The 53,636-nt window shown below is 64.9% G+C and carries 60 protein-coding genes (2 of these 60 cut by a window edge); 22 read left to right on the top strand and 38 right to left on the bottom strand.

Features of this window, described 5'->3' with window-relative positions; translation table 11 throughout:
* Nucleotides 1–214, top strand: partial view of a C-terminal binding protein gene (locus P6U24_RS10265; protein WP_407159010.1) — the 3' portion only. 830 nt of this gene lie to the left of the window's left edge; only the last 214 of its 1,044 coding nucleotides appear in the window; the start codon falls outside the window, past its left edge; the stop codon is at nucleotides 212–214.
* Between the two features lie 283 nt (nucleotides 215–497).
* Here the strand turns inward: P6U24_RS10265 and P6U24_RS10260 are convergent, their stop codons facing one another.
* The 6 genes from P6U24_RS10260 to P6U24_RS10235 form a co-directional block, all read right to left on the bottom strand.
* On the bottom strand, nucleotides 498–1,178 hold the full coding sequence (locus P6U24_RS10260; RefSeq protein ID WP_407159009.1) for a protein-L-isoaspartate(D-aspartate) O-methyltransferase: 681 nt from the start codon (nucleotides 1,176–1,178) through the stop codon (nucleotides 498–500).
* 108 nt (nucleotides 1,179–1,286) lie between these two features.
* The gene (gene ftsH, locus P6U24_RS10255; protein ID WP_407159008.1) at nucleotides 1,287–3,122 is read right to left on the bottom strand and encodes an ATP-dependent zinc metalloprotease FtsH; all 1,836 of its coding nucleotides are present in this window, start codon (nucleotides 3,120–3,122) and stop codon (nucleotides 1,287–1,289) included.
* Nucleotides 3,123–3,296: 174 nt separating this feature from the next.
* The gene (locus P6U24_RS10250) at nucleotides 3,297–4,952 is read right to left on the bottom strand and encodes a mucoidy inhibitor MuiA family protein (RefSeq protein WP_407159007.1); all 1,656 of its coding nucleotides are present in this window, start codon (nucleotides 4,950–4,952) and stop codon (nucleotides 3,297–3,299) included.
* A gap of 132 nt (nucleotides 4,953–5,084) precedes the next feature.
* The gene (gene serA / locus P6U24_RS10245; protein ID WP_407159006.1) at nucleotides 5,085–6,674 is read right to left on the bottom strand and encodes a phosphoglycerate dehydrogenase; all 1,590 of its coding nucleotides are present in this window, start codon (nucleotides 6,672–6,674) and stop codon (nucleotides 5,085–5,087) included.
* Nucleotides 6,675–6,940: 266 nt separating this feature from the next.
* Nucleotides 6,941–8,113, bottom strand: a complete 1,173-nt coding sequence (locus P6U24_RS10240) for a phosphoserine transaminase (RefSeq protein ID WP_407159005.1) — start codon at nucleotides 8,111–8,113, stop codon at nucleotides 6,941–6,943.
* 140 nt (nucleotides 8,114–8,253) lie between these two features.
* The gene (locus P6U24_RS10235; RefSeq protein WP_407159004.1) at nucleotides 8,254–8,544 is read right to left on the bottom strand and encodes a hypothetical protein; all 291 of its coding nucleotides are present in this window, start codon (nucleotides 8,542–8,544) and stop codon (nucleotides 8,254–8,256) included.
* A gap of 137 nt (nucleotides 8,545–8,681) precedes the next feature.
* Here P6U24_RS10235 and P6U24_RS10230 point away from each other — a divergent pair, with 137 nt between their 5' ends.
* On the top strand, nucleotides 8,682–9,668 hold the full coding sequence (locus P6U24_RS10230) for an aldo/keto reductase (RefSeq protein WP_407159003.1): 987 nt from the start codon (nucleotides 8,682–8,684) through the stop codon (nucleotides 9,666–9,668).
* Complete coding sequence (locus tag P6U24_RS10225; RefSeq protein ID WP_407159002.1) at nucleotides 9,665–10,510, top strand: amidohydrolase family protein; 846 nt, start codon at nucleotides 9,665–9,667, stop codon at nucleotides 10,508–10,510. The genes P6U24_RS10230 and P6U24_RS10225 overlap by 4 nt, the downstream gene beginning before the upstream one ends.
* 3 nt (nucleotides 10,511–10,513) lie before the next feature.
* Here P6U24_RS10225 and P6U24_RS10220 read toward each other — a convergent pair whose 3' ends face one another.
* From P6U24_RS10220 to P6U24_RS10195, 6 genes are all read right to left on the bottom strand, one after another.
* Nucleotides 10,514–10,981, bottom strand: coding sequence for a GNAT family N-acetyltransferase (locus P6U24_RS10220; protein ID WP_407159001.1), 468 nt, complete (start codon nucleotides 10,979–10,981; stop codon nucleotides 10,514–10,516).
* Nucleotides 10,982–10,998: 17 nt separating this feature from the next.
* Nucleotides 10,999–11,589: a glutathione S-transferase family protein gene (locus P6U24_RS10215; protein ID WP_407159000.1), complete on the bottom strand. Its 591-nt coding sequence runs from the start codon at nucleotides 11,587–11,589 to the stop codon at nucleotides 10,999–11,001.
* Between the two features lie 86 nt (nucleotides 11,590–11,675).
* A complete protein-coding gene (locus P6U24_RS10210) occupies nucleotides 11,676–12,524 on the bottom strand; it encodes an outer membrane protein (RefSeq protein WP_407158999.1) in 849 nt (282 codons plus the stop codon).
* Nucleotides 12,525–12,705: 181 nt separating this feature from the next.
* Complete coding sequence (locus tag P6U24_RS10205) at nucleotides 12,706–13,548, bottom strand: outer membrane protein (RefSeq protein ID WP_407158998.1); 843 nt, start codon at nucleotides 13,546–13,548, stop codon at nucleotides 12,706–12,708.
* A gap of 289 nt (nucleotides 13,549–13,837) precedes the next feature.
* Entirely contained in the window at nucleotides 13,838–15,184 is a 1,347-nt protein-coding gene (gene glmM / locus P6U24_RS10200; RefSeq protein WP_407158997.1) for a phosphoglucosamine mutase, read from the bottom strand.
* 194 nt (nucleotides 15,185–15,378) lie between these two features.
* On the bottom strand, nucleotides 15,379–15,528 hold the full coding sequence (locus tag P6U24_RS10195) for a hypothetical protein (RefSeq protein WP_407158996.1): 150 nt from the start codon (nucleotides 15,526–15,528) through the stop codon (nucleotides 15,379–15,381).
* A gap of 114 nt (nucleotides 15,529–15,642) precedes the next feature.
* Between P6U24_RS10195 and P6U24_RS10190 the strand changes: the two genes are divergently transcribed.
* Nucleotides 15,643–16,779, top strand: a complete 1,137-nt coding sequence (locus P6U24_RS10190) for an L-lactate dehydrogenase (RefSeq protein ID WP_407158995.1) — start codon at nucleotides 15,643–15,645, stop codon at nucleotides 16,777–16,779.
* Between the two features lie 277 nt (nucleotides 16,780–17,056).
* Here P6U24_RS10190 and P6U24_RS10185 read toward each other — a convergent pair whose 3' ends face one another.
* The 10 genes from P6U24_RS10185 to P6U24_RS10140 all read right to left on the bottom strand — a co-directional run bounded on the left by P6U24_RS10185 (nucleotide 17,057) and on the right by P6U24_RS10140 (nucleotide 27,383).
* Complete coding sequence (locus tag P6U24_RS10185; protein ID WP_407158994.1) at nucleotides 17,057–17,674, bottom strand: hypothetical protein; 618 nt, start codon at nucleotides 17,672–17,674, stop codon at nucleotides 17,057–17,059.
* Nucleotides 17,675–17,820: 146 nt separating this feature from the next.
* The gene (locus P6U24_RS10180; protein ID WP_407160415.1) at nucleotides 17,821–18,399 is read right to left on the bottom strand and encodes a hypothetical protein; all 579 of its coding nucleotides are present in this window, start codon (nucleotides 18,397–18,399) and stop codon (nucleotides 17,821–17,823) included.
* A gap of 167 nt (nucleotides 18,400–18,566) precedes the next feature.
* A complete protein-coding gene (locus P6U24_RS10175) occupies nucleotides 18,567–19,406 on the bottom strand; it encodes a shikimate dehydrogenase (RefSeq protein WP_407158993.1) in 840 nt (279 codons plus the stop codon).
* A 31-nt stretch (nucleotides 19,407–19,437) separates the two neighbouring features.
* The gene (locus P6U24_RS10170) at nucleotides 19,438–20,091 is read right to left on the bottom strand and encodes a YoaK family protein (RefSeq protein WP_407158992.1); all 654 of its coding nucleotides are present in this window, start codon (nucleotides 20,089–20,091) and stop codon (nucleotides 19,438–19,440) included.
* A 90-nt stretch (nucleotides 20,092–20,181) separates the two neighbouring features.
* Nucleotides 20,182–21,942, bottom strand: coding sequence for a SulP family inorganic anion transporter (locus P6U24_RS10165; RefSeq protein ID WP_407158991.1), 1,761 nt, complete (start codon nucleotides 21,940–21,942; stop codon nucleotides 20,182–20,184).
* A gap of 103 nt (nucleotides 21,943–22,045) precedes the next feature.
* On the bottom strand, nucleotides 22,046–22,348 hold the full coding sequence (locus tag P6U24_RS10160) for a helix-turn-helix domain-containing protein (RefSeq protein WP_407158990.1): 303 nt from the start codon (nucleotides 22,346–22,348) through the stop codon (nucleotides 22,046–22,048).
* Nucleotides 22,349–22,555: 207 nt separating this feature from the next.
* A complete protein-coding gene (locus P6U24_RS10155; RefSeq protein ID WP_407158989.1) occupies nucleotides 22,556–24,604 on the bottom strand; it encodes an elongation factor G in 2,049 nt (682 codons plus the stop codon).
* Between the two features lie 191 nt (nucleotides 24,605–24,795).
* Nucleotides 24,796–25,299, bottom strand: coding sequence for a DUF992 domain-containing protein (locus P6U24_RS10150; protein ID WP_407158988.1), 504 nt, complete (start codon nucleotides 25,297–25,299; stop codon nucleotides 24,796–24,798).
* Nucleotides 25,300–25,529: 230 nt separating this feature from the next.
* Nucleotides 25,530–26,054, bottom strand: coding sequence for a DUF992 domain-containing protein (locus P6U24_RS10145; RefSeq protein WP_407158987.1), 525 nt, complete (start codon nucleotides 26,052–26,054; stop codon nucleotides 25,530–25,532).
* A gap of 126 nt (nucleotides 26,055–26,180) precedes the next feature.
* Complete coding sequence (locus P6U24_RS10140) at nucleotides 26,181–27,383, bottom strand: pyridoxal phosphate-dependent aminotransferase (protein WP_407158986.1); 1,203 nt, start codon at nucleotides 27,381–27,383, stop codon at nucleotides 26,181–26,183.
* Nucleotides 27,384–27,572: 189 nt separating this feature from the next.
* Here P6U24_RS10140 and P6U24_RS10135 point away from each other — a divergent pair, with 189 nt between their 5' ends.
* A complete protein-coding gene (locus P6U24_RS10135) occupies nucleotides 27,573–28,802 on the top strand; it encodes a glycosyltransferase family 87 protein (RefSeq protein ID WP_407158985.1) in 1,230 nt (409 codons plus the stop codon).
* Nucleotides 28,803–28,804: 2 nt separating this feature from the next.
* Here P6U24_RS10135 and P6U24_RS10130 read toward each other — a convergent pair whose 3' ends face one another.
* Nucleotides 28,805–28,954 carry a hypothetical protein gene (locus tag P6U24_RS10130; RefSeq protein WP_407158984.1) on the bottom strand — a complete coding sequence of 50 codons (150 nt, stop codon included), beginning with the start codon at nucleotides 28,952–28,954 and terminating at the stop codon, nucleotides 28,805–28,807.
* Between the two features lie 28 nt (nucleotides 28,955–28,982).
* Here P6U24_RS10130 and P6U24_RS10125 point away from each other — a divergent pair, with 28 nt between their 5' ends.
* The 5 genes from P6U24_RS10125 (at nucleotide 28,983) to P6U24_RS10105 (ending at nucleotide 32,184) form a co-directional block, all read left to right on the top strand.
* Nucleotides 28,983–29,636: a glutathione S-transferase family protein gene (locus P6U24_RS10125; protein WP_407158983.1), complete on the top strand. Its 654-nt coding sequence runs from the start codon at nucleotides 28,983–28,985 to the stop codon at nucleotides 29,634–29,636.
* A 169-nt stretch (nucleotides 29,637–29,805) separates the two neighbouring features.
* Entirely contained in the window at nucleotides 29,806–30,060 is a 255-nt protein-coding gene (locus P6U24_RS10120) for a hypothetical protein (protein ID WP_407158982.1), read from the top strand.
* A 70-nt stretch (nucleotides 30,061–30,130) separates the two neighbouring features.
* Entirely contained in the window at nucleotides 30,131–30,316 is a 186-nt protein-coding gene (locus P6U24_RS10115) for a hypothetical protein (protein WP_407158981.1), read from the top strand.
* 57 nt (nucleotides 30,317–30,373) lie between these two features.
* Nucleotides 30,374–30,835 carry a GNAT family N-acetyltransferase gene (locus P6U24_RS10110; protein WP_407158980.1) on the top strand — a complete coding sequence of 154 codons (462 nt, stop codon included), beginning with the start codon at nucleotides 30,374–30,376 and terminating at the stop codon, nucleotides 30,833–30,835.
* A gap of 407 nt (nucleotides 30,836–31,242) precedes the next feature.
* Nucleotides 31,243–32,184 carry an aldo/keto reductase gene (locus tag P6U24_RS10105; RefSeq protein ID WP_407158979.1) on the top strand — a complete coding sequence of 314 codons (942 nt, stop codon included), beginning with the start codon at nucleotides 31,243–31,245 and terminating at the stop codon, nucleotides 32,182–32,184.
* Nucleotides 32,185–32,420: 236 nt separating this feature from the next.
* Here P6U24_RS10105 and P6U24_RS10100 read toward each other — a convergent pair whose 3' ends face one another.
* From P6U24_RS10100 to P6U24_RS10080, 5 genes are all read right to left on the bottom strand, one after another.
* Nucleotides 32,421–32,540, bottom strand: coding sequence for a DUF559 domain-containing protein (locus tag P6U24_RS10100; RefSeq protein ID WP_407160414.1), 120 nt, complete (start codon nucleotides 32,538–32,540; stop codon nucleotides 32,421–32,423).
* A complete protein-coding gene (locus P6U24_RS10095; RefSeq protein WP_407160413.1) occupies nucleotides 32,522–32,728 on the bottom strand; it encodes an endonuclease domain-containing protein in 207 nt (68 codons plus the stop codon). Before P6U24_RS10095 ends, P6U24_RS10100 begins: the two co-directional genes overlap by 19 nt.
* A gap of 141 nt (nucleotides 32,729–32,869) precedes the next feature.
* On the bottom strand, nucleotides 32,870–33,190 hold the full coding sequence (locus P6U24_RS10090) for an antibiotic biosynthesis monooxygenase family protein (RefSeq protein ID WP_407158978.1): 321 nt from the start codon (nucleotides 33,188–33,190) through the stop codon (nucleotides 32,870–32,872).
* 121 nt (nucleotides 33,191–33,311) lie between these two features.
* Entirely contained in the window at nucleotides 33,312–34,541 is a 1,230-nt protein-coding gene (locus P6U24_RS10085) for a DUF1501 domain-containing protein (protein WP_407158977.1), read from the bottom strand.
* Nucleotides 34,538–36,118, bottom strand: a complete 1,581-nt coding sequence (locus tag P6U24_RS10080; RefSeq protein WP_407158976.1) for a DUF1800 domain-containing protein — start codon at nucleotides 36,116–36,118, stop codon at nucleotides 34,538–34,540. Before P6U24_RS10080 ends, P6U24_RS10085 begins: the two co-directional genes overlap by 4 nt.
* Before the next feature lie 128 nt (nucleotides 36,119–36,246).
* On the opposite strand from P6U24_RS10080, the gene P6U24_RS10075 reads away from it, so the two are divergent.
* Both P6U24_RS10075 and P6U24_RS10070 read left to right on the top strand, forming a co-directional pair.
* Nucleotides 36,247–36,471 (top strand): cysteine-rich CWC family protein, encoded by a 225-nt coding sequence (locus tag P6U24_RS10075; RefSeq protein ID WP_407158974.1) that lies wholly within the window; start codon nucleotides 36,247–36,249, stop codon nucleotides 36,469–36,471.
* Nucleotides 36,471–37,151, top strand: a complete 681-nt coding sequence (locus tag P6U24_RS10070; protein WP_407158973.1) for an HAD family hydrolase — start codon at nucleotides 36,471–36,473, stop codon at nucleotides 37,149–37,151. Before P6U24_RS10075 ends, P6U24_RS10070 begins: the two co-directional genes overlap by 1 nt.
* Here P6U24_RS10070 and P6U24_RS10065 read toward each other — a convergent pair.
* Nucleotides 37,119–37,772, bottom strand: a complete 654-nt coding sequence (locus P6U24_RS10065; protein WP_407158972.1) for a TetR/AcrR family transcriptional regulator — start codon at nucleotides 37,770–37,772, stop codon at nucleotides 37,119–37,121. The two genes, P6U24_RS10070 and P6U24_RS10065, sit on opposite strands and share 33 nt — an antisense overlap.
* 89 nt (nucleotides 37,773–37,861) lie before the next feature.
* Here P6U24_RS10065 and P6U24_RS10060 point away from each other — a divergent pair, with 89 nt between their 5' ends.
* The gene (locus tag P6U24_RS10060; protein ID WP_407158971.1) at nucleotides 37,862–38,647 is read left to right on the top strand and encodes a crotonase/enoyl-CoA hydratase family protein; all 786 of its coding nucleotides are present in this window, start codon (nucleotides 37,862–37,864) and stop codon (nucleotides 38,645–38,647) included.
* 3 nt (nucleotides 38,648–38,650) lie between these two features.
* Here the strand turns inward: P6U24_RS10060 and P6U24_RS10055 are convergent, their stop codons facing one another.
* From P6U24_RS10055 to P6U24_RS10045, 3 genes are all read right to left on the bottom strand, one after another.
* Entirely contained in the window at nucleotides 38,651–39,346 is a 696-nt protein-coding gene (locus P6U24_RS10055) for a glutathione S-transferase family protein (protein ID WP_407158970.1), read from the bottom strand.
* Nucleotides 39,347–39,491: 145 nt separating this feature from the next.
* Nucleotides 39,492–40,199 (bottom strand): glutathione S-transferase N-terminal domain-containing protein, encoded by a 708-nt coding sequence (locus P6U24_RS10050; RefSeq protein ID WP_407158969.1) that lies wholly within the window; start codon nucleotides 40,197–40,199, stop codon nucleotides 39,492–39,494.
* A 162-nt stretch (nucleotides 40,200–40,361) separates the two neighbouring features.
* On the bottom strand, nucleotides 40,362–40,598 hold the full coding sequence (locus P6U24_RS10045; RefSeq protein WP_407158968.1) for a hypothetical protein: 237 nt from the start codon (nucleotides 40,596–40,598) through the stop codon (nucleotides 40,362–40,364).
* A 112-nt stretch (nucleotides 40,599–40,710) separates the two neighbouring features.
* Here P6U24_RS10045 and P6U24_RS10040 point away from each other — a divergent pair, with 112 nt between their 5' ends.
* The 6 genes from P6U24_RS10040 to P6U24_RS10015 all read left to right on the top strand — a co-directional run bounded on the left by P6U24_RS10040 (nucleotide 40,711) and on the right by P6U24_RS10015 (nucleotide 46,393).
* A complete protein-coding gene (locus P6U24_RS10040; RefSeq protein WP_407158967.1) occupies nucleotides 40,711–41,637 on the top strand; it encodes a LysR substrate-binding domain-containing protein in 927 nt (308 codons plus the stop codon).
* A 65-nt stretch (nucleotides 41,638–41,702) separates the two neighbouring features.
* Nucleotides 41,703–41,915 carry a hypothetical protein gene (locus P6U24_RS10035; protein ID WP_407158966.1) on the top strand — a complete coding sequence of 71 codons (213 nt, stop codon included), beginning with the start codon at nucleotides 41,703–41,705 and terminating at the stop codon, nucleotides 41,913–41,915.
* 57 nt (nucleotides 41,916–41,972) lie between these two features.
* Nucleotides 41,973–42,155: a hypothetical protein gene (locus P6U24_RS10030; protein WP_407158965.1), complete on the top strand. Its 183-nt coding sequence runs from the start codon at nucleotides 41,973–41,975 to the stop codon at nucleotides 42,153–42,155.
* Nucleotides 42,156–42,396: 241 nt separating this feature from the next.
* Nucleotides 42,397–45,720 (top strand): excinuclease ABC subunit UvrB, encoded by a 3,324-nt coding sequence (uvrB, locus tag P6U24_RS10025; protein ID WP_407158964.1) that lies wholly within the window; start codon nucleotides 42,397–42,399, stop codon nucleotides 45,718–45,720.
* A gap of 246 nt (nucleotides 45,721–45,966) precedes the next feature.
* The gene (locus P6U24_RS10020) at nucleotides 45,967–46,089 is read left to right on the top strand and encodes a hypothetical protein (RefSeq protein ID WP_407158963.1); all 123 of its coding nucleotides are present in this window, start codon (nucleotides 45,967–45,969) and stop codon (nucleotides 46,087–46,089) included.
* Between the two features lie 58 nt (nucleotides 46,090–46,147).
* Nucleotides 46,148–46,393, top strand: a complete 246-nt coding sequence (locus P6U24_RS10015; RefSeq protein WP_407158962.1) for a hypothetical protein — start codon at nucleotides 46,148–46,150, stop codon at nucleotides 46,391–46,393.
* Between the two features lie 24 nt (nucleotides 46,394–46,417).
* Here P6U24_RS10015 and P6U24_RS10010 read toward each other — a convergent pair whose 3' ends face one another.
* Both P6U24_RS10010 and P6U24_RS10005 read right to left on the bottom strand, forming a co-directional pair.
* Nucleotides 46,418–47,563 (bottom strand): alpha/beta fold hydrolase, encoded by a 1,146-nt coding sequence (locus P6U24_RS10010; protein WP_407158961.1) that lies wholly within the window; start codon nucleotides 47,561–47,563, stop codon nucleotides 46,418–46,420.
* A gap of 943 nt (nucleotides 47,564–48,506) precedes the next feature.
* Nucleotides 48,507–48,740, bottom strand: coding sequence for a hypothetical protein (locus P6U24_RS10005; protein ID WP_407158960.1), 234 nt, complete (start codon nucleotides 48,738–48,740; stop codon nucleotides 48,507–48,509).
* A gap of 275 nt (nucleotides 48,741–49,015) precedes the next feature.
* Here P6U24_RS10005 and P6U24_RS10000 point away from each other — a divergent pair, with 275 nt between their 5' ends.
* Complete coding sequence (locus tag P6U24_RS10000) at nucleotides 49,016–49,990, top strand: hypothetical protein (RefSeq protein WP_407158959.1); 975 nt, start codon at nucleotides 49,016–49,018, stop codon at nucleotides 49,988–49,990.
* 156 nt (nucleotides 49,991–50,146) lie between these two features.
* The gene (locus P6U24_RS09995) at nucleotides 50,147–50,578 is read left to right on the top strand and encodes a hypothetical protein (RefSeq protein WP_407158958.1); all 432 of its coding nucleotides are present in this window, start codon (nucleotides 50,147–50,149) and stop codon (nucleotides 50,576–50,578) included.
* 224 nt (nucleotides 50,579–50,802) lie between these two features.
* On the opposite strand, the gene P6U24_RS09990 is transcribed toward P6U24_RS09995, so the two are convergent.
* From P6U24_RS09990 to P6U24_RS09980, 3 genes are all read right to left on the bottom strand, one after another.
* A complete protein-coding gene (locus tag P6U24_RS09990; RefSeq protein ID WP_407158957.1) occupies nucleotides 50,803–50,946 on the bottom strand; it encodes a hypothetical protein in 144 nt (47 codons plus the stop codon).
* Nucleotides 50,947–51,062: 116 nt separating this feature from the next.
* On the bottom strand, nucleotides 51,063–51,542 hold the full coding sequence (locus P6U24_RS09985) for a MaoC family dehydratase (protein WP_407160412.1): 480 nt from the start codon (nucleotides 51,540–51,542) through the stop codon (nucleotides 51,063–51,065).
* Complete coding sequence (locus P6U24_RS09980) at nucleotides 51,542–52,003, bottom strand: MaoC family dehydratase (RefSeq protein WP_407158956.1); 462 nt, start codon at nucleotides 52,001–52,003, stop codon at nucleotides 51,542–51,544. The genes P6U24_RS09985 and P6U24_RS09980 overlap by 1 nt, the downstream gene beginning before the upstream one ends.
* 203 nt (nucleotides 52,004–52,206) lie before the next feature.
* Between P6U24_RS09980 and P6U24_RS09975 the strand changes: the two genes are divergently transcribed.
* Nucleotides 52,207–52,500 carry a DUF4282 domain-containing protein gene (locus P6U24_RS09975; RefSeq protein ID WP_407158955.1) on the top strand — a complete coding sequence of 98 codons (294 nt, stop codon included), beginning with the start codon at nucleotides 52,207–52,209 and terminating at the stop codon, nucleotides 52,498–52,500.
* A 61-nt stretch (nucleotides 52,501–52,561) separates the two neighbouring features.
* Here P6U24_RS09975 and ychF read toward each other — a convergent pair whose 3' ends face one another.
* On the bottom strand, nucleotides 52,562–53,636 hold the 3' portion of the coding sequence (gene ychF, locus P6U24_RS09970; protein WP_407158954.1) for a redox-regulated ATPase YchF. The gene runs 23 nt beyond the window's last position; the window shows 1,075 of its 1,098 coding nt (coding positions 24–1,098); its start codon lies off the right edge, out of view; its stop codon occupies nucleotides 52,562–52,564.

Below are 53,636 nucleotides of genomic sequence, written 5' to 3'. Positions count from 1 at the left end.
TCCGCTGCTGCGGATGGACAATGTGACGCTGACCGCGCATGTGGCTTCCGCCTCGGCGCGGTTCGATGCGGCTCGCAAGCGCCGCGTCGGACACGAGCTCGCACTGGTGCTGCAGGGGCTGTGGCCGGTGAGCTGCGTCAACCCGTCGGTGCTGCAGAACACAGCGCTGAAGCGCTGGCAGCCGGTCGGCATGGATCGCGGGCCTAACAGCTAGTCTAGTCGAGCGATCCCTTGAAATCCGGCTGTCGGTGGATGGGTTGAGCTCTCGCCATCTCCAACGCTGTCATGCTCCGCCCCCGGGTCTCGCCTTTGGCGAGCCCGAGGACAGGCTCCGGCGGAGCATCCAGTACTCCGTGACAGCGGTGATTGAACCGAGGCGCCGCGGCGTACTGGATCGTCCGCCGGAGCCTGTCATCCGGCCGGCCGAAGGCCGGACCGGGTGGCGGACGATGACAGCGGGGACCTACATATGGAGCCGTGACTTCGGAAACAGGCATCTAGTCGAGGTTCGGCCAGCCCTGCTCGCCAATCAAGGGTACGAAGCGGACACCTCCGATCTCCTCGACATCGAACTCGGTCGCGGACCGGCGTGTGACCCGCAGCAGCTCCTGGGTCTCCTGGCCGGCGCCGACCGGGATCACCAGCCGACCGCCAATCGCCAATTGCTGCTTCAGCGCCTCCGGCACCCGCGGCCCGCCGGCGGTGACCACGATCGCATCATAGGGGGCATAAGCGGGCCAGCCACGCGTGCCGTCGCCGCGCAGCACATGGATGTGCCGATATCCGAGCTGCGCAAAGATGCTCTCCGCACGATCCGCGAGCGGATGCAATCGCTCCACCGTGCAGACCTCGCCTGCAATCTCCGCCAGCACGGCTGCGGCATAGCCCGAGCCGGTACCGATCTCGAGCACCTTCTCGCCGCCCTTGAGCTGCAGCGCCTCGATCATGAACGCCACGATATAGGGTTGGGAGATCGTCTGCCCGCTGCCGATCGGCAGCGGCGTGTCCTCATAGGCGGCCTTGCGCAGGCTCTCCGGCACGAACGCCTCGCGCGCCACTTTGCGCATCGCCGCGAGCACGCGTTCATCCTGCACGTCGCGGCCCGCGATGTCGCGCGCAACCATCCGCTCGCGCGCAGCAGTGAGATCTACAGCACCCTTCCCGTCGGACGTCGCCATGATGACGCTCCCGTCTCGTGCCGAAAGCCGGGACATGATCGCGGCAGGACCGTCGAATGTTCGTCATCGGTCGCGGCGATCGCGGCCTGGGATATCAACCGCAGCGGCTCACGCCTGTTCCTCCTCGGCAACCGGGCGCAATGCGGCGAATTCCTCTGCGGTCAGCGTTTCCTTGGCCATCAGCAGCGCCACGCCCTGCTCCAGATCGTGGCGATGGCCTTCGAGAATGCTGCGGGCCCGCGCATCCCCCTCGGCGATCAGATTGCGCACGGCAAGATCGATCTCGCGGCCGGTCTCCTCGGCCGCGCTCACCACCTGATCCTGCGCCTGCAGGAACGACGCCTGTGGACGCGGCGCATAGGTGCGCTGGCCGACCGTCCGGTCCATGCCGAATTTGGTCACCATCTCGGTCGCGATCTCGGTGGCGCGCTGCAGATCGTCGGCGGCGCCGGTGGAGACGTCGCCATCGAAGATCAACTGCTCGGACGCGCGGCCGCCCATCAGCACCGCGATGCGGTTCTTCAGCTCGCTGACCGACAGCAGGAAGCGGTCTTCGGTCGGCCGCTGCATGGTATAGCCGAGCGCGCCGACGCCGCGCGGAATGATCGAGACTTTTTGCACGGGATCGACGCCGGCAAGATTCGCCGCGACCAGCGCGTGACCCATCTCATGATAGGCAACGCGGCGGCGCTCGGGGGCACTCAGCACGCGACTCTTCTTCTCGATGCCGGCAACGATGCGCTCGATTGCGACCGTGAAGTCCTCGAACGTCACCTCGTCGCCCTTGCGACGCGTGGCCGCGATCGCGGCCTCGTTGATCAGGTTGGCGATGTCGGCGCCGGTGAAGCCGGCCGTCAAGCTCGCGACCTTGTCGAGATCGACGCCCGCAGCCATCCGGATCTTGCGGGCATGCACCTTGAGGATGGCCAGCCGTCCGCTCTTGTCGGGCCGATCGACCAGCACCTGGCGATCGAAGCGGCCGGCGCGCAGCAGCGCCGGATCCAGGATCTCGGGACGGTTGGTCGCAGCCAGCAGGATCACGCCCGAAGTCGGGTCGAAGCCGTCGAGCTCGGCGAGCAACTGGTTGAGCGTCTGCTCCTTTTCGTCATAGCTGCCGAGCGCGCCACCAGCGGCGCGGCTGCGGCCCAGTGCATCGAGCTCGTCGATGAAGATGATGCAGGGCGCCGCCTTGCGCGCCTGCTCGAACAGATCCCGCACCCGCGCGGCGCCGACGCCGACGAACATCTCGACGAATTCGGAGCCGGAGATCGAGAAGAACGCGACGCCCGCTTCGCCGGCAACGGCGCGGGCCAGCAGGGTCTTGCCGGTGCCGGGCGGGCCCACCAGCAAGATGCCCTTCGGCACGTGAGCCCCTAACCTGCCATAGCTCTTCGGGTCCTTCAGGAACTGCACCACCTCCTGCAGCTCGAACTTCGCCTCCTCGACGCCGGCGACATCGGCGAAGGTGACCTTGGTGTCTTTCTCGACATAGATCTTGGCGCGCGACTTGCCGATCGACATCAACCCGCCAAAGCCCTGCCGGTCCATCAGGCGCCGGCCCAGGAACAGCCAGATCAGATAGAACATCACAGCTGGCACCACCCAGGACAGGATGGTCTGGATCAATCCGCCTGATGGCACGCCGGTGACCGTCACGCCCTTGGCCGCCAGCTTGTCGGCAAACGCCGGATCGACGCGCGCCGTGACGAAGGCGGTCTTCCCGTCCGGCTGCTTGTCCTTGTACTTGCCCTGGATCGCGTCCTGGCCGACTGCGACTTCCGAGACCTTGCCCTGCGCCACCAGCTGCTCGAACTGGCTGTAAGGAATGGTCTCGACCGTGTTGTAGGTCGTCAGCAACCATTGCATCAGCAACATGCCGATTCCGGCCAGCATGATGTAGCCGGTGACGATGGCCTGCTTACGGGAGGACTGATCGGATTCCATGGCAAGTTACTCTCTCGTCGGATCGACACCGAGCTTCATCAGACATTCTCGGTGCCGTCTTTCGAGAAAGACCATAACTGGCCGCTGGTTCCACGCGCTTGCACTGGATCAAAGATGCTCCCCGGCCCGCGCTCTGTGCGAACCCGGCAGCGAGCGGCGATCAGCGCAAGGAGCTCAGCCCGACGGCGTCATCACGATCGCCTTGTCCTTCGGCCAGCGCAGCCGGAAGGCGAACGCGATGTCCCTCGCCTCGCCCGGTTTCGCCTCGAAGGCCCATTCGAGCACGCCGCGCCGGTCACGCACATTGGTCGTGGTCGGCGCCGTCGAGGCCGGCAGCAGCTCGACCTGGATGTCCTCGTTCTCGCCGACCGGAAGCTGGTCCTGGATCGCGAGCTTGATCGGGAAATCATGGCCGTTGCGGATCGTGGTCTTGAACGCACGCTCGTCGGTCTTCGCCGTGGCCACGATCAGGCCCGACGTGCCTTCATTGCGCTTGAGCACGGTCCGTTCGACCTTCACCTTGTCGTCGGCGCCGAAGCCCAGCCGTACCGTCTCGTCCTTGGACGCGGAGGTCATCTGCGAAATCCCGACGAAGCTGCCGTCGCGATAGATCGACACCTTGCCCGGCAACAAGGGCGCATCCTCGTGCTGCACGAAGCTCGCCTCCAGGTAAGCCGTCGGGTCCAGCACCGGCGCGGCGCGGATTACGAGCTCCGGCGCGATCGTCGCAGTCGAGATGCGCAGGCTCTTGGCGCCATCAGCTGTGCCGACACTGACGCGGCCCGGAATTCTGAACGCGGTCTGGAAGGCGCCGACATCCGCGGTCGCCTCCTGCTCCTCGGCCAGCTTCATTCTCCTGTCGGCCTCGGGCGCCGCCGACCTCGCCATCATGCGCGGCTTCTCCAGTAGCGGCGCCGCCGCGGCCACTGGCGCAGGCGGCGGTGGATATTGCGCGATCAGCGTCTTCAGCTCCGGTGCGCTGCCGCCGCGTGCGGTCCGCACGGTCGAGACCGACAGCGCCACGTTCGACCAATCCTCGCCGGTGCTCTGCATGATCTCGGCGCGGCGAACGAGCTCGAGCGCCACCTTGTGATCAGGCGCGGAGGTATCGAGCCGCGCGTCGTAGAGCGGCACCCAATGCGCATGGCGCACCGCATAGGTCACCCGCAGCGTGGCGCGGGTTGCCACTGCGGCGGCGAGATCGATCCGCAGTTCGAGCTTGGCCGGCGGCTTGCTCGCACGATCGGCCTCGAGCCGCGCAATGTCACGATCGATGCCGCGCTGCTTGCGTACCGCCTCGCGGATCGCGCTATCAGCGGTCGCAACCTCTTCGGACACAGCAGCGAAAGCGGCGCGCCATTCGCTGAGCGGACGCGCCTCGCCCTTGTCGCCGAGCCCGGCCGGCGCGCTCTCGGCAAAGCGCTCGGCGAATTTGCGCCGCGCCGTCGCAGCCGCAATCGCATCGTCGAGATCGGCGCGCGCATCCTTCAGCGCCTCGATCTGCTTGTCGATCTCGGGCAGATTGACCGGAGGAGCCGGGCGCGGCGGCTTGGCATCGACGGCGCCGATCACGAGCTTCGCAGCCGCTTCGCCCTCGACCCGCAGCGAGGAGACGTCGAGCCCGAGCGGAAAATCTTTCGCCGTCAGCGCCGACTCGCCTTCGGGCAGGTCGACCGAGATCAGGCGGGTGACGCTGGCGCCATCGGGGTAGACGGTGACGGCATCGACGGTCGAGGCCGCTTCCAGATCCGCCGCCCAGGATGGCGACGCCGCCGAGAGGCCGATGACCGCGAGAGCCGTCGTTGCCAGGCACCTTGCTCGAATTGTCATGATGTTCTCCCGCAGATCCAACGCCGCACGACCCGGCAAAGCCCGGTCACGCATCCGGCGTTAGACGCGGCGAGAAACGACTCGGTTCAACGGACCTGGTGGCCCGCTGAAAGCAAGCGGCTGAAGCCCCGCTCAGAACGCGAGCGCCTTGGCCTGCTTGACCTGGGGCAGCGCCTGGATCTGCGCCAAGAGTGCCGCCGGCACTGCGCCATCGACCTCAACCAGCGCGATGGCGTCGCCGCCGGGCGCAACGCGGCCGAGATGGAAGGTCGCGATATTGATCTTGGCATCGCCGAGCAGGCTTGCGAACTTGCCGATGAAGCCCGGCTTGTCCTCGTTGGTGACATAGATCATCGACTTGCCGAACTCGGCATCGACGCGAATGCCCTTGATGTCGACCAGCCGCGGCTTGCCGTCGGCATAGACCGTGCCCGACACCGATCGCACCTGATGCTCGGTGGTCAGCGTGACCGTGATCAGGCTTTCATAGTCGCTCTCGCCGGCGCGCTGAATCTCGTCGACCACCATGCCGCGCTCCTTGGCGACCGCGGGCGCAGAGACGACATTGACCTCGCCGAGCATCGGCCGCAGCAGGCCGGCCAGCACGGCCGAGGTCAGGGCCTTGGTCTTCATCTCGGCGACATGGCCCTCATAGGTGATCTGGACCTTGTGGATGCTGCTCTCGGTCAACTGGCCGGCGAACGAGCCGAGCTTCTCGGCGAGCTCGATGAACGGCTTCAGCTTCGGCGCCTCCTCTGCTGTGATCGAGGGGAAGTTGAGCGCGTTGGAGATTGCGCCCGTCAGCAGATAATCCGACATCTGCTCGGCGATCTGCAGTGCGACGTTTTCCTGCGCCTCGGTGGTGGAGGCGCCGAGATGCGGCGTGCAGATCACGTTGGGATGACCGAACAACGGATTTGCCGTCGCCGGCTCTTCGACGAAGACGTCGAGCGCGGCGCCGGCGACATGCTTGGAATTGAGCGCAGCGAGCAGCGCCTGCTCGTCGACGAGGCCGCCGCGGGCGCAATTGATGATGCGTACCCCCTTCTTGGTCTTGGCGAGCGCGGCGGCATCGATGATGTTGCGGGTCTTGTCGGTGAGCGGCGTATGCAGGGTGATGAAATCGGCGCGCCTGAGCAACTCGTCCAGCTCGACCTTCTCGATACCGAGATCGCGGGCACGTTCCTCGGTCAGGAACGGATCGAAGCCGATCACCTTCATATGCAGGCCCTGCGCGCGGTTGCACACGATCGAGCCGATATTGCCGCAGCCGATCACGCCCAGCGTCTTGCCGGTGATCTCGACGCCCATGAAGCGGTTCTTCTCCCACTTGCCGGCCTGGGTCGAGGCATCAGCCTGTGGGATCTCGCGCGCCAGCGCCAGCATCAGGGTGATCGCGTGCTCGGCCGTCGTGATCGAGTTGCCGAACGGCGTGTTCATCACGATGATGCCCTTGGCGGTCGCCGCCGGGATCTCGACATTGTCGACGCCGATGCCGGCGCGGCCGATCACTTTGAGCCGCTTGGCGCGCTCGATGATCTTGGCGGTCGCCTTGGTGGCGGAGCGGATCGCGAGCCCGTCATAATCGCCGATGATGTCGGCGAGCTTGTCCTTGTCCTTGCCGAGATTGGGCTGGAAGTCGACCTCGATGCCGCGATCCCGGAAGATCTGTACGGCAGCCGGCGAGAGCGCGTCGGAAATGAGAACCTTGGGTTTGGACATCTGTCTATCCTGCGAGGGTAGTGGGCACGGCAGTCCAAGCCCTCTCGGCTTGTCGGAGAGGGTCAACATGCGATGGAATCTTGGTGGGTGGGCAAAGCGAAATGTGTCCACCCGCTTCGCGCTTTAATTGTCGTCATTGCGAGGAGCGAAGCGACGAAGCAATCCAGACCTTCTTCGCCGCCCTGAATTGGTTCCGCCTTCGCCCGTTTGGCTTCGGCGGACACGTCGCTGCGCTCGCAATGACGGCATAACGGCCGTTGCGCGCGTCAGGCCGCCTTCGGCAGCGCCGCCTTGGCCTCAGTAAAGGCCCAGTCGATCCACTGCGTCAGCAGCTCGACGTCCTTTGCCTCCACCGTCGCGCCGCACCAGATCCGCAGACCGGCCGGCGCATCGCGGTAATGCGCGAAATCGAAGCCGGCGTTCTCCTTCTCGACCAATGCCACCAGCTTCTTGGAAAAGTCAGCCTGGGCATCGGCGGACAGCGAGGTGATAGCGGGATCGACCACCTTCAGGCACACCGAGGTGTTGGAGCGGATCGCCGGATCCTTGGCGAGGAAGTCGATCCACGGCGTCCGGGCCTTCCAATCGGCGAGCACCTTGGTGTTGGCATCGGCACGCGCGATCAGCGCCTTCAATCCGCCGATCGACTTGCCCCAGTTGAGCGCATCCAGATAGTCCTCGACGCAGAGCATCGACGGCGTGTTGATGGTCTCGCCCTCGAAGATGCCGGCGTTGAGCTTGCCGCCCTTGGTAAGACGGAAGATCTTCGGCAACGGCCAGGCCGGCTTGTACGTCTCGAGCCGTTCGACGGCACGCGGGCTCAGGATCAGCATGCCATGCGCGGCCTCGCCGCCGAGCGCCTTCTGCCAGGAGAAGGTGACGACGTCGAGCTTCGGCCAGTCCAGCGCCTGCGCGAATGCAGCCGAGGTCGCGTCACAGATCGTCAGGCCTTCGCGGCTCGCGCTGATCCAGTCTGCGTTCGGCACGCGCACGCCCGAGGTGGTGCCGTTCCAGGTGAAGACCACATCGCTCGCCGGATCGACCTTGGAGAGATCGGGGATCTCGCCGTAGGGCGCATGCAGCTTGGTGACGTCCTTGAGCTTCAGCTCCTTGACGATGTCGGAGACCCAGCCTTCGCCGAAGGATTCCCAGGCGATAGTCGTCACGGGCCGGGCGCCGAGCAGCGACCACAGCGCCATCTCGACGGCGCCGGTGTCGGACGCCGGCACGATGCCGATCTTGTAGTCGGCTGGCACTTCCAGCACCTCGCGCGTCAGCTCGATCGCGAGCTTGAGCTTGGCCTTGCCGATCTTCGCGCGATGCGAACGACCGAGTGCTGCGTCCCTGAGATTTTCGGATGTCCAGCCGGGGCGCTTGGCACAGGGGCCGGAAGAGAAATGCGGCACGACCGGCCGCTGAGCGGGCTTCGCTGCAGTCATCAGCTATCCTTCCAGATAGTAAGCCTCCCGTTGGGGGGAGGTGTCCCGCCGCGGTGAATAGGACAAAGGCGGCGCAGCGTCAAGAAACTTCGCGCAGCGCGCGAGCACGCTCACGCGGATGTGGCCGCTTGCCGCGCGCGTTACTCCGGTGCGGCGCCGAGCGGCTGCTGTCCGGCGGGCGGACGATGCAAGAACGTCATCGACGCGTAGGCGCCGATCCAGGAGCCGATCGCGGCGAAACCGACATAGATCCAGTTCTCCGTGTAGCTGATGACGGCGAATGACGAGAGCATGTACCAGACCGAGCTCCAGGTCGCTGCCGAGAAGCGCCGCCGCGCCACGACGGCGGAGGTGAACATCACATAGACCGCATCCGTCGCCGCCGTGGCGAGCACGACACCGATCGCCGTGAGCGGATTGATCGCCGACATCGCACGCCTCCCCTCGCTCGCTTCATTGTGCCGCACAAACTATCCCGGTTGCCCATCGCGAATCCATCCTGCACACTGCGTCCCGGCGGCCGCAGCCGGCCGCGCCTTGCGCGTCACGCGCCAAGAAGGACAAAACGATGAAGCGCGTTCAAATCGGGAGGAGCGGCCTCGAGGTCACGAGGCTCGGGCTCGGCACCGCACCACTCGGCGGCCTGTTTGCCGCGGTCAGCGACGCCGATGCCGAAGCGACCATCGCACAGGCCTGGTCGCTCGGCGTGCGCTATTTCGACACTGCTCCGCTCTACGGCTTCGGCCTCGCCGAGCAACGCCTGGGGCATTTCCTGCGCGCGCAGCCGCGCGACAGTTTTGCGCTCTCGACCAAGGTCGGCCGCCTCTTGCGCGCAGACGATGCGTCGCCTGCGGAGGACGATCATTACAAGGGCGCGCCGAGCCTGCGGCCGCATTTCGACTTTTCGTATGACGGCGTGATGCGCTCGGTCGACGAGAGCCTTGCGCGGCTCGGCCTCGACCGCATTGACATCCTGCTCGTGCATGATCCTGACGATCACTACGACGCCGCCGTCAGCGGCGCTTTCCGCGCGCTGCAGCGCCTGCGCGACGACGGCAGCGTGCGCGCGATCGGCGCCGGCATGAACCGGTCCGAGATGCTGGCGCGGTTCGCGGAAGCCGTGCCGGTCGACTGTTTCCTGCTCGCCGGCCGCTACACGCTGCTCGACCAGGGCGCGCTGACGACGCTGCTTCCGATCTGCCTCGAACGCAATATCGGCATCATTCTCGGCGGCATCTACAATAGCGGCATTCTCGCCGATCCCTATGGCGCCGCCAAGTTCAACTACGAGGACGCCGACGCGGTGCTGGTCGCACGTGCCAGGGAGCTCGATGCGCTGTGCAAGCAGCATGGCACCGCGCTCAAGGCCGCGGCGATCCAGTTCGCGCTCGCCCATCCGGCCGTGACGGTGGCGCTGCAGGGCGCGCGCACCGCCCTTGAGGCCGCCGACAATATCGCGATGGCGAATGCGCCTGTGCCGTCCTCGTTCTGGCAGGAACTGCGCGCGCGCAATCTGGTCGATCCGCGCGCCCCCTTGCCGGGAGATTCCCAATGATCATTGATGCGCATCAGCATTTCTGGGACCCGCGTCGCGCCGATTATCCGTGGATGCAAGGTGACGAGATGGCACCGATCCGGCGTCATTTCGCGCCGACGGACCTCGCGCCGCTGCTGAAGCAGAACGGCATCGATGCCAGCATCGTCGTGCAGTGCCGGGCCTCGCTCGATGAGACCGAGGAGTTCCTACGTCTGGCCAATGCCACGCCTTTCGTCACCGGCGTGGTCGGCTGGGCCGACCTGACCGATCCTGCGCTCGGCGACACGATCGAGCGCCTGCGCGACCTGCCCGGCGGCGACAAACTGGTCGGCATCCGCCATCAGGTGCATGACGAGGCGGACGCGGACTGGCTGTTGCGCGAGGATGTCAAGCGCGGTCTCAAGACCGTGGTCGCGCTTGATCTCGCCTACGATCTCCTGGTGCGCACGCGCGAGCTGCCGGCGGCGATCGCGACCGCCCGCGCGCTGCCGAGCGGACGCTTCGTGCTCGACCACGCCGCCAAGCCACCGATCGCGAGCGGCTTCGACCGGCAATGGGCCGACCGGCTCGCCGAACTCGCCGCCTGCGGCAATGTCTGGTGCAAGATCTCGGGACTTGCGACCGAGGCCGTATGGAACGATTGGGATGCCGAGCGCCTTGCGCCTTATGTCGCCCACGCCGCGCAATGCTTCGGCGAAGACCGGCTGATCTTCGGCTCCGATTGGCCGGTGTCCCTGCTCGCGGGAAGCTATGGTGCAATCAAGCAGGCGCTGGAGGAATGCCTGGCAAAGCTCGGCGGCGCGTTTCGCGACAAGGCGTTCGGGCCAAATGCTGCGGCCGCGTATCGGCTGGCGGAATAGACGTCAGAACCGGATCACCATCCCGACATGGCTGCGGGCAAAGCCGAGCCGCTCGTAGAAGCGCTGGGCATCAACGCGGCTCTGATGCGTGAGCAGTTCCATCAGCGCGGCCCGCCTGGCGCGCGCCTCACCGATCGCCCATTGCAGCAATTGCTCGCCGATGCCGCGGCCGCGTCGGTCCGAGGCGACGCGGACATCCTCAACCAGCGCGCGGCTCGCGCCCTGCGAGCTCAGGCCCGGCAGCAGGCAGAGCTGCAGGCAGCCGACCACCCTGCCCGCCTCCTCCGCGACCACGAGCTGCAGATTGGGGTCGCGCGCAATCCTGTCAAAGGCATCGAAATAACTCTGCGGCAGCGGCTCTTCGATGCGCTCGCGCCCGCGGCCGAGGTGATCGTCCGCCAGCATGGCCACGATGGCGCCGATATCGTCGCGGCGCGCCGGGCGGATGGCGATGGCACTGGTTTTCGACATGGATGACCTGCGGTGTGTCAGCGGACCGGATCGAGGCCGAGCTCGGCCTCCGCATCGCCGATCCAGCGCCGGATCGCGCCATAACGAGAGAGATCGAACGCGCCCTCATGGGCGAGGCGCGTATAAGCGAGCAGCGCGATATCGGCGAGCGAGAGTGCATCACCGGCGAGATAGCGCGCATCGGCCAGCCGGCGCTCCATCACATCGAGCGCGGCATAGCCGCGCGTCTCCAGTTTCGGATCGAGCGTGTCGACCGACTTGCCCAGATATGTCAGGTGAAAGCGGCGCACTGCGATATAGGGCTCGTGGCTGTATTGCTCCCAGAACAGCCAGGCGTCCATCTGCGCCGCGGTGAAGGCGTCAGCCGGGATGAGCGCACTGTCGCGTGCCAGATAGCGGATAATGGCGTTGGATTGCGCCAGGCTGCGGCCATCGTCGAAGACGACGGTCGGCACCTGTCCCCATGGGTTGAGCGCGAGGAAGTCGGCGGTGCGGGTCTCGCCCTTCACCACGTCGACATCGATCCAGCCATAGGGCAGCGCGAGGTGATCGCAGACCCACTTGACCTTGAGACAATTGCCGGAGATGCGATCGCCGTAGATTTTCATGCCTGCCGCCCCGTGATCATCCACAGAGCAGCAGGTGAACGTCGTGGTGTCAACCGCCGGAAGCGATCAGCAGACCGCCAGAAGTCTCAGAACTTGTAGCCGAGGCCCGCGCGAACCGTATTGATGTTGGTGTCGACCGTGGTGGTGAAACGGACGTATTCGTATTCAAATCGGGCAAACAGTCCGGCGACCAGATTGACATCGACGCCGAGGCCGGCGGAATAGCCGTAGATGAGGCGGTTGTGCTGGGCTTCCGACGTGCTCAGCGTGGCGCAGAACGGCGGCGTTGCGCTGTTGCAGGGTGAGACCGCAACGGCAAAGGTCGTCGCGTAATTGTCGTTGACCGTCACGCTGCGGCTGATGTCAGCATTTCCCAGCGCCAGACCGAAGAACGCGTAGGGCAAGAAGCTGTCAAAGGCGTAGCCGGCGCGGCCGCGGATGGTCGCCATGTCGGAGATCGATATGGACGAGGTCGCCGTCGAGGTGATGGAATCATAGAAACCATTTAGAGGCGAATTGAACGCACGCGACATGCTCGCGGTCGCCGTGCCGCCAAAGGAGCCGTGCATGTAGCTCATCTCGACGCCGAGCACGACGTCATCCCATTGGGAGTTATATCCGGCGAAGGCTCCATAGGCGCTGGTGTGTCCCGTCGTCTTGCCGAAGGGTAACGGCCATCTCGACACGCCATAGGCGCTTTCGATGTCCGTGTTGGCGAGCAGAGCGGCTGCCATCGTCTGATTGCTGCCGCTGAATTTCTCGTCGGACGACCCGTAACCGCCCTGGACGCCGACATAGTAGCCGTCCCAGTTGACGCGCGAGGTGGACAATCCCTCGGTCAGGCCGCCCCGCAAAATCGGAAGATCGGGGAGATCGGCGGCATGCGCGGCGGACACAACACTGGACACCACGACCGCCAATACCAGGCTACGCATTGCAACGCTCCAAATCGGATACTTGAACTGTGCCAGGGATCATCGCGCGTTAACCTTAATCATTCGTTGTCAAGTGCCAATTTTTGCCGACTCTTTCTCCTCGTCGCCGGACAAAAGCAAACGGCGCGGGACAGATCCCGCGCCGTTGTTAGCTCGTCGCCTGTTAGTTTCAGACCGCGCATCAGCCCTTGCGGATCAGCGGCATCATGGGCGGCGGAGGCGGCGTATCGAGATCCCAGCGCACGCCGAGCTTCAAGTCATGCGAGGTGATGTCCTTGAACTTGAAATAATTGCCGGTGGTGTTGCCGACGTAGTCCGACAGCACGCCGGTCCGTCCCTCGCCCATGTTGACGTAACTGTAGGCGAGTTCGAGCACCAGGTTGGGATTGACCTGATAGGCGAGACCGGCGTGAGCCGCCCAGGCGAAATTCCACTTCGAGGCGCTGGGCGCGCTGGCGAAGCTCGCGGTCGTGAACGGCAGGTTGTTGATACCGGTATCGGTGAAGTTCGAGATCGTCACGCGGGCGCCCCCGACGCCTGCGCCGATGAACGGCGTCACGCACCACCAAGTGCCGAGATCGACATAGGCATTGGCGAGGACGAGCCACTCGGACTTGCTGGCGCTGTAATTGTCGATGCCGTTATAGGCGAGCCCGCCGGCGGTGCCGGTGAAGCGGTCGGTGCCCTTGAAGTTCGAATTCCCGCGATACTGCCCGGTGATATCGGCGCGGAACCAGTTGTTGAAACGGTAGCCGACGCCGACCCCGTAGATGCCGGCGGTGTCGAACGCGGAGGTCTGGTTGAACGATGTCAGCTGCGAATAGGCCGATTCGCGGGTGTAGTGGACGTCTCTGGTCCGCTGGTTGCTGAAACCGATTTCACCGCGCAGATACCAGCCACCGAAATCTGCCGGCGGCGGCGGCGCGTACATCGGCGGCGGTGCAATAGGAAGGTCCGCCGCGAAGGCGCAAGTGGAAAACAAGGTGGCCGCTCCGGCGGCGAGCAAAGACTTTACGCTACGCATTGGCTTCATTCCCTTTGCCGATGCGGAGCCTGAAAAAGCTCCCCATCAAAACCGATGTCGGCAAGAATGGCAGCGAATGCTTAAGCGGCGCTTAACCCTAATAATTAGGGTTGACAATTCGTGATCTCGAGGCGGTCCCCGAGTTTACTAACGATGTGTTGAGAGAGGTCGAAGGCACACCTCTCTTGATTGCACTAATTAGTTCTCACACACGAGGCGTGCAGACATGAAAGCGCCGGCCTTCAACAGGTGACGGCCGGCGCGAAAGCAGCCCGCGAAGGTTCAGTGATCAGGCAGCCGCCGCCTGTCCGAGCGCATCGACGATGGTATCAACGACGTCCTCGACCAGGATGCGATCGTCGCCCTCGCCCATCACGCGGATCACGGGCTCGGTGCCGGACGAGCGGACCAGCAGACGGCCGTGACCATTGAGGCGCTGGTGCCCGCTCTCGATCGCGGACTTCACCTCGGCGTTGTCGAGTGGTTTGCCGGCGCGATAGCGCACGTTCTTCAGGATCTGCGGCAGCGGATCGAAACGATGGCACACCTCCGACACCGGCCGGCGCAACTTCTGCACGGTCGCCAGCACCTGCAAGGCCGCGACGAAGCCGTCGCCTGTCGTCGCATAGTCGGAGAGAATGATGTGGCCGGACTGCTCGCCACCGAGGTTGTAGCCGTCGGCCAGCATGCGCTCGAGCACGTAGCGGTCGCCGACCGGCGTGCGCACCAATTCGAGCCCCTGCCCCTGCAGAAAACGTTCGAGCCCGAGATTGGACATCACGGTGGCGACGATGCCGGGCCGCGCCAGGCGGCCGTCTTCCTTCCAGCTCTGCGCGATCACCGCGAGCAGCTGGTCGCCGTCGACGATGTGGCCGCGCTCATCGACCAGGATCACGCGGTCGGCGTCGCCATCGAGCGCGATGCCGATATCGGCGCGCATCTCGCGCACCTTGCGGCACAACGCTTCGGGCGAGGTCGAGCCGCATTCCTTGTTGATGTTGAAACCGTCCGGCTCGACGCCGATCGCGATCACATCGGCGCCCAACTCCCACAGCGCTTCCGGCACGACCTTGTAAGCCGCGCCATTGGCGCAATCGACGACGACGCGCAGCCCGTCCAGCGAGATGTCGCGCGGCAGCGTGCGCTTGGCGAATTCGATGTAGCGGTCGTGAACGCCGTCGATGCGGCGGGCGCGCCCCAGGCTCGCGCTCTGCGCCAGCTTCTTCTCGAGCGACTCGTCGAGCAGCTGCTCGATCTGCCTCTCGACATCATCGGACAGCTTGAAGCCCTGCGGGCCGAACAGCTTGATGCCGTTGTCCTCGAACAGATTGTGCGAGGCCGAGATCATGACGCCGAGATCGGCGCGCATCGACTTGGTCAGCATCGCCACCGCCGGCGTCGGCATCGGGCCGACCAGCAGCACGTCCATGCCGACCGAGGTGAAACCCGCCACCATGGCGTATTCGATCATGTAGCCGGACAGGCGGGTGTCCTTGCCGATCACGACGCGATGGCGATGATCCCCCCGCTGGAACAGAAGACCGGCGGCCTGCCCGACCTTGAGCGCGAGCTCCGGCGTGATCAGACCGTTGGCGCGGCCACGAATCCCGTCGGTCCCGAAATAGTTGCGGCTCATAGAACCCCCAGCATGCCCTAGAATCTGTTTGCCGGCCAAAGGCGAATCACGCCGCCGATCATGGCCGACCTGCCGGGAGTTATAGTCTCCTTAATCCCGGGTTGGCTTCAAAAAATGTGATGAATCGTTACCGCGAACCCGTAAATTTACGGTTAAATCTTTGTTAATGCTCAGGTTTACCCGACCAGCCGGAGCTACTTCCGGCGTGGCTTCTCCCCTAGCGAAGGCGCCGGCTGGGCCGCGCTGACCGGATCGGACGCCGGGAACGTCTCCTCCAATCCCTCTTCGAGCTGCTCCTCGAGCCGCGCCTTCTTGGCGTCCTCGTCCGACTTGCGTGTACCCATGGCCGCACTCCCATGTTCGCCGGTTCGAAGTTCGATTTGGCAGCGACGTCAAAGATGCTAGATGACACCCCGCTTTCAAAAAACAAGACGGTTATCGGGGGCCGAAGGACGCCAATGAAGCACATCACCTGCATCGAAGATCTCCGCCTGTTGCACAAGCGACGGGTGCCGAAGGCGTTCTTCGACTATGCCGACCGCGGCTCCTATGCCGAGGAGACGCTGCGCGCCAATCGCGAGGACCTGCAGAAGATCAAATTCCGCCAGCGCATCCTGGTCGATGTCAGCAAACGCGATCTCTCGACCACGATCCTCGGCGAGCCCTCGGCCCTGCCCATCATTCTCGCGCCGGTCGGGCTGCTCGGCATGCAGCATGGCGATGGCGAGATCCATGCCTGCCGCGCCGCGCAGGCCGCGGGCATCCCGTTCACGCAGAGCACGATGTCGATCTGCTCGATCGAGGACATCGCAGGGAGCGTCGAAAAGCCGTTCTGGTTCCAGCTCTACGTGATGCGGGACCGCGGCTTCATCAAGGACCTGATCGAGCGCGCGAAGGCTGCCAAGTGCAGCGCGCTGTGCCTGACCGTCGATCTGCAGGTGATCGGCCAGCGCCACCAGGACATCAAGAACGGCATGACCGTGCCGCCGGAATGGTCGCTGTCCAAGCTGTTCGACTTCGCCACCAAGCCCGCCTGGGTGAAAGGCGTGCTGCAGGGCAAGCGCCGCACCTTCGGCAACATTGCCGGCCATGTGAAGAACACCGAGGACCTCAACAAGCTCTCCGCCTGGACCGCCTCGCAGTTCGACACCTCGCTGAACTGGAAGGACGTCGACTGGATCCGCTCGATCTGGCCGGGCAAGCTGATCATCAAGGGCATCCATGACGTCGAGGATGCCAAGCTCGCGGCCGCAACCGGCGCGCAGGCGCTGGTGGTGTCGAATCACGGCGGCCGTCAGCTCGACGGCGCGCCGTCATCGATCCATGTGCTGCCGGGCATCGTGGAAGCGGTCGGCGATAAAATCGAGATCATGTTCGACGGCGGCATCCGCTCCGGCCAAGACGTGATGCGCGCGCTCGCGCTCGGCGCCAAATCCTGCATGATCGGCCGCGCCTATGCCCACGGCCTCGGTGCCGGCGGGCAGGCCGGGGTGGCGAAAGCAATCGACATCATCAAGAACGAGCTCGCCGTCACCATGGGCCTGTGCGGCGTCAACGCGATCGCGGAGATCGATCGGCACGTGCTGGCGGATTGAGGTGAGGCTCCCGCCAAAAAACCGCTGTCATCCCGGGCAAGCGAAGCGCGACCCGGGATCCATAACCACAAGAGGTCATTGTCGAGCAGGCTGGAGCTACATCGTGCTCAACAACGAGACCCTGTGGCTATGGATCCCCGCGTTCGCGGGGATGACATTGCTGAGAGATCACGCGTAAACTACTCACAGCGTTATCTCGGACAGTCCGTAAGACCAGTCCCAGAACCGAGAGATCCCGGGTTCGCGCTCTGCGCGCCCCAGGACGACCGCTTCGCGGTCACATCGGGGGGGTAATGCCGTCGCGGCCGACATTGACACGGTTGGCTTCCAGCACGTCGTCTTTCTTGGTCGCGCCGAAGATGATGATGTGGGCGCCCGGCTTCACCTCGGACTTGTCGCTGGCGACGAAGGTGACGACCGGCGTCTCCGGCGGCACCAGGACCTTCTTCTCACCATCCTTGTACTTGACCAGGATGTTCTGGCCGTCCGTGCCCTTCACCGTCTGCGCCACGGTGGCGTTGGTCATGGTCGAGTTCGGCTGCCGGTCCCAGGGCCGGAAGCCTTCTGCCGCGCCACGCTGGTTCTCCGGGAAGATGTGCACGGCGATCGCCTTCTGCGTGCCGTCGGGCTGCGGCATGCCGGTGACGCCGATATAGGAACCTTCCTTGATTTCGGACAGCGAGGTCTTGACCACGGCGAACACGGCGACGTCATCGGTCATCTTCACCTTCGTATCATTGCCCTCGCGGGTCTTGATGGTCAGCATCGGCCCATCGATGGCCTCGATGGTGCCGCGAATGCGCACAGTGGACGGCTGCTGCGCAAGCGCCAGCGTGGAGACCAGGCTCAACGCGAGCACCGCAAGACCCGACTTCAATGATAACAGCTTCGACATGACCCCTCCTGAGGGATATTGGGACGACTCACGACACCGCAAACCCCGCCGCGTCAGGGCTATTCCTGCACAGCGAGGTCTTGGTCCGGACGTCGTGTATTACGAACCGCAGTGGCGGCTGTTACTTACGATTTCGGTATTCGCGGTCACATCGGCGGGATCAGGCCGTCGCGACCGACGCTGACGCGATTGGTCTCGAACGAGCCGTCCGGCAATTGCTTCATGAAGGCGATCACCTGGGCGCCGGGCTTGAGGTCGGATTTCTCGCCTGGCACGAAGGTCACGACCGGCGTGTCGGGGGAGACATCAACCTTCTTCTCACCGCCCTTGTATTTGACCAACAGAGTATGGCCATCATTGGCGACCACGCTGTCGGACACGGTCGCATTGGTCATGGTGGAGTTCGGCTTCAGGTCATAGGGCCGCGAACCCTCGCCGGTGCCGCGCATCGCCTCGGGGAAAATGTGAACCTCGACCGCCTTCGGCGCACCGTCCGGTCCCGGCACCGTTGTGGCGCCGATGAAAGAGCCGACCTTGACGTCTGACAGCGAGGCCTTGACGATGTCGACCACGTTCATGTCGGCAGTCATGTGCAGCTTGTAGTCCTCACCACTGCGCGATTTCACGGTGATCACATCGCCCTCGATGCTCTCGATGGCGCCGCGTACACGCGTCGGCACCGGTGCCTTTTGTGCGAGCGCGAATACTGTGGTCGCCGCAACCATCGCGACAGCGAGCAGCGGGCGGCCAAACTGGAATTGAACAGGCATCAGGAATCTCCGGGGCAGAACCATGCGTGCCGCACGCCTCGACGGCGCCGGCGCAGCAAGCAAATGGATCGAATGCAGCGTTACGAGGAGTATGACGCCGTATCCTCGCACCTATTCCCGGCTCAAGCCTTTGTGAGGTCGGCTTCGACCAACGCGCGCAATTCGGATGTTACCTGCGGGCGCGTGCCGAACCACAGCTCGAAACCGCGCACGGCCTGGTGCAGCAGCATGCCAAGCCCGTCGGCGGTGCGCAGGCCCCGCGCCCGTGCGGCAGCGAGCAGCGCGGTCTCGAGCGGCACATAAACGAGATCGGCAACCACGGCTGACGATGGCAATGCGGCGACATCCACTTGCAACGGCGGCTGTCCGCGCATTCCGAGCGAGGTGGTGTTGACGAGCAGACCTGCGCGCGGCAGCAGCGCGGTGACATTCTCCCAGCCGGCTGGTTGCACCCGCTCGCCGAATTGATCGGCCAGCGTCTGGGCCCGTGCCGCCGTGCGATTGACGAGATGGATGCGGGCGACGCCGCGCTCGATGAGCCCGAACACCACCGCCCGAGCCGAGCCGCCCGAGCCGAGCACCAGCGCCTCCTCGGTACGATCCCAGCCCGGTGCCGAGGCATCGAGACTATTGATGAAGCCCTCGACGTCGGTGTTGGTCGCTCGCAGCACGCCATCCTCGAACCAGAGCGTGTTGGCGGCGCCGATCGCGCGCGCCCGCGCGTCCGGCTGGGAGAGCTCCAGCACCCGCTCCTTGTGCGGGATGGTGACATTGGCGCCGACGAAGCCGCGGCCCGCGAGCTGGCCAATGAAGGCGGCGAGATCCTCCGGCGGCACCGCCTCGATCACATAGCCGCCGACGATGCCGAGCTTGTGCAGCCAGTGATGATGAATCAGCGGCGAGCGCGAATGGGCGGCGGGCCAACCGATCAGGCAGGCGATGGGAGCTTTGGGCGCAGTCATGGCAGTGACATCGGTCAAGCCGTCCCATGAGTCAATCCTTGCGTCCCTTGCGCCGCCGCGCCGCAATGGCCAGCACCGCGCTGAGGGCGAAGGCCACCGCCGCGGCGAACCAGATCGCCGCCAGGTTGATCCGCGGATAGGCCAGAGCTCCGACCACGCAGCCGGCCACCAGCGCCGCCCACAACAGCAGGTTCGGCGTCCAGCCGAAGCGCGAGCCGCCGGTCAACGCCACTGCCATCAGCTGCCCGACCTTGACCAGCGCGCCCGTGACATAAGTGAGACCGAGGCCGCCGCCACCCTCGATCTGGAACACGGCGTTCTCGAGCCCCATCGCCATCACGATCCCGGCGATCGCAAGGCCCGACATGCCGAAGGCATGCGATAGCGCAGCCCCGGCCAGCAGCGCGCCCTCGATCAGCAGGATCCAGCATTGGCAATACGAGCTGCGGCTGCGCACGACCAGGCTGCCGCCCGCCGCACCGGCAACGAACAGCGCGATCAGGCCCGCCGCACCTGTCGCCTCCCACCAGCGGCCTTCGGCCAGGCTGACGCCCAGCCGCGTCGAGTTGCCGCTCATGAAGGAGACGAACAGACCTCCGAGATGCAGAAAGCCGATGCCGTCGACGTAGCCGGCGAGCGCGCTCAATGCACAGGCGAGCAGGATGTTGCGGCTGTTGTCGAGCATGAGCGGACCAACGCGATGTCATGGCGCCGGTTCAAGTCTCGGCCAAGTCCACGCAAATGACCAAGTCCGCGCAAATGAGAAGGCGGCCGCTCAGCTCGCCGGCAGCCCGTCCGTGGCGAGTTCCGGCGCCGGCTCGCCGCCCTTGATGTCGGCCACCGCGCGTTCGATCGTCTCGCGGTAGCGGACCAGCGGCGGCCGCACGCCATGGGTCAGCAGCTCGCGACGCACCTTCGGCGAGGCGCCGGTGATGAACAGTTTGATGCCCCGGCGCCTCGTCTTCGCCGCCACCCGGCCCATCGCATTGGCGGCGGTCGAATCCAGGAACGGCACGGCGGAGAAATCGACCACGAAGGCCTTGCGGCGATCGGCGATCGAATCCAGCACGGTGCCGACCGTCGAGGCCGCGCCAAAAAAGAAGGCGCCGGTGATGCGATAGACGAGCACGTCCTTGTCGGCGCTGAGCTGGGAATTGTAAGGCACGCGCGCTGCGTCGAAATCCGACCGGTCTTCCGCAGCCAGCGGGTTGCCATCCTCGACGCCGGTCATTTGCGCCATGCGATGGATGAAGATGACGGCGCCGAGCGCAAAGCCGACCAGGATGCCCTCGGTGAGATCGCGGAAGATGGTGAGCAGGAAGGTAGCGAGCAGCACCAGCGCGTCGCCCCAGGACGAGCGGATCAGGGTGGCGAATTCGCGCTTCTCAGCCATGTTCCAGGCGACCACCACCAGCACCGCAGCAAGCGCCGCGAGCGGAATGTAGCTCGCGAGCGGCGCCGCGATCAGCATGAACGAGAGCAGGAACAGCGAATGCAACATGCCGGAGACCGGCCCGCGCGCGCCGGCGCGGACATTGGTCGCCGTGCGTGCAATGGTTCCGGTGACGCAGATGCCGCCGAACAGCGCCGAGCCGATATTGGCAAAGCCCTGCGCCACCAGCTCGCAATTGGAGCGATGGCGGCGGCCGGTCATGCCGTCGGCCACGACGGCCGAGAGCAGCGACTCGATCGCGCCCAAGAGCGCAAACGCAATCGCGTCCGGCAGCACGGCCTGCACTTTGGCCAGCGAGAACACCGGCAGCACCGGCAGCGGCAGCTCGCGCGGAATGCCGCCGAAGCGGGTGCCGATGGTTTCGACCGGCAGGTTGAAGGCCCAGGTCATGAAGGCGGCGACTGCAACCGCGATCAGGATGCCGGGCCAGGTCGGCCGCCATTCCTTGATCACGATGATGATCGCAATCGACAGCACCGCGAGTGCGACCGCCGCTGCGTTTGCGGTCGGCAGGCCATGCGCCAGCGCCGCGAGCTTGGGGATCAGCTCGCCCGGCTCCTTGCCCGCAAGCGTGATGCCCAGGAGGTCCTTGAGCTGGCTCGCGAAGATGATGACGGCGATGCCGGCGGTGAAGCCGACCGTCACCGGATATGGAATGAACTTGATGTAAGTGCCGAGCCGCAGATAGCCCGCGACCACCAGCATCGCGCCCGCCATCAGCGTCGCAAGGATCAGGCCGTCGACGCCCTGGCGATCGACCGTGAGCGACACCAGCACGATGAAGGCGCCGGCCGGACCGCCGATCTGGAAACGGCTGCCGCCGAGCAGGGACACCAGGAAGCCGCCGACCACCGCGGTATAGAGCCCGCGTCCGGGTGCGACGCCGGAGGCGATCGCGATCGCCATCGACAGCGGCAGCGCCACGATCGCGACCGTCAGTCCCGACATCGCGTCGGCCCGGAGGTCAGCGAGGCCGTAGCCCTCGCGCAGCACGGTCAGGAGTTTTGGCGAATAGAGTTCGGCAAAGGTCGGTTGATGAGTTCCCACCCGGCTCCGACTTACAGGCTCGCTTGCGATGTCCATTACCCACAATGCTCCCGTCGCATCGTCGGACTGGCGCTATGCCGCGCAACGATGCCTCATGCACGAGGGAAGCGCGCTGACTTCACCGTGCGGCGCGAGACGCCTACAGCGCGTCATCGCGCTCAGCCTCAATTTGAATGCCCACCCGGCGGGGCGGTCCCGGTTCCCGCAGGCGAACCCCGCGCCCGCCATTCTCGGAGCGCGCATGTTCGCCGATCAGATCCACACCCGCACGATTGAACGCATCGACGACCTTGGTCAGCGTGTCCACCACCCCGCGGACGTTGCCCGTCGAGGCTTCCATCCGCTGAATCGTCGGTAAGGACACGCCGGCCAGCTCGGCCAAGGTTTTCTGATCTATCCCGAGCAGCGCGCGGGCTGCCCGCATCTGGAACGACGTGATCACGATGGCCTCACGTAACATGCACCATATTTGATGCTTCAAACAAAGACAATGATGTAAAATACATCACATATGGTTGCGCAAAGCAAGCGGAGCGCCCGCCCCGAGTAGCCGCATGTCGATGAATGAGAAAGCGCGATCATGGGCCGCCCTCCCCGATTTCCGGGGAGGGGAGCGGATATCGATGCAACCGTGACAGGTCCGGCTGCGCTATGCCGCGTCGCGATGCGAGGCGATGATGTGGTCGGCCGCACGGCCGGTCACCTCGGCCATGTGGTCGAATTTGCGCCTGAAGCTGCCGGCGCCGGCCGTGGCCGACCGCAATTCCACGATCAGCTCGCCGATCTCCGCCTCGGGCATCATCGCCCGCACGCAGTCCCAGCCCGGCCAGCCGTCGCGGGTGTCGAAGCCAAGGATCTGTCCGCGCCGCGCCGACAGGATCGCGTTGATCTTGGCGGTCGCCTCGGTGGGGCAGACGATCTCGACCGTGTGGATCGGCTCCAGCAGCACCGGCTGACACTGCGGCAGCGCCTCGCTGATGCCGACCCGCGCCGCCGTGCGGAACGCGAGATCGGACGAGTCGACGCTGTGATAGGAGCCGTCCGTCAGGGTCACCTGGACGTCGATCACCGGGAAGCCAAGGGGTCCGCGGGCCAGGCCGTCGACGACGCCCTCCTCCACCGCCGGGATGTAGTTGCGCGGCACCGCGCCGCCCACCACCTTCTCGGCAAACTGGAAGCCTTCGCCGCGCGGCAGCGGCTTGATGTCGAGCACGACATCGCCGAACTGGCCGTGGCCGCCGGACTGCTTCTTGTGCCGCCCGCGCTGGGTAATCGGCTTGCGGATCGTCTCCTGATAGCCGATCGCGGGCGCGTGCGACTTGACGCTGACGCCGAAGCGATCGCGCAGGCGCTCCTGCGCCACGCGCAGGTGCATTTCTCCTTGTCCCCATAGCACCGTGTCGTGGGTGCGCTGGTTCTGCACCATGGTCAGCGACGGGTCCTCCTCGTTCAGCCGCAGCAGCGCCTGACCAAGCTTGACGTCATCCTTGCGGTCATCGGCTGAGATCGAGATCGCAAGCACCGGCTCGGCCGGCTCGATCTTGATCAGCGCCGCCGGCGCGGTCTTGCCGGTGCCGATGGTGTCACCGGTCTTAACCGGGTCGAGCTTGCCGAGTGCGATGGTCTCGCCGGCCTCGGCCGACGGACGTTTGCTGTCATAGGCGCCGGTCGCAGCGAGGATGCCGGAGACGCGCGCGGTCTCGCCGCTCGCCGTGTGCAAGGTCGCGCCGTCGTCGAGACGGCCCGCGAGCAGCCGCGTCAGCGACAGCTTGCCGCCGTGCTGCAGATGCAGCGTCTTGAAGACGTAGCCGAGCGCCTCCTTCTGCTCCTTCACGCCGAGCCGCTGGGCGGTCTCGGCCACGCCGGGCGCCTCGTGCCGGAGCGCCTTCATCAGCCGCAGCACACCGTTCTCGCGCAGCGCCGAGCCGATCAGCACCGGGCAGATCACGCCTTCACGCAGCTCGCGCGCGAGATCGTCGAACACGGCGTCGCGTGGCGGCTGGATGTCGTCGAGCAGCTGCTCCATCAGCGCATCGTCATGATCGGCAAGCTTCTCCAGCATCGAGAAGCGCGCCTCCTTCTCGCGGTCGAGATCGCCGCCTTCCAGCGCGATCACCTCCGAGGCCTTGTGCTCGCGATAGACGAAGGCACGTTCCAGCGCGAGATCGACGAAGCCCTCGATCAGGTCCCCCTTCCAGATCGGGATCTGGCGCAGCACCAGCGGCACGCGCGAGGCCGGCTGCAAGGTCGAAAGCGTGTCCCGGATGCGCTCACTGGCACGGTCGATCTTGTTCAGGAACAGGAAGCGGGGAATGCCGAGCTCCTCCAGCTCGCGCAGGATGATCTGCAGCTGCGGCAGCTTCTTCTCGTCGGCTTCGCAGACCACGACCGCGGCATCGACCGCGGGCAGCGCGGCGCGCATGTCATGCGCGAACTCGATCGAGCCCGGACAGTCGAGAAAGGTGTAGCTGTCGCCCATGAAGCTGGTGGTGGCCGCGGTGAGCGCGACGCCCATCTTGTGATGGCGCGCTTCCGCACTGGCATCGCCGACCGAGGTGCCGGCGTCGACGCTGCCGGCGCGCGGGATTGCACCGGTTCGTGCCAGGATCGCTTCGAGAAGAGTGGTTTTACCGCTTTGGAAAGGGCCCACCAGCGCAATGCACCGTGGACCTCGGGGACTTCTGACGTCTTGTCCCATTCGCCGCCTCCTTGATGGGGAGCTCGGCCCTTGATTGGGTCGGCAAACGCAAATGGTCTGCCTCGCCGGCTGCTTTGGCAAGCCGGAAAAATTTCGCTGCGGTGCAGGAGCCTGCGGTGGAGGAGAACGCCGACCTCTCCCAGCCTCATCGGCGGGAGAGGTCCGTCTTCACGACGAAGGACGCAAACCCATCAACGGCCGGGTCGCAGCTCCAGGCTCTCCAGGCCAGCGGAAACGTTGAGGCCGACCTGGCCCTGCACGCTGAGCGGCTGCAGCGCGATCGAGTTGGCCGAGCCGCCGATCAGCACGTTGCCGCCGAGGCCGACACCGACCGAGGCCGAGCCCTGCGCGCCGGCATAGTCGCCGGAGAGGTCGCCGATGCCGAGACGCGCGACCGGCGCGTAGACCACCCAGGCGAGCGTCGATTCCTGGGTGATGCCGAGATCGACGCCGACCTTGCGGATCGTGGCGATGTAGCGGTCCTCCGGCAGGCCGTCGGCGCGCAGCACGCAGCCGAGATGGGTGACCGACCCGACGACGAAGCCGATGCTGGCGCCGCCGCGGCATTCCAGCACGCCGACCCGCACGCGCTCCATCTGCTGTGCCTGGGCAATGGCGCATGCACCAACCAAGGCACCAGCAAAGGCAGCGGCCGCCAGCCCCGCAAAGGCGGCCGATCTAAGAGACGATCGCATGAATGAAACTCCGGATGAAATGAAAGATGTGATGCTGGTCGGCCGACCTCGACGCACGATCAACCGGCGCTCACATCTATGGCATAAGGTGTGAAGCGCCGCCAGATTTTGCGCGCGCTTGCGTGAACGGCTCATGAGCAAGCAGATGAACAGCCGCTCATGAGCAGGAACAAGCGGGCTCAAAAAAGAGAGGCCCGCGATGCGGGCCTCTCCTGATCTCATCGCCGCTCTCAACGATGCTGCCGCCGCATCGACCGTCCCGGACGATGCACCAGCCGCACCGGGGTGAGCTCGAGGTCGGTCGCGCCGGCCGCGACGTTGACCCCGAGTTGCCCCTGCAGGCCGATCGGCTGCAGCACATAGGCGCTCGCCGGACCACCGACGAGAAAATGTCCGCCGAAGCCGACGCCGACCGAGGCGTTGGCAGCGACCCCGCCATAGCGCCCGGCAAGCTCGCCGTGCCCGAACCGGTCGGTCGGTGCGCTGACGGCCCAGGCCATCCTGGTCTCCGCGGTGACGCCGAGATCGACGCCATAGCGGCGCAGCGTCGCAACGTAAGGCTCGGGGCGATGACCCTCGCTGCGGAAGATGCAATCGAGGCGCGTGGTCGATGTCACCACCTGGCCGACACTCTCATCGCCCTGGCATTCGAGCACACCGGCGCGCACCGGTGGTGCGGACACCTCCTCATGGGCCTGCGCCAAGGGCGCGGCAAGCAGTGAAAGGCAGACAAACGACAGAAGGGAAAAGCGCATCAAACTCGGTCTCCGCGTGACGCTTTGATTCTCGCGCGCGGACACAAAGAAAGCGCCATGTCCGAAACATGGCGCTTTGCTTAACCGTTGTTCATCCGCTTCAGGATTGGCGGCAGTGTGACTCGATTACCGCAGATTGCCGCAGAAGCGCTGAATGCGCTTGCAGGCGTCCTCGAGATCGCTGGTCTTGGTCGCGTAGGAGATGCGGAACGCCGGGCCGAGGCCGAAGGCCGAGCCGTGCACCACGGCGACCCCTTCAGTTTCGAGCAACTCGGTGACGAACACTTCGTCGTTCTCGATCACCTTGCCTGATGGCGCCGTCTTGCCGATCGTGCCGGCGCAGGACGGATAGACGTAGAACGCACCTTCAGGGCGCGGGCATTCGATGCCGTTCGCCTGGTTCAGCATCGAGACCACGAGATCGCGCCGCTCCTTGAAGATCTTGTTGTTCTTCGGGATGAAGTCCTGCGGACCATTGAGCGCCTCGACCGACGCCCATTGCGCGATCGAGCACGGGTTCGAGGTCGACTGCGACTGGATGGTCGCCATCGCCTTGATCAGATGCGCAGGGCCGCCGGCATAGCCGATGCGCCAGCCGGTCATGCAATAGGCCTTAGAGACGCCATTCACCGTCAGCGTGCGGTCGAGCAGGCTCGGCTCGATCTGCGCCGGGGTCGTGAAGACGAAGTCGTCATAGACCAGATGCTCATACATGTCGTCGGTCATCACCCAGACATGCGGGTGCTTCACCAGCACCTCGGTGAGCGCCTTCAGCTCGGCCTTGGTGTAAGCCGCGCCGGTCGGGTTCGACGGCGAGCACAGGATCAGCCACTTGGTCTTCGGCGTGATCGCCTTCTCCAGTGCCTCGGGCTGCAGCTTGAAGCCGTGCGCGGCGGTGCACACCACCGGCACCGGCTCGCCGCCGGCGAGCGCCACCATCTCCGGATAGCTCACCCAATAGGGCGCGGGGATGATCACCTCGTCGCCCGGATTGATGGTCGCCATCAGCGCGTTGTAGAGCACCTGCTTGCCGCCGGTGCCGACGATGATCTGGTTCGGCTTGTAGCTGAGCCCGTTCTCGCGCTGAAACTTGCCGATGATGGCTTCCTTCAGCTCCGGGATACCGTCGACCGCCGTATACTTGGTCTTGCCGGCCTCGATCGCCTTGATCGCCGCCTGCTTGATGTTGTCGGGCGTGTCGAAATCCGGCTCGCCGGCGCCAAGGCCGATGACGTTGCGGCCAGCCGCTTTGAGCACCCGCGCTTTATCCGTGACCGCGATGGTCGCGGACGGCTTCACACGGTCGAGCGCAGCGGCAAGAAACGGCATCATCAGCTCCTATGCAGGCGTCGTGAACCGCTCCTCGGCCACGACTTGTCATGTGTGGGAAACGCCTCATCGTAAGGCCCGCGCCGTTGCACCGCAAGAAGCTTTGGGCAACTCAGCCAAGCCTTTAGGGAACGTTAAAATGCCGGGGCTACGCTGCCGCGCAACATTGTTCAGATGCGCCGGCCCAAAATGAACGATCTCCTCGGCATCTTGCGATCCGGCGACTGGCTGACCCGTGCGCGGATCAGAGCCTACAGCCTCATCCTGCTGGCGGTGTCGCTGCTCGCGATGCTCGGCTGGATCGCGCTGTCGGACGGGCTGGTCGACCGCAACGGCAAGCCGATCGGCACCGATTTCTCCAATGTCTATGCGGCAGGAGTCCTGACCCTTCAGGGCAAGGCCAGGGACGCCTACGATCCGCCGCGGCAGCACGCGATGGAAAGGGCCGTGTTCGACGGTCGGGACGTACCGTTCTTCGGCTGGCACTATCCGCCCTTCTTCTTCGCGATCGCCGCGATCGTGGCCGCCCTGCCCTATGGCGGCGGGCTGGCGCTGTGGGTGTTTTCGAGTCTTGCGCTTTATCTCGCCGTCATGCGCGCGATCCTGCCCCGCCCGGAAACTCTGCTCGTCGCCGCGGCTTTTCCGGCCATGTTCGTCAATCTCGGCCACGGTCAGAACGCCTTCTTCACCGCAAGCCTGCTCGGCGGCGCGCTGTTCCTGCTCGAGCGCCGGCCCGGGCTGGCCGGGTTCCTGATCGGCCTGCTCGCCTATAAGCCGCAATTCGGCGTGATGATTCCGATCGCTCTGGTCGCGGGTTCGCGCTGGTCCGCGATCGTGACCGCCGTGCTCACGATCGCCGCGCTGGTCGCGATCAGCGACCTGACGCTCGGCCATGAGGTCTGGCACGCATTCTTCCAGTCGATGAATTTCACCCAAACGGTGGTGCTAGAGCAGGGCGGCACCGGCTGGGAGAAGATCCAGTCGGCCTTTTCCGCGGCGCGCCATTGGAGCGCCGACATCCGCACGGCTTACGTGGCGCAGACGATGCTTGCGCTCGTGCTCGCCGCAAGCCTCGCCTATCTCTGGCGGAGTGACGCGGCCTTCGACCTGAAGGCGTCGGCGCTGGCCACCGCGAGCCTGCTGGCGACGCCTTACGTGCTCGATTACGATCTGGTCGTGCTCGCCATCGCGATCGCCTTCCTCGTCCGCCACGGTCTCGCGCGAGGCTTTCGCGACTACGAGATCAGCGTGCTCGCCGCCGCCTGGATCGTGCCGCTGCTGTCACGCAGCGTTGCCGGACTGACCACCATTCCGCTCGGGCTTGTCGGCATGCTGCTGCTGTACGCGCTCACGCTGCGCCGTGCCCTCAGCGACCGCACGGCCGAGATCGGCGCCGAGATGCGCATCGCACAAGCGTGATCTCATTTGTTTCGCCGTGTTGGAAGGTTCATATCCTGACGGTGCAGTGCGGTAGCGTTTTCGACTTTTTCCATGGACCGGCTCTTGCGGCCTGCGCCCATCGGCAGCATTGTCGGCCCGCTTTGCGCAATCATCTGGCGCATGCTGCGCATGGCGCTTCCTCGAAATCGAAACGGCCGAATGTACAAACTCTATTCGATGCAGCGTTCAGGCAACAGCTACAAGGTCCGCCTTGCGCTGGCGCTGCTGAACGCGCCCTACCAGGCGATCGAGATCGACATCCTGCGGGGCGAAAGCCGCACGCCCGAATTTCTTGCCAAGAACCCGAGCGGACAGGTGCCGCTCTTGGAGGTCGCCGAACAGCGCTACATCGCCGAGTCCAACGCCATCCTCTGGTACGTCGCCGGCGGCACGCCGCTGGTACCGGAGTCCGCTGTCGAGCGCGCCGAGGCGCTGCAGTGGATGTTCTTCGAGCAGCACGCGCTGGAGCCGAATATCGGTGCCGCCTATTTCTGGCTGCTGCTGGTCAAGGGCGGTCGCGACCTGCAGACCCACGCCTTGGAGGACTGGATGGAGCGCGGCTATGCGGCGCTGCAGGTGATGGAGAACCACCTCAAGGCGAACGACTACTTCGCGGCAGGCCAGCTCACCGTCGCGGACATTGCGCTCTATGGCTATACTCATGTGGCCGACCGCTGCGATTTCGATCTTTCGACCTTCCCACGGATCAGAGCCTGGCTGCGCCGGGTCGAACAGGCGCCCGGTTTCGTCGCGATGGACTGGAAGCCGGCCGAAATTGCCGACACGGCCGGAATTGCCGCCGACTACGATTAAGTGAAGTGAATAGCGTGTAAAAAATAGGAAACACTGGGAACGAATTTTCTCTCTGCCCTGATTTCGCCATCTTTGGAGCCCTGGCGCCGCAATCCTGCCTGCCATTCCTGCAGAATTTAACCTGTGCGGGTGATTCGCTCGCGCATGTACGTGTAAGGGATTAAGGTTCATGTCGCGTCGTGCCTACGTTCCGAACATCGCCTCTGCTCGCGGCACCCCCGTGCCGCGACGTTCGGAGCGCCGTGCTTCCTCGTTCAAGACCTGCGACGCCGGCTTTCACGGCGTCACCACGCCCACGGCCTCGTCACATCTCAGCAACGCTGTCGCCGCGACCATCGCGGTCGGGACGCTCTCGCTTTGCGCCGGCGTCACCCTTGCCGTGCTGGCAATCAAGGCCAGCATGGCGCTGCCAATCCCGACTTAGACCTGCAAGCCGTTTTGACCACCTTCGCGGTTTTCGCGACAACAGGCGACGATCGTCTCGCGTGCTGCATATGGCGATGAAATCAACGGTCGTAATTGTTGCCGTCACACTGGCACTTGCGATCCTTCTGGCAGCGTCCCTGGTGGTCGCCATCGAGCGGCGCGGTGAACTGTCGTTGTGGCCCCTGAGCGATGGACCCGTGGTCCGCGTCCAGTTCGTGCAGCCCGCCCTGCAGAAGACCTCCGTGCCGGATTGATCCCGCAGGCGCCTCCCTCTATCGAAGCTCGTTCCATGGATATGAGAAGGACGAGCAATGCCCACCCACCTGACCATTCGCGCCGTCACCCGGCAGGATTACGAGCGCTGGCTGCCGCTGTGGGACGGCTATAACGCCTTCTACGGCCGCTCCGGACCGACCGCGCTGCCAGAAGAGGTCACCGCCATGACCTGGTCGCGCTTCTTCGATGCCTATGAGCCCGTGCATGCGCTGGTTGCCGAGAGCAATGGCGAACTGCTCGGGCTGGTGCATTATCTCTATCATCGGACAACGACCGCGATTGCGCCGCTGTGCTATCTCAACGACCTCTTCACCGTGGAGGCCGCGCGCGGCAAGGGCGTCGGCCGGGCGCTGATCGAGGCGGTCTATGAGGCGGCCCGGCGCGCGGGCTCGCCGCGCGTCTACTGGCTGACGCATGAGACCAACAGAACCGCGCAGGCGCTCTACGATAAGCTGGCCGAGAAGTCCGGCTTCATCGTCTACCGCCGGCCGATGTGAGCGCTGCGCCGGAGTAGCCCACCTGTTTGCTCGCACACAAATGTCGTCCCTGCGAACGCAGGGACCCATAGCCACGGTAGCCCATGACATGATCGCGCTGCAGTTTACAGCTGGCGTAAACCACATCCGCCGCAGAGTATGGGTCCCGGCTCAAGGCCGGGACGACAGCGGTGGCAAACCGACAAGTACCTGTCACGACCGCGTTACATGGCAAGGTTAGGTTGTGCCTGCGCCTGGTCTGCCCCCGTCACCGACCACGCGCGTAGCGGTCCCGTCAGTCGCCGCATCTGACCGGGGCCGCATTTTTTTGTCGGAGCCTCGTCGCGCTAAACAGAAGCGATGCCCACCTTGCGGCCGGCATCGTGCAGGTTAGGATGCGCGCTCTTTTGCTCTGACGGGACTTTTCCATGGACATTCGCAATCTCGGCAGCTCCGGCCTGCGCGTCTCGGCGGTCGGCCTCGGCTGCAACAATTTCGGCCAGCGCACCGACCTGGAGACCTCGCGCAAGGTGATCCACAAGGCGATCGACCTCGGCATCACACTGTTCGACACCGCCGACATCTACGCAAACACGGGCGGCTCGGAGACTGTGCTCGGCACCGTACTCGGCGACCGGCGCAAGGACATCGTGCTGGCGACCAAGTTCTCCAAGCCGATGGCGACTGACGGCACCAAGCAGGGCGCCTCGCGCCGCTACATCATGGAGGCGGTGGAGGCGAGCCTGAAGCGGCTGAAGACCGACTACATCGATCTCTATCAGCAACACGATTACGACCCGCTGACGCCGATCGAGGAAACACTGCGCGCGCTCGACGATCTCGTCCGCCAGGGTAAGGTGCGCTACATCGGCAATTCGAACTTTCCGGCCTGGCGGATTGCGGAAGCGGAATATGTCGGACGCGCGATGAACGTCACGCGCTACGTTTCCTGCCAGGACGAATACAGCCTCCTGGTGCGCGATATCGAGAAGGACCTGCTGCCGGCCGCGCAGGAATATAATCTCGGGCTGCTGCCGTTCTTCCCGCTCGCCAGCGGTCTCCTGACCGGCAAGTACAAGCGCGGCCAGGCAGCCCCAGAGCAGACGCGCTTTGCCACCACGCCGCGGCTGCGCGACCGCTACGTCACCCCGCGCAACGAGGACATCGTCGAGAAGCTGGAAGCCTTCGCCACGGCGCGCGGCCACACCATGCTTCAGCTCGCGTTTTCCTGGCTGGCACAGCGGCCGCAGGTCGCGAGCGTCATCGCCGGCGCGACCCGCCCCGAGCAGATCGAGCAGAACGTCAAGGCGATCGCCTGGAAGCTCAGCGCCGAGGAGATGGCGGAAATCGATAAGATCACGTTGGGGTAGTTTTCTGCATTTTGTCCCCGCAGCTTGCGCACGAACGGTCCCCCAACCTCTCCCCGCTTGCGGGGAGAGGTCGGATGACATCGAAGATGGCATTCGGGTGAGGGGGTACAGGTCTAACCACGTACATTAATCGGGCGTCTGCCCCTCACCCCAACCCTCTCCCCGTAAGAACGGGGAGAGGGAGCACACCGCATTCCGCGCGAGAGTTCGCACTCAGTTTCTCACGGCGGCAATTGCTATTCTCCCGACAACTCCTGCAGAATCACTTGCAACACGCCATCAATATTGCCGAGAACATCGTTGTTCCAGAAACGGAGCGCCCGAGAGCCTTCGTCACTCAGGCGACGATCTCGGATGACGTCTTCCGCGGATTCATTGTGCTGTCCACCATCGACTTTGACGACCAGCCGCCCCTCTCACGACAAACGAAGTCGCAGATGTAGCCTTTGAGCGGCTCCTGCCGCACGAATTTGTAGCCATCAAGCTGCCGGTTGCGAATGCGATTCCAGAGCGCGGTTTCTGCGTCCGTTTGATTGGTACGCAGTCGCCGTGCGATTCGGCGACCTGTGATCTGAGCCCCGCATTGCCTTGCCCCTCACCCGGATTGCATCTCCCGATGCAATCCGACCTCTCCCCGCCAAGAGCGGGGAGAGGTTAAGACAGCCCGAGCCGATCTTACCCCATTCTATCCTCTATTCTTCACCGTCTGGCGCACCTCGAAGCCTTCGAACTGCGGATGGCCGAGATAGTGTACCTTGCTCTCGCCGGCGCGGTGATGCGCCGCTCGGAAGGCTTCCGACTTGGTCCAGGCCTCGAACGCCGCGTAGTTGGCCCAGATCGTGTGCGAGGCATAGAGCGTATGGTCCTCGGCCTCCGGCCCCTTCAGCAAATGAAATTCGATGAAGCCCGGCACCTTCTCCAGGTGCGAGTCACGCGACAGCCAGATCTGCTCGAAGTCCGCCTCCGAGCCCTTCGCGATACGAAAACGGTTCATGGCGATGTACATGCTGATCTCCTGCAGGAAAGTAACTGCCGTCCGCCTTCCTAGCAGAAAACGGCGGATCATGTGCGACCCGCCGTTAGTCGATCGAGCAATCGACACTATCGGCAATGGCTATCCAACTGCCCTACCCGATCAGTCCCTTCATCGGCTTCACCGTCGCGCTATCGGGAAACACGGCCTGCGCCAGCACACGCTCGCTGAGGCCCAGATGATCCGCCAGCACGCCCTTGATCACGGCGCGCAGATCGGTGGTCGGTGCGAGATCACGGTTCTGATACAGGCTCGCCGGCTTCAGCGACGGCCAGTCCGCGATCACGCGGCCGCCCTTCACCGCGCCGCCGGCCAGCAGCGCGATGGTGCCCGTGCCGTGATCCGTGCCCTCGGTGCCGTTGATGCGCGCGGTGCGTCCGAACTCGGTGGCGACGATGACGGCGGTGTCGCGCCAATGCGCGCCGAGGCCGCTTTCGAATTCGGCCAGCGCGCCATCGAGACCGGACAGCAGCAAGGCGAGCCGCCCGACCGGACCGCCTTCATTGGCATGAGTGTCCCAGCCGTCGAACGCCAGCGCCGCGATGCGCGGTCCGTCATCGGCCGCCATCAGCTTGGCGGCGCCGCGCGCCACCTGCCGCATCGCAGCCGCGGCGTTGCCGCCGGGCTTGCGCTTCATGTCCTCGCCGAGCGCAACTCTTTCGAGCTGCAGGCCTTGCGAGAGTGCGGCAGCGAGCGCCGGGTCACGATGATTGTAGAGATCGACCAGCCGCATCGCGGTGTCGTCCTCGGCCTGCGGCAGATTGACCGGCGCCCAGCCGACCGTCGGTGCCGTCCCGCGCAGCACCAGCGGCGTGGTCGGCCCGACCGCGAGCGCGCTCGCGACCCGCTCGCCCCGCGGCAGCGCCTCGACGGCGCGGTTGAGCCAGCCGGACTGCACCCGTCCCGGACCAGGAAAACCACTCTCCAGCACATCCTGACCATCGAAATGCGAGCGATCGCGATAGGCGGTCGCGACCGCATGAATCACCGCCGCCTGCTTGTCGCGATACATGCGCGCAAATTCCGGCATCGACGGATGCAGTGCAAAGAAGGAATCGAGCATCGGCGCGGCATGCGGGCCGTCGGCTTGAAGCGCGATCGCGCCATGGAGGGCGGCATAATCGGGATCGCCGACGGGAGCCACGGTGGCAAGCCCGTCCAGCGCGCCGCGCAGGATCACGACGATGAGCCGCGGATCACGCACCTCTGCGGCGCGCGCGAATTTGGGCACATAGGCCCAGGCGGCGAATGCGCCGCCGCCGAGCAGCAATGTCCGGCGCGAGGTGACCACACTGGTCCGGCTTGCGATCAGCGCCATCATCATCTCCTCTGGAATTCCGGTGACATCAGGAGCAGCGCCAGAGCCTGCTGCCGTGTCTCGGCGCGCTCGATCGTCTTGCGCGTCTCGCTGGAGGCGGCATCGCCTGCGACCTCGTCCAGCAGCTCGCGCGGATCGATGTTGTTGCCGATGCGCGAGGCGAGCTGCGCCGAGATGTCGAGCCTCAGCTTCATGCCTTCGGGTGCGGCCCAGGCGGCGTTGGTATCAGCAAAACCGTTCGGCCCCGCTGGCGTCCACAAGGGCTGCCCGAGCGCATTCAACGCCCCGAGATAGGGGCCGGCATCCTCAGGCATGCGGGCCAGCAGTCGTCCCGAGGCGACCAGGAATTCGTTGGGATTGCGGATCTTGGTCAGCGGCGCCGACCACGCGGCATCCGCGTCCACCAGCGCCAACGTCATGGCCCGGAGGTCGCCGTCGGTCTTCTTGAACACGCCCTCGAGCTGCGCGACCAGCGCGGGCGGCGGATCGTCGGCGACAAAGTGGCGGACGAATTTGGTGGCGATAAATTTCGCCGTGGACGGATGCCGTGCGATGTCGGCAAGCGCAGCCTCGCCCTGCGCGAGGCCGTGATCCTCATAGGTCTTGCCGAGCAGAAGCTGGGGCCCGGGCTGGTGCGCATTGGTATTGAAGATGAAGCTGCCGGGCACGCCGAGCTTGCCCTGGCGGCCGACGAAGGTCCATCCGGTGATGATGCGCGCGAGCGAGGTGACGTCGTCCTGGGTGTAACCGCCACCGACGCCGAGCGTATGCAACTCCATGATCTCGCGGGCGAGGTTTTCGTTCAGGCCGCGCTTGCGGTTCAGCCCAGCGAGCGAGTCCGGACCCAGCGATTGCTGGTTGTCGAGAAAGAACAGCATCGCCGGATGCTGCTCGACGGCTTTGACCATGTCGGCGAAACGGCCGAGCACGTAGGGCCGGATCGCCTCGCGCTCGAAGCTGCCGGCCCACATTCGCGCCAACTCGCCCTTGCCGGCTGAGATGCAAAAATGATTGGACCAGAATGCCACCAGCCGCTCGGTGATGCCGCAATCGGCGTGCACCGCGCGCTGCAGCCGTGCCAACGCCTCGGCGCGGAACGTCTTCTGGATGACGTTGAGCGGCTGTTGCTGTTGCGGCGGCTTGGCCGCATTCGGCGGCATCGCGGGAGCGGCCTGGTTCGCCTCCGCAGGCGCCATCATCATCGTGCTGCCGCCCTCGGGCGCCTTCATCTCGGAGGCGCCTGCGATGCTGGTCGCGACCTTGTCGAGCGGCGGGCTGCGCCGCTCGGGCGCCATGCCTTCGGCCGGCGGCGCGTGAGATGACGTATTATCCTTCGCAACCTCCTTGGCGGCTTCCCGCGCGCGTTTCACCTCGTCCTGATAGGCGAACACGGCCTCTGCGAGCGCCGGTGTCGACTGCAGCCCGGGCAACTCCAAAAGCGCGCCATTCGGACGGCTCAGCTCCAGCTTGACGAAGCCGCGCGGATCGGAGGCTGCGCTCGCGGGGTCGCCGGACGCACCGCCGCGCGCACCGAGTCCGAAGCGATTGAGCGCGACCAGAGCCGCCAACGGATCACGGGCCATCGATGTCCTCGTGTGTACGATCCTTGTGCGCATCGCGCCAGCGGTGAGCCGGAGGCGGTGGCGCCGAAAACGACACCGCACTATAGTTCGCAGACAGATGAACCTCGAATGAAAAGCAGGCAGCAATCTTGGTTCCGAACGTGACAAATCGTTTAGGTAGCGCGCGGCGGCAGCTCGTCTGCGCCGCCTGCGGTACCGAATTTGCTTGCGATCCGGGTGGCACCTGCTGGTGCATGGAGGAAAGTGTGCGGCTGCCGCTGCCGACCTTGCAACAGGCTGATACCGATCCGGATTGCCTGTGCCGCGACTGCCTGCACCGTCTCGCCGAACAGCAGCAGGCGGCATCACGCTGATGGAGCGCTGGACCATTGCCGCCGTCCTGCTCGACATGGACGGAACGCTGCTCGATACCGAGAAGGTCTATCTCGAGAGCACCATCGCAGCGCTGGGATCGCTCGGCTACACCGATGGTGTCGAAGCGCTATGCCATAGCATGATCGGCATTCCCGGCCCCGATTGCGAGCGCATGCTGCTCGATCGTTTCGGCGCGGATTTTCCGCTCGATGATGTCAACCGCGCCTTCGCCATGCATTGCACCGAGATCATGCGGCTCGGGCCACCATTGAAGCGAGGTGCGATCGCGCTGCTCGATGCGATCGATGACGCGAAGCTGCCGAAGGCGATCGTCACCTCGTCCTCGCGCCGCACCGCCGGCGAGCATCTCGCGCTTGCCGGCATCGGCGACCGTTTCGACGCGATTCTGACCCGCGACGACGTCCGGCGCGGCAAGCCCAGTCCCGACCTCTATCTGCTCGCCGCCGAACGGCTTGGCGCGCGGCCCGACGCTTGTCTGGCGATCGAAGATTCCAATCCCGGCGTCACCGCGGCGCATGCCGCCGGCGCGATCACGATCATGGTGCCGGACATCCTGCCGCCGACCGACGAGACGCGCGCGCGATGCGCCATCGTGCTGCCGGATCTCGATGCCGTGCTGACACATCTACGTCAATTGCGCGTGCTGCCGGCGAACTGACACGCGCGCCGCAGATCGGCGTCGCGCTTTCACCCGCTTCGTGCGTCCTGCCAGCGCGGCGGCGACGAGCGCATGCGCGGCCCCGCCCGCGGTCTCCATGTAGCTGGGATCGCGATGCAGCAGCACCACCGCGAACGATCCGTCGAGCAATAGCAGCATCTGCCGGGCGAGCTCGGCGGCATCGCCGATGCCCTCGGCCGCGAAGGTTTCGCGCAGCCAGGTCTCGAATTTCTTCTTGTGCGCGGCGCCGATCTTGATCGCCGGATGTCCCGGCAAATTGGCAAGCTCGGCCGTGGTACGCAGGAAGCCGCAGCCGCGCCATTTCGGATGCCGTGCCGAACGCGCAAGATTGCGGAAGATCGCCGCGACCTTGTCGGGCAGCGCGCCCTCCGCCTCCTCGAACCAGCGCTTGAACAATGCGAGGTTCGGCTGATCGCGCGCGGCGAGATAGGCCGCAATCAGATCGTCCTTGCTGCGGAAGTGATAATACAGCGTTTTCTTGGTGAGGCCGGCCTTGTCGGCGACCGCATCCACGCTGACGGCCCTGATGCCCTCGCTGTAGAACAGCGAGGTAGCGGCGGCGATGATGCGGTTGCGGGTCGGGTCGGAAGATCGTGGCATCCCGCGTACGTATACCGACCAGTGAATATACACAACGCCGCGGGTCCCCTAGTCTGGCCTGCCGAACACCTCCCTCTCGGAGACCAGCCATGCCGGACATCATCGTTGCCCTCGAAGACCGTATCGCCCTGCTGACATTGAACAGGCCGGAGCGGCTGAACGCGCTGAGCTATCGCCTGATCGACGAGCTGACGGCTGCGCTCGATCGGATCGAGACCGACCCTGCGGTCCGCGCCGTCATCCTGACCGGCGCTGGCGAGCGCGCCTTCTCCGCCGGTGCCGACATTCACGAATTCTCAGAAAGCGTCCGGCACGGCCGCGCGGTGGCGATCCGCGACTTCGTGCGCCGCGGGCAGGCGATGACCGCGCGGCTCGAGGCATTCGGCAAGCCCGTGATCGCCGCGGTCAACGGCATCGCCTTCGGCGGCGGCTGCGAGATCACCGAGGCCGTGCACCTGGCAATCGCGAGCGACAAAGCATCATTCGCCAAGCCGGAGATCCGGCTCGGCATGCCGCCGACCTTCGGCGGAACGCAGCGCTTGCCGCGTCTGGTCGGCCGCAAGCGCGGGCTCGAACTGCTGCTGACGGGCGATCCGATCACGCCCGCCCGCGCGGTCGAGATCGGGCTCGTCAATGCGGTCGTGCCGCACCAGGCGTTGCTGCCCGCCGCACGCGCGCTGGCGCAGCGGATCATCAGGCATTCGCCGGACGCGGTGCGCAGCGTCATCACGTCAGCGACGCGCGGTCTCAACATGGCGATCGCGGAGGGGCTGCAGGTCGAATGCGAGCAGTTCGCGGCCCTCGTCGGCAGCGCCGATCTCGACGAGGGCCTTTCGACGTGGTGCGAACGCCGACCGCCGCGCTTTGCGATCTGAGGCCTACACCGGATGGCCTGGCGAATTGCGCGCCATGCCGCCGAACGCATCGAACAGCCGCTCGCGCCAGGCGAAGACGGGATCAGACTCCTCGAGCAGGCGGAACGGGCTGACCACGCGGGCCCATTGGAAGCCGCCGAACACGATGTAATCGGCATAGTTCGGCTTGTCGCCGCCGAGAAAGGCTTGCGTCTTCAGCGTGAGCCGCAGCGGATCGAGCGACTTGCGGAATACCGTCACGGCTTGATCGCGTCCGGCCATCACCTCCTCCAGGCTCTTGCCGAACCGCGCCTCGCGCGAGGCGCGGAAATAGGCCGCGTCTTCGGCGGCGAGGTTGTTCGGGATGTCGGCGATGATCATCGGAAAGATGCCGGCCACGATGGCGATGTCGCCCCACCAGTTCATGAAACGCGCGGTGGCGCGGCCGCCCTCGCCGCCGAACAGCGACGGCCGGTCCGGATAGGTGTCTTCGAGATAGTTGGCGATCACCCAGGAATCGACCACGGCGCGCTCGCCGTCGAGCATCACCGGCACCTTTTCCGAGCCGTGCGGCGCGATCGCAGCCTTCTCCGTGAAGCGCCACGGGATGGATTCCGCCGACAGCCCCTTATGCGCCAGGGCCATGCGGATGCGCCAGCAATAGGGGCTGAACGGCCGGCCCGCGTCGGTGCCGACGAGTTCGTAGAGTTTGAGTGACATCAGACCGGCTCTCCTCATTCTCACGCATCATGCCCCGCTTCGGGCGGAGACATCCAGTACGCCGTGACGTTCCGATGAATCAAGAACGCCGGTGTGTACTGGATCATCCGCCTTCGCGGATGATGACAGCGAGAATGCCGCACGTCTACCGCACCACCGCCGCCGTTTGCCCGAACAGGATCTTGCGCTCCTCCTCGGTGCGGTTCACCGGCTTGCCGAAATTCGGATTGATCTCCTTGGCTCGCGCATAGGCGCGCTGCGTCGCCGGGCGCGCCTCGATGTCGGCAAGCCATCGCTTCAGGTTCGGGAAGTCGTCGATGTTTTGGCTCTGGTTCTTGTAAGGCACGATCCAGGGATAGCAGGCCATGTCGGCGATCGAGTAGTCGTCGGCGATGAACTCGCGGCCCGCCAGGCGCTTGTTGAGCACGCCGTAGAGGCGGTTGGTCTCGTTGACATAGCGGTCGATGGCGTAGGGAATCTTCTCGACCGCGTAGTTGCTGAAATGGTGGTTCTGGCCGGCCATCGGGCCGAGGCCACCCATCTGCCAGAACGTCCACTGGATCACGTCATAGCGGCCGTAGAGATTCGCGGGGAGGAACTGCCCGGTCTTCTCGGCCAGATAGAGCAGCATCGCGCCGGATTCGAAGATGGAGATCGGCCTGCCGCCCCCCTTCGGCTCGTGGTCGACCAGCGCCGGAATCCGGTTGTTGGGCGCGACCGCGAGAAACTCCGGCTTGAACTGCTCGCCCTTGCCGATGTTGATCGGGATGATGGTGTAGGGAAGGCCCGTCTCCTCCAGGAACATCTTGATCTTGTGGCCGTTCGGCGTGGTCCAGTAATACAGGTCGATCATGGGCGCGGTCCTCGCTGCTGCACCGATAAAGATGCATTTGCATGAAGTTCGCCGGAGCGCAGCCACAAGTCAATGGCTCTCCTTGCCACTCACAACGAAAGTGATCGCAAAATCAGTTGGCCCGACCGTGGTCGCACCGCCAACCGTCTGCGCCGAGCAAGGTCACTGCGTGCGCCCGTGCTCGCGTAACAGCCGTTCGCCTGCTTCCGTCACCGCGATTACGAGGCCAAAGCCGACGATGGCCTCGCGACTGACATAGCCGCGGTCGGCTGCATCTTCCCAGATCGTGAGCCGCGGGCACGAGGTCTTCCAGGTCGCGACCACCTCGGCATAGGCGCGCGGCTCGCGCGCGATCCACTCGACAAAATCCAGCACCAGGGGATCGGCGGTGTCGGGCATCGTTCGTCTCCTTTCAACAGGCCGATACCGGTCAGTCTGATCTCGCTGTCGCGGCGGCGCAAACCGGTTTATCTTGCCCTGCATCAGCTTTTCTGAGGCTCTTATTTGCGACATGCGGCGGCTCCTGTTTCTCAACGGCATCAAGGCATTCGAAGCGGCCGCGCGCACCGGCAGTTTTGCCGCGGCGGGCGCGGAGATGAATGTCTCGGCGGCAGCGATCAGCCGCATGGTCAATCTGCTGGAGCAGCGGCTCGGCGTGACCTTGTTCGAGCGCAAGGCCAACCGGCTGGTGCTGACGGCAGCCGGCCGGACCTATCAGAGCGGGCTGACGCCGATCTTCGATGCGTTGGCGAGCCTCACGGCGCAGATCATGGCGCCGGCCACAGCGCGGGTACTGACGCTCGGCGTCGGCCCGACCTTCGCGCTGAAATGGCTGATCCCGCATCTGGCCGATTTCCGGCAGGAGGAGCCCGGCATCGAGGTGCGCATCACCACCTTTGGCGACGCGGTGCCGTTCGGCGAGGACTGGAGTTGCGGCATCAAGCTCGGCGACGGCGACTGGCCGGGCCTCGTCGCCGAGCCCTTGTTCGAGGCCGACCTGCTGCCGGTCTGTACGCCGCGTCTCGCCGCCTCGCTGAAGCGGCCGGCCGACCTCAAGGGACCCAGTCTGCTGCGGGTCGCCCATGCCGCCGAGGACTGGCCGCTCTGGTTGAAGGCGGCCGGCGTCACGCGCGTCACAGCGCGCGGCACCGAGTTCCAATACTACGGGCAGGCGCTGCAGGCCGCGATCGACGGTCTCGGCGTGGCGATGGGCATCCGCCCCTATATCGATGACGACCTCGCAGCAGGACGATTAGTTGCACCCTTCGCGCTGAGCGTCCCGAAAGGCGAGCGCTGGTATCTGGTGTATCGCAGCTTCCAGGCCGGGCAGCGCGACTTCGCAGCGTTCCGGCGCTGGATTACGCGCGCAGCCGCAGCCCAGCCGGCGTCGCGCGCGTCCAGCCGGCGCGATGCCGCTAAAAAAGACGCGGCCTTGTGAACCGCTTCACACGCATCCGGCCGGATTGATGGTGTTGTCCCCGTTCGGGACACTTAGGGTGCGCAATGACCTGCCTGTATGAGAATTTTGCGATCGAACCGTTCGAGGCGGGGCGCGGGCTCTGGCATGCGCGGATCAGGCGCGCAGATATGACGCCCGTCATCATCAACGGTGTTGCCTTTCCGAGCCTCGAAGTCGGCTTCGCCTGGTCGGATGCGCAGATGGCCATCGCCGATGCAAAGAGTCATATCGACCGTTTTCGCAAGCGTTGGGGTTGACCTCTTTCACTACACACTGAAAGATGTGAGCGAGTTTGTTGAATGCGGACCGTCTCCATGGCCAAGCCCGTCACCTGGCAAATGACCTCTCCGGTTCGTTCGCGATGCCCCCAGTGCGATGCGCGGCTGACCATCCTGCGCGTGATCGCCGGTCGTGCCGGCGCCGAGTACTGGGCCCTGCAATGCACCTCGTGCCACGGCGTCCATCTCGATATCGTCGAGCCGCCCACCCGGCATTGAGCAGCACCAGCCCCCTGCTCCACGTCGGCGTGGCGCGGCTCGACCATGTCGAGATCGCTTTCGATCCCGTCATATCTCGCAAGCAAAGCGAGCGCATCGTGCAACCTGCTGTCATGTAACCTGCTGCCATATGCTGACGGTACACGCCTCGTCGGCTGCATATCGCTGAGTTCCCCAACGCTGCGCACAGCAGTCCGCCTTCGCTCTTTCATGTCAGGCGCATCGGGCCCATATTCGGGCCATGGCGAAGACTCCCGACACTCCGAAGACCCCGGCCAAATCCTCCAAATCGAAGGCGCCGAAGTCGAAGGCGCACCGGCCCGACGTGCAGCCGATCGCGCCCGCGCTGGCCGAGCTGCTCAATCCCGCCATCAACAGGGGCGAGAGCGGCATCGGCTCGTCGACCGGCCTGCAGCCGCCGCCTGACAATTCGCGCGACCGCCGCGCCGGCGGCGAGGCCGCCGCGCATCGCGCCCGCGCCTCGACGCCGAAGAATTTCCCACAGAGCGGACAGAGCGAATCTGATCGCTATCCGACGCCGCTGCGGCCCAACCCGCAGCCGATCGGTTCACGATCGCGATCGACCTCGGGCGACACCTCCCGTGGCTCGCCCCCACCCAACCCTCCCCCGCAGGCGGGGGAGGGCTCCAGGCATCTAGCACCGGGCGGAGGCGCTAGTTCTGAATGGACGGCCGAGCAACCTGCGTCCCCTCTCCCGCTTGCGGGGGAGGGCCAGGGAGGGGGCGCCGCGCACCAAGGCCTCTCCGAAGCGCCGCAGGCAAATTACGGCACCTCCGCCACCATCCCGATGCTCGACCCCGAGTTGGCGCGGCAGCTCGGGCTGCCGACCGCCGAGGACGACGACGAGGCGCTGGCCCGGCCGCCGCGCAGCAAGATGGAATCGCTCGGCATCAAGGCGACCGCGGATGCGCTGGAAGCGTTGATCCGCGAGGGCCGCCCCGAGTTCCGCAAGGACGACGGCTCGCTCAAGGTGTGGACGCCGCACCGGCCGCCTCGCCCGGAGAAGAGTGAAGGCGGCGTCCGCTTCGTCATCAAGTCGGCCTATGAGCCGAAGGGCGACCAGCCGCAGGCCATCGCCGAACTGGTCGAGGGCATCAACCGCAACGACCGCTCGCAGGTGCTGCTCGGTGTCACCGGCTCGGGCAAGACCTACACCATGGCCAAGGTGATCGAGGCGACGCAGCGCCCTGCCCTGATCCTGGCGCCGAACAAGACGCTTGCCGCGCAGCTCTATGGCGAGTTCAAGAGCTTCTTCCCGGACAACGCGGTCGAGTATTTCGTCTCCTATTACGACTACTACCAGCCGGAGGCCTACGTCCCGCGCACCGACACCTATATCGAGAAGGACTCCTCGATCAACGAGCAGATCGACCGCATGCGCCACGCCGCGACGCGTGCGCTGCTCGAGCGCGACGACGTCATCATCGTCGCCTCGGTGTCCTGCATCTATGGTATCGGCTCGGTCGAGACCTACACCGCGATGACCTTCGCGCTGAAGAAGGGCGAGCGCATCGACCAGCGCCAGTTGATCGCCGACCTCGTCGCACTGCAGTACAAGCGCACCCAGCACGATTTCACCCGCGGCACCTTCCGTGTCCGCGGCGACGTCATCGACATCTTCCCGGCGCACTATGAGGACCGCGCCTGGCGCGTGAACCTGTTCGGCGACACCGTGGAGACTATCGAGGAGTTCGATCCGCTCACCGGCCACAAGCAGGACGAGCTGGAGTTCATCAAGGTCTACGCCAATTCGCACTATGTGACGCCGCGCCCCACCCTCGTGCAGGCGATCAAGTCGATCAAATCGGAGCTGAAGCAGCGGCTCGACCAGCTGCACGACCAGGGCCGCCTGCTCGAAGCGCAGCGGCTGGAGCAGCGCACCACCTTCGATCTCGAAATGATGGAGGCGACGGGCAGTTGCGCCGGCATCGAGAACTACTCGCGCTATCTCACCGGCCGCCGGCCCGGCGAGCCGCCGCCGACGCTGTTCGAATATGTGCCCGACAATGCGCTCGTGTTCGCCGACGAGAGCCATGTCAGCATTCCGCAGATCGGCGCCATGTTCCGCGGCGACTTCCGCCGCAAGGCGACGCTCGCCGAATACGGTTTCCGCCTGCCCTCCTGCATGGACAACCGTCCGCTGCGGTTCGAGGAGTGGGACATGATGCGGCCGCAGACCATCGCCGTCTCGGCGACGCCGGCGGCCTGGGAGCTGAACGAGAGCGGCGGCGTGTTCGTCGAGCAGGTCATCCGCCCGACGGGACTGATCGACCCGCCGGTCGATATTCGCCCCGCCCGCACGCAAGTGGACGATCTCCTTGGCGAGGTCCGCGCCACCGCCGCGGCCGGCTATCGCTCACTGATCACGGTGCTGACCAAGCGCATGGCCGAGGATCTCACCGAATATCTGCATGAGCAGGGCATTCGCGTCCGCTACATGCACTCGGACATCGACACCATCGAGCGCATCGAGATCATCCGCGACCTGCGCCTCGGGGCCTTCGACGCGCTGGTCGGCATTAACCTCTTGCGCGAGGGCCTCGACATTCCCGAATGCGCGTTGGTCGCGATCCTCGACGCCGACAAGGAAGGTTTCCTGCGCAGCGAGACCTCGCTGATCCAGACCATTGGCCGCGCCGCGCGCAATGTCGACGGCAAGGTGATCCTCTATGCCGACACCGTGACCGGCTCGATGGAGCGCGCCATCGCGGAGACCAACCGCCGCCGCGAGAAGCAGATGGAGTACAACAAGGCCAACGGCATCACGCCGGAGAGCGTGAAGAAGTCGATCGGCGATATCCTCAACTCGGTCTATGAGCGCGATCATGTGCTGGTCGAGACCGGCGGCGGCACCGCGACCGAGGACGCCATCTCGATCGGGCATAATTTCGAGGCTGTTCTGGCCGATCTCGAAACCCGGATGCGCGAGGCCGCGGCCGACCTGAATTTCGAGGAGGCCGCCCGCCTGCGCGACGAGGTCAAGCGCCTGCGCGCCACCGAGCTCGCCGTGGTCGACGACCCCACCGCGAAACAGAAGTCCGTGCAGAACCGCGCGGGCTCTTACGCCGGCGCCAAGAAATACGGCGACGCCGCCAATTTGCCGACCACGGCCATGAAGGGCCGCGGTGCTGCGCGTGGCGGCGCCTCTCCTCGCACCGGCGGCCCCTCGGTCCCCTCCCCCCTTGCGGGGGCCGAGACGAGCGAAGCTCGCTCTAGGGATCAGGGAGGGGGGGCCGCGAGTCGTAGCGGCCGTGGCGGGGGCAAATCCCGCAACACTGACCCGCTGTTGCCGTCATATGACGAAATCACCGGTGGCTCTTCCTCGCGCACCGGCTCAAAAGTCCACAAGCCGCATCTCGACGAGATGCACACGCCGGAGTCGCTGCCCTATCGCCCCAACCCCAAGCTGCCGGAAAAGCCGTTCGGCACGACGAGCCGCATCATCCAGCCGACCAACTCCCGCGACTCCGGCCCCGAATTCGGCCCCGCCCCGCGCTCGACCGGCGGCGCCCCCGGCAAGCACGGCGGCTGGAAGAAGCGGTGAGCTGACGATCTCTCCGTGCGTTATTCCGGGGCATCGCGAAGCGATGAGCCCGGAATCCATACGCCGCAGCGACCATGCTCTGGCAAGCCGTCGGACATCGCGCACTAAACTCTGGCCCGTTGGTATGGACTCCGGGCTCGCGCTAGGCGCGCCCCGGAATGACACTCTCATGATGTGCAGTGAACCACCGCTCCTACTCCCTGAAAGTAGTCGTTGCGGTTAGCGCCGTCATAGGCACCGGACTTCATGCAACAGGCCTTGAAACCTGCGTTCGGTGCCGCATGGGCACAGATCGTTGCGGCCGAGCTTCTCGCTCAGCTCGACATCGCCATGGACGAAACGTCGTCCCCGCTTGACGTGGGTTTCTGAAGGGAAGGACTTCCGCCGCTTACGCGTGATGCTGAAAGCTGGGGAGGTTGTCGAGATCATGGATCTTGCGCATGATGACCTCCATCGGTTGAGCGCACGGCCCATTGCCGCGCCGCTCTGCTATCAGATCGCGCGAAGCTTGCAAAGCCTGCTCAGCGGTGCCGGTCAGTTCATCTACTCGTCATTGCGAGGAGCCGAAGGCGACGAAGCAATCCAGAATTTTCACTTGGCTCCTGGATTGCTTCCGCCGTCGCCCTTCGGGCTATGGCGGACACGTCGCTTTGCTCGCAATGACGGGCACTAAGAGCCTGTCAGCGAACGTCGCCGCTCAATATGGCCGCCCCTTCGGCGCGCGGGCGTCGTAGTGGAAGGTCTTGCCACCCTCGCTCACCCCACCCAGAAACGCCCCGACCTCGCGATTGAGATATTCGACATCGGCCGGCAGGAAGCCACCGGCGGAGGCGTGGCCGTTGACGCTGCCGGGCGAGATCGTCTTCATCGTCACGTCGGGAATGTTCTTGCCCATCTCGATCGGCTCGAACTCCGGATTGAGCAGATCCTTGGTGCCGGTGAGGATCAGCGTCTTGGCCTTGATCGAGGACAGCGCCTTGGCGGTGTCGCCATTGAAGCCGGGCGTGGTGCCGACGTCGTGCTTCTCATAGGCCCAGGTCTGGTAGATCCAGTCATTGGCGTCGAACGCCTTCAGCGCCGCGGTCTCCTGCTGCTCCATCCAGGGCAGCACGTCGAGCCCGCCTCCGAACTGCGCCGCATACATGTCCGGCGTGCGGGCGGCCAGCAAGGTGACGATGTCGCGCCAGACCCGTATGCCCTGCTCCGGCGGCGCCTCGTAGTCGCCGCCCTTCCAGGCGGCATCTGCCGTGATCGCCTTGCGTGACGCCGCCATCACCGCGACCGACCAGGCCGGCGTCTTGGTCAGCGGCACGATCGCCACCAACGCATCCATCATGTCGGGATGGCTGACGCCCCATTGCAGCGTCTGCATGCCGCCCATCGAGGGACCGATCACCGCGACGAGATGGTCGATGCCGAGCTTCTCCTTGAGCAGCCGGTATTGCGATTCGACCATGTCGCGGATCACGAATTTCGGAAACGCCATGCGGGCTTGCGCCTTCGAATTGCTCGGCGAGGTCGTCAGCCCGTTGGCGATCGCATCGGTGCAGATGATGAAGTATTTGTCGGTATCGAGCGCCTTGCCCGGCCCGATCATGAAGTCGAGCCGGTGATGATTGCCCGAGATCGCCGTCACCATCAGGATCGCGTTGGACTTCTGTTCGTTCAGCGTGCCGTGCGTGACGTAGGAGATCGAGAAATCCTTGATCGCCTCGCCGCTTTCGAGCTTGAGGTCGCCCTCATTGTAGAATTGGTGCGGCGGCTGCTCCGGCGAATGGGCCGCTGCCGGCAGCACCAAGAAACAGGCGATGGCCGCGACGGCTGCGAGATTGGCTCTCATCATCACGTTTATGCTCCCCATGCGATCGGGCGCTCGCGGCGCTCTTGTTGGCAGGGAAGAATAGAGGCTGCAGGCATCGCCACAAGACGATCGTCGCCATAAATTGCTGTCGGTACGAGCGGAATAATTCAATGCGCATGCGGTTTCACCACGCGCCTCAGGCGTTCGAACGATCATGCATTCGGTGATGACACGCGCCGGAATGGTAGCCGGCAAACGAAGCGTGACGTGCTGTCTGACTGCCCGTCGCGTTACCGTGTCGCACCTCGGCGGCCTTGCCATGTCGGGCAAATCACGACGATCTTTCCGCACGTTCCGCCTCGAGATGAGGGGCGTACGCGTCGTCACGAACGCGAGGCGGGATGCGGTGGACGCGACGGTGCCGATTGACGAGCGGCACCAGCGCGGACGGCGAAATCGCGTGGTCCCGATACTCCGACGCTAGTATCAAGTTGGCGACGATGCGAAAGCATCGCGCTGGGGACGGTGGCCAGAAAGCCCGGCGCACCGGGGAGATCGCGTATAAGCCGTAAACCAGCGCGCAGGGAAGGCCGGTTGTCCGGCTCGTACCTGTGGTTCTGCCGCGTGCTTCTTGTTGCACGCGGACCATGGGTGCGGCCTGCACCCGGCCTTCCCTGCACCCTCTCTGTTTGAGGAGGGTGAGACCAACTCATAACTCGGACAGTTCGTGTCGCGAGGACGCGGCGTCATATTCAGTCGTCATGCCCCGCGCAGGCGGGGCATCCAGTACGCCGTGACATCTCGGCTTCGCGACCACTGTCACGGCGTACTGGATCGTCCGCCTTCGCGGACGATGACAGTGGAATAAGAAACGCGCTGTTTGAACCTGTGAATAGGATTATGGGCGCGCGCATCTCGCGCCGCTCACCCCGACTGCCGCTGGTGTTCTGGAAGAGGTGGCCGTGCGCGGCCTGCGCGAACCGGCCTATATGCGACCTTGGCTGCTCTGCTGGCTCTGTTGCTGTTGCTGCCGCTCCTGCTGCTTGGCGTGGTGACGACCAACGAGACAGCCGGCTGCGGCGCCAAGCATGCCGTGATGGCCGGCATAGTGGCCCGCGACGCCGCCAACAATGGCGCCCTTGATGCAGCCTTTGGCCTCGGCAGCCTGCGTCGAAGCCAGCGCGAGCGCAGCAACTGACACGACGATGATGGTCTTCATGATGCGATGCTCCGGAAAGATGTCGCCTCACTAACCGTCAGGATAGGCCGGGGTTCCCGCGCGCGCCGCAACCTCGCTGCCCCCGCCTCGGCGATACGCATCGCCAATCGATCACCATCGCAGCGTTCGCACGTCAAACCCGGCTGCACCTTGTGCGACTGATCACAACAATCGCGAGTGCAGCGCAAAATATCGTGACGGGCTTCGCCACATTTTTGGCGCCAAGATTCGACCATATTCCGGCAAGAATTTCCGTGGGGCGGGGTTTGACTTCCATGACAGTTCGCGATCGCGCGCTGGCGCTGTGTCTTGCAGCCGGTGTGGGCCTCGTCGTGCCATTGGCCAGCGTATCATCGGCGCTCGCGCAGAGCCTGCTGCAGCCGCCGGCATCCAAGCCGCTGCCGCTCACGCCATGGGGGCAGATCGCCCCGCCGGAGGAGACCGCGGACGACGAGGCGGATGGGATGCCGCCTGCGCCGGCCGCGGACGCCGATTCGTCCATGAAGAACGTCGACATCTCCAAGCTCGATTGGAGCCAGCTCAACATCGATGCCAACAGCTTTTCCGATCGTCCGGAGGCGAAGGCGCGATCCGGCAAGCCCGCGGCGACCGCAAGCGGACCCGACCTGAACTGGTCGAACCAGAACAACGCCAACGGCTCATCGGGCCTGTCGGTGAAGCAGAGCATCTCGCCGTTCTGGGACACCCGGATCGGCGCCGACATGACCGTGACCAAGCAGCCGACCACGATGGCAGAGCTCTTGGAGGAGAAGGCAGAGAACGGCGGCGGCTTGCCGCAGAATGGCGGCACCGCGTGGGCTGCGGTCACCGCGCCCGGCGCCGGCTCGATCTGGGACAAGACCGCGATCGAGGCGCGCGTCGATCCGGGCTCGGACCGGAGCAAGATCGGCGCCACCATCACCAAGGCGGTGCCTCTGATCGATGAATATAATCTCAGCCTGCAGAACGGTTACAATGTCACCCAACAGGGCCTGGTGCCGCTGCCCGGCGCAGCCCCGCGCACCAACCGCAGCTTCGATACCGACCAGACCGCCAAGCTCTCGATGGGCAATACGGGCACCAGCCTGACCGCAGGCCAGACCCTGTCGTCCGGCGACGACAAATGGTTGCGCCATGTCGGCGCCGAACAGAAGCTCATCGATGGCGTCACCGTGTCGGGCGCGATCGGCGAGACTGCACAGGGCACGACGAGCAAAAGCATCACCGCAGGCTTCAAGAAGAGCTGGTGACCGTTTTAGGGTTACCGCAAGGCGCGCCACGAATCGTCGATTCATTGCCGCAACTTGGCCGCGATGCGGCCAAATTTGGCAGCGCAGATGCGCTACCTCTTAGTTCGCCGTGCGGGGACACCGCGCTCAATTTCACGCGAAACAGGGAATTAGCCGATGAATGTTATTCGTCCGGACAAGATCGAAGGAACTGAAGCCGAGCTGGATAGTGGCGATCTGGCGGCGGTCTCCGAAGTCGAGGCCGGCATCCGCGATTTCGTCCGCAATGATATCGCCTATTTGCGCCGGCCCGTAGCGGGGGCCAGCCCGGAGCCGATCGCTGCGGATAATGCCGCCAGCACCGATGCCGCCGTCAACAATGTCAATTCGCTGATCCAGCGCGTCGCCGGCACCTCGCTGTCGGAGATCGAGAACCTCATCGCGGAGCTGGAGGCTCTGCGTGACGTGCTGCATGCCGAAGGCCAGCGCGTCCAGCGCGAGATCTCGAGCTATGCCCAGCTCAGCCAGGCCGCGATGAAATCCACGCGCATGATCGCCGAAAACGTGACGCAGTGGAAGCGCACCGCCGACGGTCTGCGTAACAGCTAAGGCGCGAAGCGCCAAGCGCATCGCCATCTTTTGCCGCCGCGCGGGGCGCCTGCGCGGCGGTTTCGATTGTGGCGGCTGCAAGCTGGACTCTGGAAGCTTCGACGCTCTTTTGAACATCGGATCACACGTCCGCGAACCGGAGCATCAGGTCTTGCATTAGCGTCTTGGCAGATGATCCCGCGCGACGATGCTCCGACCGGCGCGCGTGGTTAACGACGTCTTAACTACTCGCTGACCGCCGCGGTGGTCTCGAGCGAATAGGAGCCGTCGGCATAGCCCTTCACCACCATGCCAGTGGCCAGCATCACCGCGAGCGTCACGCTGGCAAAGATAAAGCCGAGAAGTTTCAGGCCGCCGCGATCTGCCATGTTCGTCCCCACTCAAACCACTATGTTAGTGGCTGTCTTATAGAGTCGGGGTTCAAAATGCGTTAGCGAGAAGTTGGTTCCGCGCGCACAATCTGATGCGACGTGACCTTTTCGCCTCAACCATTGTTCCGTCTCGGGACGAAGGCCGAGGCAAGAAATGAAAACACCAACTCGCCGCGCTGATTAGTGCCGGTGTTGCGCGATTGCACGATGCCCCACTGCGGGCGCGATGACGATGTGCGCAGAGATTCGATTTCGCTCGCAAAACCGATGGTGTCTCCGGCCAGCACGGGCTTCAGCCAGCGCAGTTCGCGAAATCCCGGCGACGGCCCGCCGACCGCGACCTCCTCGCCGCGTTCGCGCGCGATTGCCGCAAGCCGTTGAAGGTCTGCGACCATGAGCTTCATGCAAACCGAGGCAACATGCCAGCCGGAGGCGGCCAGGCCGCCGAACAGCGAGTTGCGGCCGGCTTCCTCATCGAGATGAAACGGCTGCGGATCGAACTGGGCGGCAAAGCGTTTGATGTCCTCGACAGTAAACGTGAAGGAGCCGATGTCGCGCCGCTGCCCCACCTTAAGATCTTCGAAGAACCGCATCAGCCCGCCTTGTTGTTGGCATCGCGCCGCTTGACGATGATCGGCGAGACCATCTCGCACAGAGCATCGCCGGCATTGTTGCGCACCGTGCATTTGAACGTCACGATGCCGGTCTCCGGGCGGCTGTTCGATACCCGCGCTTCGACGACGTCGACGTCGAGCATCAGGTCGTCCCCCGGTCGCAACGGCGACAGCCAGCGCACCTCGTTGACGCCAGGCGAGCCGAGCGATGCGGTGCGGCCGATGAAGCCGTCGAACAGCATTCGCATGGTCAGCGAGCACAGATGCCAGCCGGAGCCCGACAGGCCGCGCAACATTGATTCGCGCGCGGCCTCTTCGTCGAGATGCATAGGCTGCGGATCGAACTCCGCGGCGAAGGCGATGATCTCCTCGCGCGAGACGTGTCGTGGACCAAAGCTGCCGAAATGGCCTTGTGTAAAATCTTCGAAGGTGAGTGTCATGGATCGATGAATTGCCGAAAGAAGCCCGATTGTGGCCGCACTTTACGGCAATCACAACCCGCCCGCTCCGCATGGCTCGTGCTCCCTATCGCCGGAAAAGACAACGGAGCGAGACTTCACCGCCGCCACCGGGACGGGACTTGGACCACAGACTTGTAGGACCAAAGACTTGGGCCACAATTCGACTTTGCCGGGGGATAAGGATGTTCGAATTTCGCGACCTGTTTCAGTGGGACCGTTTCATCACGCCCACCATCATCAAGACGTTCTACTGGCTGGTCATCGCGCTGGTAACGCTGTTCGGAATCTCCGGCATCTTCTCAGGACTGGCCGCGATGGCCATCAGCCCGTTCGGCGGCTTTCTGATGCTGCTGTCTTCCATCGCCGGCGTGATCGTCGGGGTCGTGTTCTCGCGCATCACCGCGGAGTTCATCCTGATCGTCTTCCGCATTAACGAGCATCTCGGCGCCATCCGTGAACAGGGGCGGATGCACTGAGCTTTCGCAAGGCCTCAGGCGAAGCAGGCGAGCCGAACGGCGACCTGCTTCGCCTGTCTCATCAGGTATTGAAGCGGAAATGCATGACGTCGCCGTCGGCGACGACGTAATCCTTGCCTTCCAGCCGCAGCTTGCCGGCATCGCGCGCGCCGGCCTCACCGCTGAACGCGACATAGTCGGCATAGGCGATGGTCTCGGCCCGAATGAAGCCCTTCTCGAAATCGGTGTGAATCACCCCCGCCGCCGCCGGCGCTTTGGTGCCGCGATGGATGGTCCAGGCGCGCGCTTCCTTCGGCCCGACGGTGAAATAGGTGATGAGGTCGAGCAGCTGGTAGCCTGCCCGGATCAAGCGGTCGAGCCCGGCCTCTTCAAGCCCGAGCGTCTCCAGGAAATCCGCCCGCTCCTCGCGCGACAAGGTCGCAATCTCGGATTCGATCTTGGCAGAGATCACGACCGCAACCGCGCCCTCCTCCTTGGCGCGGGCGAAAACCTCGCGAGAGAAGCTGTTGCCGTCCTTGGCCGAGCCTTCCTCGACGTTGCAGACATAGAGCACGGGCTTGGAGGTCAGAAGACCGAGCATGCCGAACGCGCGCTCTTCCTCAGGCTTGCGCTCCAACAGGCGCGTCGGCTTGCCGTCGCGCAGCAGCACGAGGGCGCGATTGACGAGATCGAGCTGCTCCTTGGCGTCCTTGTCGTTGCCCTTGGCCTTCTTGGTCAGGTTGTCGACCCGTTTCTCGAGGCTGTCGAGATCGGCGAGCATCAGCTCGGTCTCGATGGTCTCGATGTCGGCGATCGGGGCGATCTTGCCCTCGACATGGGTGATGTCGGAATCCTCGAAGCAGCGCACCACATGGGCGATCGCGTCGACCTCGCGGATATTGGCGAGAAACTGGTTGCCCAGGCCTTCACCCTTGGAGGCGCCGCGCACGAGACCCGCGATGTCGACGAAGGTCAGCCGCGTCGGGATGATCTGCGCCGACTTGGCGATGGCCGAGAGCTTGTCGAGCCGCGGATCGGGAACGGCAACCTCGCCGACATTCGGCTCGATGGTGCAGAACGGATAGTTCGCCGCCTGCGCCGCAGCCGTCTCGGTCAGCGCATTGAACAGCGTCGACTTGCCGACATTTGGCAACCCG

It is taken from the genome of Bradyrhizobium sp. STM 3557, from assembly GCF_045571465.1.
Classification (GTDB): Bacteria; Pseudomonadota; Alphaproteobacteria; order Rhizobiales; family Xanthobacteraceae; genus Bradyrhizobium.
Note: the sequence above shows the minus strand (reverse complement) of the source record. Positions and strands in the feature narration are given on the sequence as shown.

What these genes read in the sequence shown, in the direction of transcription:
- P6U24_RS10150 (WP_407158988.1), bottom strand. Translation starts at nt 25,299, where the DNA reads ATGCGATCGTCTCTTAGATCGGCCGCCTTTGCGGGGCTGGCGGCCGCT.
- P6U24_RS10260 (WP_407159009.1), bottom strand. Translation starts at nt 1,178, where the DNA reads ATGGCGACGTCCGACGGGAAGGGTGCTGTAGATCTCACTGCTGCGCGC.
- P6U24_RS10210 (WP_407158999.1), bottom strand. Translation starts at nt 12,524, where the DNA reads ATGCGTAGCCTGGTATTGGCGGTCGTGGTGTCCAGTGTTGTGTCCGCC.
- ftsH (WP_407159008.1), bottom strand. Translation starts at nt 3,122, where the DNA reads ATGGAATCCGATCAGTCCTCCCGTAAGCAGGCCATCGTCACCGGCTAC.
- P6U24_RS10005 (WP_407158960.1), bottom strand. Translation starts at nt 48,740, where the DNA reads ATGAAGACCATCATCGTCGTGTCAGTTGCTGCGCTCGCGCTGGCTTCG.
- P6U24_RS10030 (WP_407158965.1), top strand. Translation starts at nt 41,973, where the DNA reads ATGGCCAAGCCCGTCACCTGGCAAATGACCTCTCCGGTTCGTTCGCGA.
- P6U24_RS10085 (WP_407158977.1), bottom strand. Translation starts at nt 34,541, where the DNA reads ATGATGATGGCGCTGATCGCAAGCCGGACCAGTGTGGTCACCTCGCGC.
- P6U24_RS10195 (WP_407158996.1), bottom strand. Translation starts at nt 15,528, where the DNA reads ATGGGTACACGCAAGTCGGACGAGGACGCCAAGAAGGCGCGGCTCGAG.
- P6U24_RS10020 (WP_407158963.1), top strand. Translation starts at nt 45,967, where the DNA reads ATGCAACAGGCCTTGAAACCTGCGTTCGGTGCCGCATGGGCACAGATC.
- P6U24_RS10080 (WP_407158976.1), bottom strand. Translation starts at nt 36,118, where the DNA reads ATGGCCCGTGATCCGTTGGCGGCTCTGGTCGCGCTCAATCGCTTCGGA.
- P6U24_RS09980 (WP_407158956.1), bottom strand. Translation starts at nt 52,003, where the DNA reads ATGACACTCACCTTCGAAGATTTTACACAAGGCCATTTCGGCAGCTTT.
- P6U24_RS10140 (WP_407158986.1), bottom strand. Translation starts at nt 27,383, where the DNA reads ATGCCGTTTCTTGCCGCTGCGCTCGACCGTGTGAAGCCGTCCGCGACC.
- P6U24_RS09990 (WP_407158957.1), bottom strand. Translation starts at nt 50,946, where the DNA reads ATGGCAGATCGCGGCGGCCTGAAACTTCTCGGCTTTATCTTTGCCAGC.
- P6U24_RS10125 (WP_407158983.1), top strand. Translation starts at nt 28,983, where the DNA reads ATGTACAAACTCTATTCGATGCAGCGTTCAGGCAACAGCTACAAGGTC.
- P6U24_RS10010 (WP_407158961.1), bottom strand. Translation starts at nt 47,563, where the DNA reads ATGATGAGAGCCAATCTCGCAGCCGTCGCGGCCATCGCCTGTTTCTTG.
- P6U24_RS10035 (WP_407158966.1), top strand. Translation starts at nt 41,703, where the DNA reads ATGACCTGCCTGTATGAGAATTTTGCGATCGAACCGTTCGAGGCGGGG.
- P6U24_RS10065 (WP_407158972.1), bottom strand. Translation starts at nt 37,772, where the DNA reads ATGCCACGATCTTCCGACCCGACCCGCAACCGCATCATCGCCGCCGCT.
- P6U24_RS10250 (WP_407159007.1), bottom strand. Translation starts at nt 4,952, where the DNA reads ATGACAATTCGAGCAAGGTGCCTGGCAACGACGGCTCTCGCGGTCATC.
- P6U24_RS10110 (WP_407158980.1), top strand. Translation starts at nt 30,374, where the DNA reads ATGCCCACCCACCTGACCATTCGCGCCGTCACCCGGCAGGATTACGAG.
- P6U24_RS09995 (WP_407158958.1), top strand. Translation starts at nt 50,147, where the DNA reads ATGAATGTTATTCGTCCGGACAAGATCGAAGGAACTGAAGCCGAGCTG.
- P6U24_RS10000 (WP_407158959.1), top strand. Translation starts at nt 49,016, where the DNA reads ATGACAGTTCGCGATCGCGCGCTGGCGCTGTGTCTTGCAGCCGGTGTG.
- P6U24_RS10225 (WP_407159002.1), top strand. Translation starts at nt 9,665, where the DNA reads ATGATCATTGATGCGCATCAGCATTTCTGGGACCCGCGTCGCGCCGAT.
- P6U24_RS10220 (WP_407159001.1), bottom strand. Translation starts at nt 10,981, where the DNA reads ATGTCGAAAACCAGTGCCATCGCCATCCGCCCGGCGCGCCGCGACGAT.
- P6U24_RS10145 (WP_407158987.1), bottom strand. Translation starts at nt 26,054, where the DNA reads ATGCGCTTTTCCCTTCTGTCGTTTGTCTGCCTTTCACTGCTTGCCGCG.
- P6U24_RS10045 (WP_407158968.1), bottom strand. Translation starts at nt 40,598, where the DNA reads ATGCCCGACACCGCCGATCCCCTGGTGCTGGATTTTGTCGAGTGGATC.
- P6U24_RS10190 (WP_407158995.1), top strand. Translation starts at nt 15,643, where the DNA reads ATGAAGCACATCACCTGCATCGAAGATCTCCGCCTGTTGCACAAGCGA.
- P6U24_RS10240 (WP_407159005.1), bottom strand. Translation starts at nt 8,113, where the DNA reads ATGACTGCAGCGAAGCCCGCTCAGCGGCCGGTCGTGCCGCATTTCTCT.
- P6U24_RS10235 (WP_407159004.1), bottom strand. Translation starts at nt 8,544, where the DNA reads ATGTCGGCGATCAATCCGCTCACGGCGATCGGTGTCGTGCTCGCCACG.
- P6U24_RS10060 (WP_407158971.1), top strand. Translation starts at nt 37,862, where the DNA reads ATGCCGGACATCATCGTTGCCCTCGAAGACCGTATCGCCCTGCTGACA.
- P6U24_RS10230 (WP_407159003.1), top strand. Translation starts at nt 8,682, where the DNA reads ATGAAGCGCGTTCAAATCGGGAGGAGCGGCCTCGAGGTCACGAGGCTC.
- P6U24_RS10105 (WP_407158979.1), top strand. Translation starts at nt 31,243, where the DNA reads ATGGACATTCGCAATCTCGGCAGCTCCGGCCTGCGCGTCTCGGCGGTC.
- P6U24_RS10070 (WP_407158973.1), top strand. Translation starts at nt 36,471, where the DNA reads ATGGAGCGCTGGACCATTGCCGCCGTCCTGCTCGACATGGACGGAACG.
- P6U24_RS10180 (WP_407160415.1), bottom strand. Translation starts at nt 18,399, where the DNA reads ATGGTTGCGGCGACCACAGTATTCGCGCTCGCACAAAAGGCACCGGTG.
- P6U24_RS09985 (WP_407160412.1), bottom strand. Translation starts at nt 51,542, where the DNA reads ATGCGGTTCTTCGAAGATCTTAAGGTGGGGCAGCGGCGCGACATCGGC.
- serA (WP_407159006.1), bottom strand. Translation starts at nt 6,674, where the DNA reads ATGTCCAAACCCAAGGTTCTCATTTCCGACGCGCTCTCGCCGGCTGCC.
- P6U24_RS10055 (WP_407158970.1), bottom strand. Translation starts at nt 39,346, where the DNA reads ATGTCACTCAAACTCTACGAACTCGTCGGCACCGACGCGGGCCGGCCG.
- P6U24_RS10135 (WP_407158985.1), top strand. Translation starts at nt 27,573, where the DNA reads ATGAACGATCTCCTCGGCATCTTGCGATCCGGCGACTGGCTGACCCGT.
- P6U24_RS10185 (WP_407158994.1), bottom strand. Translation starts at nt 17,674, where the DNA reads ATGTCGAAGCTGTTATCATTGAAGTCGGGTCTTGCGGTGCTCGCGTTG.
- P6U24_RS10090 (WP_407158978.1), bottom strand. Translation starts at nt 33,190, where the DNA reads ATGTACATCGCCATGAACCGTTTTCGTATCGCGAAGGGCTCGGAGGCG.
- P6U24_RS10015 (WP_407158962.1), top strand. Translation starts at nt 46,148, where the DNA reads ATGGATCTTGCGCATGATGACCTCCATCGGTTGAGCGCACGGCCCATT.
- P6U24_RS10130 (WP_407158984.1), bottom strand. Translation starts at nt 28,954, where the DNA reads ATGCGCAGCATGCGCCAGATGATTGCGCAAAGCGGGCCGACAATGCTG.
- P6U24_RS10120 (WP_407158982.1), top strand. Translation starts at nt 29,806, where the DNA reads ATGTCGCGTCGTGCCTACGTTCCGAACATCGCCTCTGCTCGCGGCACC.
- P6U24_RS10205 (WP_407158998.1), bottom strand. Translation starts at nt 13,548, where the DNA reads ATGCGTAGCGTAAAGTCTTTGCTCGCCGCCGGAGCGGCCACCTTGTTT.
- P6U24_RS10165 (WP_407158991.1), bottom strand. Translation starts at nt 21,942, where the DNA reads ATGGACATCGCAAGCGAGCCTGTAAGTCGGAGCCGGGTGGGAACTCAT.
- P6U24_RS10050 (WP_407158969.1), bottom strand. Translation starts at nt 40,199, where the DNA reads ATGATCGACCTGTATTACTGGACCACGCCGAACGGCCACAAGATCAAG.
- P6U24_RS10115 (WP_407158981.1), top strand. Translation starts at nt 30,131, where the DNA reads ATGGCGATGAAATCAACGGTCGTAATTGTTGCCGTCACACTGGCACTT.
- P6U24_RS10155 (WP_407158989.1), bottom strand. Translation starts at nt 24,604, where the DNA reads ATGGGACAAGACGTCAGAAGTCCCCGAGGTCCACGGTGCATTGCGCTG.
- P6U24_RS09975 (WP_407158955.1), top strand. Translation starts at nt 52,207, where the DNA reads ATGTTCGAATTTCGCGACCTGTTTCAGTGGGACCGTTTCATCACGCCC.
- uvrB (WP_407158964.1), top strand. Translation starts at nt 42,397, where the DNA reads ATGGCGAAGACTCCCGACACTCCGAAGACCCCGGCCAAATCCTCCAAA.
- P6U24_RS10175 (WP_407158993.1), bottom strand. Translation starts at nt 19,406, where the DNA reads ATGACTGCGCCCAAAGCTCCCATCGCCTGCCTGATCGGTTGGCCCGCC.
- P6U24_RS10170 (WP_407158992.1), bottom strand. Translation starts at nt 20,091, where the DNA reads ATGCTCGACAACAGCCGCAACATCCTGCTCGCCTGTGCATTGAGCGCG.
- P6U24_RS10040 (WP_407158967.1), top strand. Translation starts at nt 40,711, where the DNA reads ATGCGGCGGCTCCTGTTTCTCAACGGCATCAAGGCATTCGAAGCGGCC.
- glmM (WP_407158997.1), bottom strand. Translation starts at nt 15,184, where the DNA reads ATGAGCCGCAACTATTTCGGGACCGACGGGATTCGTGGCCGCGCCAAC.
- P6U24_RS10215 (WP_407159000.1), bottom strand. Translation starts at nt 11,589, where the DNA reads ATGAAAATCTACGGCGATCGCATCTCCGGCAATTGTCTCAAGGTCAAG.